Origin of the sequence: Corynebacterium sp. CCUG 71335 (assembly GCF_024454075.1) — a bacterium.
GTDB classification, from domain to species: Bacteria; Actinomycetota; Actinomycetes; order Mycobacteriales; family Mycobacteriaceae; genus Corynebacterium; species Corynebacterium genitalium.
Map to the genome: position 1 here is coordinate 1 of NZ_JAGPYY010000004.1, position 57,671 is coordinate 57,671.

Sequence of the window (57,671 nt, forward strand, 5' to 3'; positions counted from 1 at the left end):
TGGAGCGGATGACGAGACTCGAACTCGCGACCCTCACCTTGGCAAGGTGATGCGCTACCAACTGCGCTACATCCGCAAAAGGGTCAGAGACCCTTCGTGCGCGATACTGGGATTGAACCAGTGACCTCTTCCGTGTCAGGGAAGCGCTCTCCCGCTGAGCTAATCGCGCTAACGATAAGCCCCCGTGAGGGGACTTGGAGCGGATGACGAGACTCGAACTCGCGACCCTCACCTTGGCAAGGTGATGCGCTACCAACTGCGCTACATCCGCACTCACTGTGCCCATATGAACTGTGTTGAACTCTGTTCATCTGAACTAGTGCGACTCAAAACTTTAATGTGTCGTCGTGGCCTAAGCCAAATCGCCACCATGTTACTTACATTTGCGGTGGTCACTGTCGCGCGCATGCTTATCGACGGCTTCACCCCACCCTTGAAGGTCCCGCGATTATGGTCTTTTGGCAACCTGGTGTTAATGTATCTCTCGCGCTAAGCACAGCATCGCTTGATCGCTTGCGAGGTCCTATGGCTCAGTGGAAGAGCGTTCCGTTCACACCGGAAAGGTCGCTGGTTCGATCCCAGCTAGGACCACAGTATAGCCCCAGTTCTGGTCTGAAATGGGGTTTCTTTGTGCCGCGACTGCCGCTTTCGCGCGCCAGAGTGACGCAGAACGTTGAGGCCATAGATAAGGCCGAAGGGGGGCGCGGTGCGATTAGCTAGATCCAAACAGCTAGATCGTTCGGATTTGGGCCGAGAAAGCAACGATCTAGTCGTTGAGAACTAGTCAATCGGGAAGCGGCGGGCCGGTCGGTCTAGCGCGGCACTGCAGACTTCGGATTCCCGCGGAAGCACCATGCCGTAGCGACTCCGAAGAGGGCGGCGGCTGTGGCGACAAAGAGAATGACCACCTCGTGCGCGTGGGTGTACGCAGGAGAGGCGAGCGGGTTGGTGGTGGGGTTGAACATGGCGTCCATGCCGGCGCTAGCAAGCTCGGGCGGCAGGTTGGACGCGTAGACGGCAGGCAAAATGGAGCCAGTGATGGCGACGGTAATGAGTGTGCCGAACTCGTAAGAGACTTCCTCAACGCCGGCGGCCATGCCGGAGCGCTCCAGCGGGGCAGCACCGATGATGGCGATGGAGGACACCGACATGATGAAGCTCGAGCCCGCACCCAGGATAAGAAAGCCGGCGAGGAAGAGCGGGAAACTGTCCGATTGGGATCCCCACCAGGACATGACGGCACCGAGGGCGTTGGCGAGAAAGCCGGAGCCAATGATGCTGAGGAACCCGATCCGATCGAGCAACGCCCCGCCTGCAATGGAGAACGGGAATGCCACCAGTGCGACTGCGGCGATGGAGAGGCCGGCGTGGAAGGGGGAGAAGCCGTCGACAAGCTGAAGGCGTTGGGTGGAAGTCATCTCCATGCCGATGAGAACGAACATGCCGCCCGTCGCTGCGAGGACGCCGCCGGCGAAGATGCGGCTGCGGAAGATGTCGAAGGTGAGAAGGGGGTCGTCGAGACGCTTCTGCCGCTGATGGAAAGCGACAGCTCCAACGACTGTTGCGATCACAGCACCGATGAGAAGCGCGTTTCCGGACCCGGTGCGGGTGGCTTCCTTGATGGTCATGGTCAGGCCCGACAACGCCAACAGGGCGTAGGCCGAGCTGATGAGGTCCCAATGTTTGGCGGGGTTGGCCTTATTCGGCGGGCCGAGGAGGACTGTACCGGCGAGTGCAACGGTGACGATGGGGACATTGATGAGGAAGACGGAGCCCCACCAGAAGAACTCGAGCAGGAGACCGCCGACAAGCGGGCCGGCAGCAGCGCCGATGATTGCTGTCGACGCCCAGATGCCGATGGCGACGTTGCGCTCGTGCTCCTCGACGAAGATCTGGTTGATCAACGCCAGTGTTGCCGGCATCATCGCAGCAGCCCCGGTGCCGAGCACCGCGCGCGCCGCGACAAGCGCCCATGCGGAGGGGGCGAATGCGGCAGCGAGCGAGGCGAGACCGAAGATGACTAGGCCGATGAGGAACATCTTTTTGTGGCCGATCTTGTCGCCAAGCGTGCCCGTCCCCAGCAACAGTCCGGTGATGAGAAGGGGATAGGCGTTGATGATCCACAACGACTGCAAAGGGGTGGCACCGAGCTGCGCGTTCAGCGCTGGAAGCGCGGTGTACAGGATCGCGTTATCTAGCGCGACCATGACCAAGCCGAGGGAGATGACCGTGAAAAACGGCCAACTACTTGCGGTGGGGACACGATCGCGGGACACCCGGCTAACCTACCCCGCGAAACCGCGTCGGGTAAGTCGAGCCCCGAACCACCCGGGGCTTGTGGGCGCTTTGTCCAGTTCTACTGCAACAGCAGTTAGCCTGGATATGACCCTGACTGTTCGCAGTTTCGCAGATTCGCAGTTTCGCAGTTTCGCAGCAGAGACGTTAAGACGCTAAGGAGACTCCCATGGCTGGATTGCGCCACCGCAGTATGGCGCTCATCGTTGCCGCACCCGCACTCGCATTGGCGGCCACGCCGTTGGCGCACGCTCACGACTCAGTGGTCAGCGCGACACCGGGCATTGAGGAAACGGTGACGGAGTTCCCCGAGGAATTGACGCTCGAGTTTTCCGGGAATCCGAAGCCGGACTTCAACACTTTCGCGCTGTCGCGCATCTCCGACGACGAGGTACTGTTCAGCGGCGAGCCTGAGGTAGACGGCCGCAACGTGAGCATCGATGTGCCGGACGGTCTGAACCCAGAGCCGGGTGACTACCGGATCGGTTTCCAGATCACGTCCTCCGACGGGCACGCGACAAAGGGCATGACCCAGTTCACTTATGCCCCCGACGGAATGCAGGCTGCCCAGGAAACCGAAGACGCGACCGTGCACCAGGAGGACTCTTCTGAAGTGGGGTCTGACGAGACATCGCAGAACTCCGATGAGGTGACCGACGGAGGCTACACCTGGCTGTGGCTGCTCATGGGTGTCCTGCTGCTCGGCGGTGTCGGCATTGCTGCGATGGGCAAGCGCCAACAACATAAGAAAGCGGATAAGCGGATCCGCGACTTGGACTACAACGAGACCAAAGAGGGTAACCAGTACAACCGCTCCGGCCACACCGGAGCCGGCTACACGGCAGGGGAAGGCACCCAGGGAGCCGGCACCGCCGAGCGTGAAACCGACGGAGAAGACGGTGTAGATCCGCGCAACTAGCAGGTCTGTGACCGGCCCGGGGTAAGATCGCACACGCGAAGCACCAAGACCAGTGCCAGCGGCCAGGTATGCCGCCGGTGCGCGAGCGCAAAGGAGCGCTGAAAACAGATATGTCGAGCGGGATGTCCCCAGCCCCAGCTTTCGAGCCTTTCGAGGTTCCTGCCGGTACCCCGGTCGGGGCGGCAATGCGGGAGTTGAACCTACCGAATAAGGGCGAAGACGCCATTGTGGTCGTCCAGGATGAGGAAGGCACTCTCAAGGACCTTTCCCATGTGCCCGAGGAAACTGCAACCTTCATGCCGGTAGCGGCCAACACGGAACTGGGTCGCAGCGTCATCCGCCACTCCTGCGCGCACGTGCTGGCGCAGGCTGTCCAGGAGGAATTCCCCGACGCGAAGTTGGGTATCGGCCCCGCTATCAATGATGGCTTCTACTACGACTTCGACGTCAAGGAGCCGTTCACTCCTGAGGATCTGAAGACGCTGGAAAAGCGGATGAAGAAGATCATCAAACAGGGCCAGAAGTTCGTCCGTGGTGTCTACGCCTCGACCGAGGAAGCAGCGGAAGACCTGAAGAACGAGCCGTACAAGCTTGAACTGATCCAGGACAAGGGCTCGGTCGATCCGAATTCTGACGAGGCCACCGAAGTCGGGGCCGGTGACCTGACCCACTACGACAACGTCAACCCGCGTACGGACGAGGTCGTCTGGCACGACCTGTGCCGCGGCCCCCACGTGCCCACCACGAAGTACATTCCAGCCTTTGCGTTGACCCGTTCGTCGGCAGCCTATTGGCGCGGCGACCAGTCCAACGCCGGTCTGCAGCGCATCTACGGCACTGCCTGGGAAACCAAGGAGAAGCTCGAAGAGTACCAGCACATGCTGGAAGAGGCGGAGAAGCGCGACCACCGCCGCCTCGGCGCCGAGATGGATCTGTTCTCCTTCCCGGACGAGGTCGGCTCCGGTCTGCCCGTCTTCCACCCGGACGGCGGCATTGTGCGCATGGAGATGGAAAACCACTCCCGCAAGCGCCACCTGGAGGCGGGCTACTCGTTTGTCAACACCCCGCACGTGACCAAGGGTGACCTGTTCCAGCAGTCCGGTCACCTGGACTGGTACGCCGACGGCATGTTCCCGCCGATGCAGCTCGACGGCGAGTGGGATGAGAACGGCAACTGCGTCAAGCAGCCGGTGGACTACTACGCCAAGCCGATGAACTGCCCGTTCCACAACCTCATCTTCGACTCCCGCGGGCGGTCCTACCGCGAACTGCCGCTGCGCCTATTCGAGTTCGGCACCGTCTACCGCTATGAGAAGTCCGGCGTGGTGCACGGCCTGACCCGTGCCCGCGGTTTCACGCAGGACGACGCGCACATTTACTGCACTGAGGACCAGCTGGAGCAAGAGCTGACTGACGTCCTCGAGTTCATCATCTCCCTGCTGCAGGACTACGGCCTGGATGACTTCTACCTGGAGCTTTCGACGAAGGATCCGGAGAAGTACATCGGCGACGACGACATCTGGGAGCGTTCGACGAACATCCTGGAGTCCGTGGCTACCAAGTCGGGCCTAGAGCTGGTGCCGGACCCGGCGGGTGCTGCCTTCTATGGTCCGAAGATTTCGGTGCAGGCGCGCGATGCGATCGGCCGCACCTGGCAGATGTCCACCGTTCAGCTGGACTTCAACCTGCCGGACCGCTTCAACTTGGAGTACACGAGCTCCGATGGCACCAAGCAGCGCCCGGTGATGATTCACCGCGCCCTGTTCGGTTCTATCGAGCGCTTCTTCGGCGTGCTCCTAGAGCACTACGCCGGCGCGTTCCCCGCCTGGTTGGCACCGCGCCAGGTGGTGGGCATCCCGGTGGCAGACGAGTTCGCGCCGCACTTGGATGCCGTCACTGACAAGCTGCGTAAACGCGGCATTCGCGCGAGTGTGGACCACTCGGATGACCGCATGCAGAAGAAGATCCGCAACCACACCACCGGCAAGGTGCCGTTCATGCTGCTCGCCGGCGCGCGCGATGTGGAGGCGGACGCGGTGAGCTTCCGTTTCCTCGACGGCAGCCAGGTCAACGGTGTGCCCGTGGATGAGGCGATCGAGCTGATCAGCCAGTGGGTAGACAGCCACAACAATGAGCAGCCGAACGAGGTGTCCATTGAGGCACAGCGACAATAACGGCCAAGCGTACGTCGACCAGGGCGTGGGCGAGCCGGACCGGCTCACGCGCCTGTGGGCACCGTACCGCTCGAACTACATCTCGAAGATCCCCGGCCAGCAGAAGCGACACGAAGACCCCTTCCTAGCTGCGCCGAAGGAATCAGACGAGGATGGGTTGATCATCGCCCGCGGGGAGACGGTGTACGCGCTGCTCAACCTGTACCCGTACAACGCTGGGCACCTCATGGTCGTGCCGTACCGCAAGATTGCGGATCTTGAGGAGCTGTCGGAAGAGGAGACGGCGGAGATGGCTGTCTTCGCCAAGTTGGCGGTGCGCACCCTTAAGCGCGTGTCCCAGCCGGAGGCGATCAATGTCGGACTCAACCTAGGCAAGGCCTCCGGTGGTTCGGTCGGTGACCACCTGCATCTCCATGTTGTTCCGCGGTGGGCAGGGGACTCGAATTTCATGACCGTCATCGGTGGCACCAAAGTGTTGCCGCAGCTGCTCAAGGACACGCGTGCACTGCTTGCGGACGCGTGGGCCGAAATCTGCGATGAGGACGCCCGTGCTTAGTGTGCATGGGAGGAAGACGGCGGCGCCGGTGGCTGAGCCCGTCGCAAAGCTTCTTCTGCGCATGGGCCTGAGTCCCAACGCCGTGACGCTGCTGGGAACGCTTGCCGCGATCGCCGTCACCGTCGTGCTCATTCCTGCGGATCAGTTGGTGTGGGCGGCAGTGCTCATCGCGTTCTTCTCCGCCTTCGATATGGTCGACGGCACGATGGCGCGTCTGCGCGGAGGCGGTACCGCGTTCGGCGCGACGTTGGACGCGAGTTGCGACAGGCTTACCGACGGCGCACTGTTCGGCGCCATCTGCCTCTGGCTCATCTACGTCGACCAGGCGCACCCAGCGCATATCGTCGTTGCCCTTACTGTCCTCGTGCTCTCGCAAACCATTAGCTACATCAAGGCGCGCGCGGAAGCGGGCGGTTTGAAAGTCGACGGTGGCTTGGTGGAACGCCCCGAGCGGCTCATCGTGTCGCTGGTCGGGCTGTTCTTAGAAGGGCTTGGTGTACCGCACGCGATTGAAATCGCGCTATGGCTGCTCATGGTTGGCTCCGTGTTCACGGTGGTGCAGCGGCTGATCATAGCCTCCCGCGATCCCCGCGCGCAGCAGCGCATTGCTGCGCCCGCCGGCGCTCCGGAGGCAGCCAATGTCTAAGGAGAGCATTGGCGAAAAGCTGCGCGCCGCGGGTTACATCGCCGGGTGGAAACTCGTGCGCCGCATGCCGGATCCTCTGGCAGTCGCGGTGTTCAACGCGGGTGCGGATTACGCTTCCGGCAAGGGCACGGGACCGGAGATGCTGCGCCGCAATCTCACCAGGGTTGTGGGGGCGGAGAATGTGACGCGGGAGTTGGTGCGGGCGTCGATACGCTCCTACGCGCGCTATTGGCGCGAAGCCTTCCGCTTGCCGGCGATCGCGGGGAATGAGGCGCTCATGGCGCGGCTCGACGAAGACGTCACTGGCCGCGAGTACGTCGATGCCACCCTCGCGCGCGGCAAAGGCCTCATTCTCACGCTGCCGCATTCCGGGAACTGGGACATGGCAGGGATGTGGTTCGTGCAGCGCTACGGCGGCTTCACCACCGTCGCAGAAAGGCTCAAGCCCGAAGTGCTTTTCGACGCGTTCGTGGACTACCGGCAGCAACTCGGATTCAACGTTCTCGCCGCCACAGGGGAAAAGGTGCCGCCGTACCAGCAGATGAAAGAGGTGCTGGCTGCCGGCGGGGTGGTGTGCCTCATGGGGGAGCGCGACATGACGCCGCGGGGAGTGCCCGTGTCCTTCTTCGGTGAGCAGGCGACGTTCCCGGCAGGCCCGGCGAAGCTGGCGCTAGAGACCGGCGCCGGGTTGCATGTGGCGCACTCATGGTTCATGGGTACGGACCGTGATCCGCGCTGGGGGCTATCGGGCTCCCCGGAGGTGGAGGTGACCACCGTCGAGGAGACAACGCAGCGCGTGGCGGATCTTTTCGCCGCGAACATCGCCGCCCACCCCCAGGACTGGCATGCGCTGCAGCCGGTCTTCCTTGCTGACAAGAAAACCCGCAAGCCTCGCACGTACGGGGAGTGAGGCCGGAATGCGAATTGGCATGGTGTGCCCGTATTCCTTCGACCACCCCGGCGGGGTGCAGGCGCACATTCTCGACCTCGCAGAGGTGTTCATCAGCCAGGGGCACGAGGTCGCAGTGCTCGGGCCGGGGACGGACCCGTCAGAAGTGCCGGACTACGTGACGCTCGGTGGGGGCACTGTGCCGCTGAGCTACAACGGCTCGGTGGCGCGTATCGCGTTCGGGCCGAAGACCTTCCGGGTCGTCCGGAACTTCCTTCGCGCCGGGGACTTCGACGTCCTTCACCTGCATGAGCCGAACGCCCCCAGCTACTCCCTAGCCGCGCTCATCGTGGCACGCGGCCCGGTGGTGGCGACGTATCACGCGTCGGCGGTGTCATCGACCTTATTGAAACTCGCCAGGCCGTTCCTGCGGCCCGCACTGGAGAAAATTGACGCGGGGATTTCCGTCAGCGAGATGTCCCGCCGTTGGCAAGTGGAGCAGCTTGGTGGGGACCCGTTGCTCATCCCCAACGGGGTGGAGAGCGCACGGTTCCGTGACGCGCAGCGGCACAGTGACAGCGGCCCAGTGAACATTGTCTTTCTTGGGCGTCTCGATGAACCCCGCAAAGGGCTGGACGTTTTCCTCGATGCGGTTGCGAGGTTGCGGGCCATGGTGAACTGCGACTTCCGCGTCACCGTCGTCGGGGGAGGCACCCACCGCGAGGTTCCCGGTGTCGACTTCGCTGGACGGGTCACCGAGGAGGAGAAAGCGCAGATCCTCGGGGAGGCGGACATCTATGTCGCACCGAACACCGGTGGGGAGTCCTTCGGCATCGTCCTCGTGGAAGCAATGGCTGCAGGGTGTGCTGTTGTTGCCAGCGACATTGAAGCTTTCGCCGCCGTTTGCGACACAGAATCTGACACCCCAGCCGGCCTTCTCTTCCCGGTGGGGGACTCTGACGCTCTTGCCGCCACCCTTGCCGGACTCATCCAAGACCCATCGGCGCGCGCACAGCTGGCCCGCGCCGGGCAGGCCCGCGCTCTTCGCTACGACTGGGGTGTCGTCTCCCGCGAGGTGATGGAAGTGTATGAGACCGTGATGGGAGGGCAATCGTGGAACTAGTGATCGCGGTTGTGTGCGTGATTGTTGCTGTCGTAGCGATTGTGTCCCTGTGGGCAGTGCTCACGGCCCGCCGTCTCGACCGGCTCCACATCCGTCTCGACCGCGCGCATGACGGCTTAGGGGCAGCTCTGGACCGCCGCATGGCGGTTGTCGCCGCCCTGTGCCCGCCGCTTGCGCCTGCAGCCCGGGAGGCGGAGAGCATCGGGTTTGCCCCAGCACAGTTTCATGACCGGCTTCTGGCGGAAAGGCGCGTGCTCGACCAGCTACCCACCCTGTCGTCCCGGGTGCAGGCAGCGGAACTCGCGCGCGCCGACGAACGCGTGGGTTTAGCGCTGCGCTTGTACAACGATGCTGTGTCAGCGGCGCGCGCCGTGCGTCTCAAACCGGGGGTGAGAGCGCTGCGGTTGGCCGGTACAGCACCAATGCCGGAATTTTGCCCGCAGCCTCCGGGAGAGGTTCACTCGGGCTAAGGTGTTTGTTCATGGACTTCGTAGTACCCACCATTGATGAGATCCTGAATCTGGAGCAGCTGGACTCCGACATCTTCCGCGGCACGGGCGTGTTCACCGGTCTGCAGCGCACCTACGGTGGACAGGTCGCCGCGCAGTGCTTGTCCGCGGCCACGAAAACAGTGGAGGACGACAAGATCGTTCATTCCCTGCATGGGTACTTTGTCCGCCCCGGCCAGTCCGACAAGGACACCATCTTCGTTGTTGAGCGGGTGCGTGACGGCCGCAGCTTTGCCACCCGTGTTGTGCGCGCGATCCAGGACGGCAAGGCCATCTTCCATATGGAGGCCAGCTTCCACGTCACCGACAATGACGGCATTGAGCACTCCGACACGATGCGCACCGTCCCGGACCCGGAAAACGTGGTTCCGTTGGAGCAGGTGGACGGCCCGCTGAAATTCTTCAAGCTGTGGGCGAAGGACTGGGACGTGCGCATCGTGCCCGAGGACGAGTTCGACCACAACAAGTACACACCCAGCCAGCAAGTCGTGTGGTTCCGCTCCAAGAAGGAGCTTCCCGACGACCAAACATTCCACATCTGCACCCTGGCCTATATGTCGGACCTGACGTTGTTGCACTCCGCGCTGGTGCCGCACCGTGATGCGCATGTGCAGATGGCGTCGCTGGACCACGCGATGTGGTTCTTGCGTCCTTTCCGCGCCGACGAGTGGATGCTCTACGACCAAGTCTCACCGTCAGCGCACGCTGGCCGCGCGTTGACCCAGGGCCGCATCTTCGACCGGGAGGGCAACCTGGTGGCAATGGTTGTGCAGGAAGGGCTCACGCGCACACTGGAGGAAGGCAAACCGGCCTTCAAGTAAGTGGCTGTGGCACCCCTCCGTATACTGAACAGCCGACACTTCATCACCGCGTAGAGGGGAGAGGCACATGGCAGGCCACTCAAAGTGGGCAACCACGAAGCACAAGAAAGCGGCTAACGACGCGAAGCGCTCCAAGCTGTGGGCGAAGCTGATCAAGGACATTGAGGTCGCGGCACGCACTGGCGGTGGTGACCCGGCGGGCAACCCGACCTTGGACGACATGATCAAGAAGGCCAAGAAGGCCTCCGTTCCCGGCGACAACATTGAGCGTGCACGCAAGCGCGGTTCCGGCGAAGAAGCTGGCGGTTCCGACTGGGAAGACATCACGTACGAGGGCTACGGGCCCAACGGCGTGGCCATGTTGATTCAGTGCCTGACGGACAACCGCAACCGTGCAGCTACTGAGGTCCGCACCGCCATGACCAAGAACGGCGGCAACCTGGGAGAGTCCGGTTCTGTGGCCTACATGTTCGCCCGCAAAGGCGTGAACACCGTGGCCAAGGGCGAGCTGACTGAGGACGATGTCCTTCTGGCAGTGCTTGAGGCTGGTGCCGAGGAAGTCAACGACCTGGGTGAGTCTTTCGAGGTCGTCTCCGAGGCATCTGACCTGCACGCCGTGCGCGACGCACTGCAGGAAGCTGGAATTGAGGTCGAGGAGACCGAGCAGGACTTCCGCTCTTCAGTCGAGGTCGATCTGGATCTCGATGGCGCGAAGAAGCTGGAGAAGCTTATCGACGCGTTGGAGGACTCCGACGATGTCCAGAACGTCTACACCAACATGACGCTTTCCGACGAGGTGGCGCAAGCTCTGGCCGCAGAGTAAGCAGAGTACGTCGGTCCCCGGTTGTGTCCACACCGTGTGGTAGAACAAATGTGTGACTCCGAAGGTCGGGGTGGACAAGGGGAGCGATGAACCTCGAAGGCCTGCGTGTGATGGGCATTGACCCGGGCTTGACCCGGTGCGGCCTGTCTGTCATTCAGGCTGGGAAGGGACGCCAGGTCATTCCTGTGGCGGTGGGTGTTGTGCGCACCCCCTCCGATGCTGAACTGGCGCACCGTCTGCTGCGTCTGTCGCAGGCGGTGGAAGAGTGGATCGACGACTACCAGCCGGACGTGATCGCCATGGAGCGCATTTTCGAACGCGGCAACGTCTCCACAGTCATGCATACCGCCCATGCGGTGGGCGTGATGGTGCTGGCGGCGGCGAAGCGCGACATCCCCGTGCACATGTACACCCCGTCCGAGGTCAAGAAAGCGGTCTCGGGCAACGGGCGCGCGGACAAAAAGCAGATGACGTCCATGATCACCCGCATCCTCGGGCTGGGCGCGCCACCGAAACCAGCTGACGCCGCTGACGCGCTGGCAATCGCTGTATGCCATTGCTGGCGCGCCCCGTTGCTCGCGCGCGGCAACGCCGCAGCGTTGGCTTTGAACTCCACCACAGGAAAGGCGTAGTGAACCCATGATCGATTCGCTCAACGGCGAGGTCATCTCCATCGGCTTGGACCACGCGGTCATCGAATGCGCTGGGGTGGGGTACCGTTTCCTGGCCCCGCCGCCGACGCTGGCCCATCTGGTCCGCGGGGAGACAACCCGTGTGCTGACCACTTTGGTGGTCCGCGAAGACGACATGACGCTCTACGGGTTCACTGACGATGACGCGCGCAGCATGTTTCATCGACTCACCGCAGTCTCGGGGCTCGGACCCAAACTGGCCATCGCCGCTTTGTCTGTCTTCACCCCAGGTGAGTTGGCCGCCCACATCACTTCCGGGGACGCGAAGACGATCCAGTCGATTCCGGGTGTGGGCAAGAAGATGGCTGACCGCATGGTGCTCGAGCTCAAGGACAAGCTCCAGGGGCTCTACCCGGGGGCAGCCCAATCGGAGGCGCCGGAGGCCGCTGGGGAGGTGCCGCCGATAAGCGGAAGCTCGTTCGCGACGGAGCAGGTCGTGGAAGCTCTCGTCGGACTGGGCTTCCCGGAGAAGAGCGCGCGGGCTGCTGTCGATGCTGTCGCGGCAGAGAACGACGGTGCTGAATCTTCTGTCTTGCTGCGCGCTGCGCTGAACAGATTGGGGAAGAAGTAAATGTCGGATGTGGAAAAGACTGAGTTCGAACTTCCGCCGGAGCTCGCGCGCCAGGTCAATTCGCCTATCGACGCCACTGAGCACACCGAGGAACGCGACTTCGAGAAAGCACTGCGCCCGAAGTCGATTGATGAGTTCATCGGTCAGCCGAAAGTCCGCCAGCAGCTCGGTCTCGTGCTCGAAGGCGCGAAGAAGCGCAATGTCGTTCCCGACCACATTCTGCTGTCCGGCCCGCCCGGCCTGGGTAAAACGACGATGGCGATGATTGTTGCGCAGGAGCTGGGGACGTCGCTACGCATGACGTCCGGTCCCGCGCTGGAGCGTGCGGGCGATCTGGCGGCGATGTTGTCGAACCTCATGGAAGGCGACGTGCTCTTCATCGACGAGATTCACCGCATCGCCCGGCCCGCCGAAGAAATGCTCTACATGGCAATGGAGGATTTCCGCATTGACGTCATCGTCGGCAAAGGGCCGGGAGCAACATCGATCCCGCTGGATATTCCGCCGTTCACCCTCGTGGGCGCCACCACGCGAGCGGGCATGCTCACCGGGCCGCTGCGCGACCGCTTCGGGTTCACTGCGCAGATGGAGTTCTACGACGTAGACGACTTGACCCGGGTGATCACACGTGCGGCATCGATCCTCGGGGTGGACATCGACCGCGACGCCGCGGTGGAGATCGGCTCCCGCTCGCGCGGCACACCCCGTATTGCCAACCGTCTTCTGCGCCGCGTGCGCGACTGGGCTGAGGTCAACGGCGACGGCCGCGTCACGGTCGAGGCGGCCCAACAAGCTCTCGAGGTTTTCGACGTCGACGAGCTCGGACTCGATCGCCTTGACCGGGCCGTGCTGGAGACTTTGATCAAGTCTCATGGGGGTGGCCCGGTGGGCGTGTCCACGTTGGCGATTGCGGTCGGGGAGGAACCGTCGACAGTTGAAGAGGTCTGCGAACCGTACCTTGTTCGCGCTGGGTTAATGGCGCGCACAGGACGTGGGCGTGTGGCTACTGCCTCGGCCTGGCACCACCTTGGAATGACACCGCCGCCGGAAGCGCCGGGACAGCTCCATTTGTACTGACTGAGCTATGCCACAATGAGGAGCCATGGATTTAATTCTTCTGCTTCTTGTTTTCGCCCTGTTCGCGCTGCCCATGATTGTGATGTCGCGGGTGAACCGCAAACGCATCGCTGAGGCCAAACAACTGCAGGCGTCTGCGAAGCCGGGCGATCGCATCCTCACTGTCTCCGGTTTCTACGGAGAGATTGTCGGCGGCACCGAGCAAACTGTGGAAGTGGAACTCGCCCCGGGCGCTGTCGTGACCATGGACCGCGCCGGTGTGATGAAGATTATCGACGATGAAACAGTGCAGCCGGGCGCTGAGAATGCCGGTAGTGCTGACGGTTTTAGTGCTGACGATGGTGAGCACCCCGAGGGCTACGTGGACCCGGAGCAGGATCCGCGCCCGTAGCACCCGGCCGGAACCGGCTTATTCAAATCCGGGTCCATGCCGTACGATCACCTTTTGAAGATTTTTCCCCGCCATGCCCCGGGGCCGACCATGGCTTGCGGAGCACGGCGGGGTTGACGCAGCAGGTTATGAGGAGAGCACGTACGTGACTTCGAAGACTTCCAAGAAACGATCCTCCCGCGAGGGGGGATCGAAACGGGCGTGGCCGGCACGTGCGCTGGCGCTGTTCGCGCTCATTGTCGTGGCTACCTACGCCCTAGTGTTCTTCACTGGGGATAGGACGGCTTCTCCGAAGCTGGGTATCGACCTGCAGGGAGGTACCCGTGTCACACTGGTGCCTCAGGGCGAGCAACCCACGCAGGAGCAGCTCGATCAGGCCCGCACCATTTTGGAGAACCGCGTCAACGGTATGGGCGTGTCCGACGCATCTGTTGTCGTCGACGGCAACACCTTGGTGATCACGGTCGCTGGTGAGGACACCTCCGAAGTACGCAACATCGGCCAAACCTCCCAGCTGCTGTTCCGCCCGGTCGGCCAGCAAAGCCCGATGATCGATCAGGAAGCGTTCCCGGACGTTTTCGGTGAGATGGCCAACCGCTGGGTCGAATACCGCGTACTCACCCCGGAGGAGGCGGAGACTACCGTCAAGCAGTTCGCTGACGGCATGAATGAGCAGATCGAGGCCATGAAGAAGGCTCAAGAAGAGCAGGGCGAAGAGGTCCCGGAAGGGATGGAACTGCCAGAGCCGATCGAGGCCCCGGAGATCACCGCTCAGCCGAAGCCGGAACCGGACAACACCCTCGAGGCGTCTGACTTCCGCCAGGAGACTACGGAGATGCTCCGCGAGGACCGTCAGTCTGATGACCCGACGAAGCTGCAGGCCGCCACCATCCTCATGCAGGCTCTGTGCACGCCGAAGGGCGAAGATGGCACTGTCCCGGCCGATCCGCTGGCGGGTACCGACGATCCGACCAAGCCCCTGGTGGCCTGCGATTCCAGCGGCGGCCAACCGATGCTGCTCGAGGCCGTTCCACTGCTGCAGGGCGTGGAAGATCCCGAGGGACCGCGCCTGACCGGTAGCGAGATTGACACCAACCGTCCGATCACGGGCGGGTTCAACCCGCAGACAGGCCAGATGGAGATCAACTTCGCCTTCAAACAGGACGGTGAGTTCAACGGCTCGTCCACCTGGGCTGAACTGACTGGTGCCATGGTGGGCCAACAGGTCGCCATCACGCTCGACTCGCAGGTCATCTCGGCCCCGCAGATTCAGTCGCCGACGCCAGTCGGTTCCGCGACCTCCATCACCGGGCAGTTCACCGAGGAGGAAGCTGAAACTCTGGCGAACAACCTGCGCTACGGTGCATTGCCGCTGTCGTTTGCCGGTGAGAACGGCGAACCGGGTGGAACTGCAATGACGGTTCCGCCGTCACTGGGTGTCGCCTCCCTCAACGCAGGCATCATTGCAGGTCTCGTCGGCCTGTTGCTTGTGGCCGCCTACGTTTTCTACTACTACCGCCTGTTCGGTGTGATCTCACTGTTCACCCTGTTCGCCGCTGGCGCCTTGGTGTACGGCGCCCTCGTGCTGCTGGGGCGCTGGATCGGCTACACGCTCGACCTGTCGGGTGTGGCCGGTTTGGTCATCGGTATCGGTACCACCGCCGACTCCTTCGTGGTCCTCTACGAACGCATCAAGGATGAGGTCCGCCGCGGTAGAACTTTGCGTTCTGCAACCCTCAATGGCTGGGATCGTGCGAAGGACACTATTGTCACCGGTAACATCGTCACGCTCATTGGTGCCGTGGTGATTTACATCCTCGCTGTCGGTGAGGTCAAGGGATTCGCCTTCACCATGGGTCTGACCACGATCTTCGACCTGTTGGTGACCTTCCTGGTCACTGCACCGCTGATGATTCTCGCGTCCCGCAACCCGTTCTGGGCCAAGCCGTCCGTCAACGGTATGGGCAAAGCGTTCGAGGCAGCGAAATCCAAGAATGCCAACCCGAGGAAGTCCGTGCGCCGGGCAAAGCAGCCGGCACTCGTCGGCGCCGGTGCTCCGGTGACCGCAGGAGCCAACGAGGACCTGGAAGACAGCGATCTCAAGATCGTCGAAACATCCCAGGACACGACCGGAGTCCCGGTCAGCGACTCTGATCCCAGTACCGCACCGGCCTCCATCCGCACCGATGCTACGCGCGGCAGCACGCGCTTTACCGCCGGCAACGAAGAGGAGAAGTAACCATGACTACCTCCGTCAACGCTCACGACAACGGAGCTACTACCTCCGACTCTGCTGCCACGGCGGCAAAGACCACGCAGACGAAGCAGACCACGGCCACCAAGGGTATGGAGCGCCTGTATGAGGGATCCGGTGCGATCGACTTCGTCGGCCGTTCGAAGCTGTGGTACCTGATCACCGTCGCCCTGCTGGTCATCTCGATTGCGGCCATGCTCATTCGCGGTTTCAACCTGGGCATCGACTTCGAGGGCGGCACCAAGATGACGATGCCGGCCGGCGATCTTGTGGCTGAGGAAGTGGAGGAGACCTTCGTCGACGCCACGGGTGTCACCCCGGAGCTGACCCAGATCGTCGGTGCGGGTGACGCGCGCTCGCTGGAAATCAACTCCGAGCACCTTACTCAGGAGCAGATCGACGCCGCCCGCCTGGCCATCTACGAGCAGCACCAGCCGAAGGATGCTGCCGGCGAAGCGACCCCTGACGCCATTGGCGACTCGACTGTCTCCGAATCCTGGGGTTCCACGATCACTCAGCGCATGATCCTGTCGATGGTGATCTTCCTCATCGCAGCCGCCGCGTACGTGGCTATTCGTCTGCAGCGCAATATGGCGATCGCGGCCATGCTCGCCCTGCTTATCGACGGCATTATCATCATGGGCATCTACTCGCTCTTCGGCCTGGAAGTCACCCCGGCGATGATCATCGGTCTGCTGACCGTGCTGACCTTCTCGATCTACGACACTGTCATCGTCTTTGACAAGGTCAAGGAGAACACGGAAGGTGTCTTGGACTCGCGCAGGTCGACGTACGCCGAGGAAGCGAACCTGGCGGTCAATCAGACTGTCATGCGTTCTATCTCCACCTCTGTCATCTCGGCGCTGCCGATCATCGCCCTGATGGTTGTCGCCGTGTGGATGCTCGGCGTGGGCACCCTGCAAGACTTGGCGCTCATTCAGCTCATCGGCGTTGTGGAGGGCATTTTCTCCTCCCTGTTCCTGGCTACTCCGCTGCTGGTCAGCCTGACCAACATGAAGAGCAAGTACAAGCGGCACAACCAAGCGGTGGCTGACTACCGCGCCGGCAAGAACGGTGCGGAAGACGACGATGACGACAACGCTGATGTTGCTGGTGGAAAGCCCAAGCGCACGGTGACCTCTCCGGTGACGTCGGCTTCCTACAATGAGGTCGAGACCGATGCGGCACGCACAACCACCACGACGTGGAGGCCGAGCCAGCGCTAGTGTGCTGGTTTGTAGCCTAAGTTCAAACGCTATCGAGACAATGTCCGGAAGGAAGGGGAACTGCCCGTGAGGTGGAACCGTGGAAAGCAGGTCGCGGCTATACTTGCCGTGTCAGCGATGGTGTTGAGCGGGTGCAGTGAATCTGAAAAGGACTCCTCCGGCGCTGATGCTCTTGATTCCTTCGGCTACCAGCTGTCGGACCCGCTGGTGACCACGAACGCCGGGTCAAACGTCGGTGATTCCCTGAAGATGCAGCGCTTGTCTGGCCGCGTGTTTCCCGGAGTCTTCGTTCCCGGGCCGTCCGGTCAACGCATCCCGAACACCGACCTGATGGAGACGCAGGTTCTCCCTGGCCCGCAGCGCCAAGTCGTGTACACCCTGTCCGATCAGGCTGTGTTCTCAGACGGTGAGCCGGTGACGTGCGACGACTACACCCTTGCCTACACGGCTGGTGCCAACCCGCAGATTTTCTCCTCCCACATGCCGCAGATGCAGCAGGTGGAAAGTGTTGACTGCAAGCCGGGCGCGAAAGAATTCACGGTCGTGTTCCAGGAAGGCAAGGGTGGACGCTGGCGCGAACTCTTTGGCGCCGGAACGGTGCTGCCGGCGCACGCGATCGCGCGCAAGCTGGGGATGAGCAAAGCCGAACTGACTACCGCGCTGCAAGACATGAATGAAGACGTCCTCGCAAGGACGGCGGATGTGTGGCGCTACGGCTTCACCATGGCTGGGTTCGATCCAGAGCTGCAGGTGTCCTTCGGCCCGTACTCGATTGAGAGCGTGGGCGAGGGCGGTGAGGTCACCTTAGTCCCCAACGAGAACTACTACGGGGACGCACCGGAGATGGACCGCATCGTTGTCTGGCCGCCGTCGAAGGATTCGACAGAGTTGCAGAACGTCGGCGCTCTCATGGTCGCTGACCTCAATGACCACAACCCGGAGTGGTTCCACGCTGAGCCGCTGCCCGATGAGGGGGCGCACGCCGACGACGCGGTGGCCGGTGACAACCCCGACCACACTGAGCCGGCTAACGAGGATCAGTCCGTGGAGGACAGTGACGCTCCGGAAAGCCACCAGGAGCTGCAGACCGTGATCGGGGAGATGACGGACACGCTCGTGTTCGCCGACGCAGGCCCGTGGGCGACCAAGGAGAACCGTCAGGCGTTGTCGAAGTGCATTGATAATAAGGCGGTGGCGGAAGCGTCGTCACGCGTTGCCGGGATTGAAGTTCCCGTCTCGCCTGTGCACGTGCTCAACCACAACGATCCTTTGGCGCGCCGCCTGGGCGACATTGCGAACCGGCACATAGAGCAGAACATCGAGGAAGCGCAATCTGCATCGGGCCTCGAGCTGCGCGTGGGGTACGCGACGCCGAGCCCGCGCATGCAAGCCATGGTGGAAGAGATGCGGAAAGCGTGTGAACCCGCCGGCATCACTGTCACCGACGTGACGGGCCCCGGGAAAACCCGCGCCGACCTGATGAAGCTTGAGCCGGCCTGGAATGACCGCGCTGAATCTGAGCCGATTGACGCGTTCCTTGGTGCCGTGGACCCGATGAGCGAGTATGACACCTCCAACGCTCGCTCCGAAGAGCTGAGCGGCCTGCGCTCGGAAGAAGAGCGCCTCTGGGACGAGGTCCCATCGATTCCGCTGTCGGCGCAGCCGCGGACGTTCATTGTGAACAAGAACATCCAGAACGTCGTGGTCTACACTGGCCCTGTCGGGATTGGCTGGAACATGGACCGCTGGCTGGTCCCCGGTTCGGAATCCTGAACCCCCGCCTAGCCGTATTGAGCCCGCGCAATCCACGTAAGGACGCTGTCGCACCGTGAATACCCCTGCCAACAACCCTGAAGAAGCCCTCGCTAACGAGCACGGCAGTAAGCCGAAGTACCGCAGCGCGCGCGAGGCATTGGCTGACAAGATGCGCTACGTGCAGGACTTTCCCGAAGAGGGAGTGTTGTTCGAGGATTTGACGCCGGTGCTCGCAGACGGCGACGCGCTCCACATCGTCATCGAAGAGATGGCCCAGGCGTCCCAGAACCTCGGTGCCGACATGATTGGCGGTCTGGACGCCCGCGGTTTCCTGCTCGGCTCCGCGGTCGCCTATGAGATGGGGTTGGGTATCTTGGCCATCCGCAAGAAGGGCAAGCTGCCTCCGCCGGTGATCAGTGAGGAGTACTCGCTCGAGTACGGCGAAGCAGCGCTGGAGATTCCGGCGGAGGGCATGAATGTCGAGGGCAAGCGCATTGTGCTTGTCGACGATGTCTTGGCCACTGGTGGCACCCTCGTCGCCGCCCGCCACTTGATTGAGCGTGCTGGCGGCACTGTCGCCGGATGCGTGGTCGTGCTCGAGGTGTCCGGTTTGGGCGGACGTGAGCGCTTGGGCGATGTTCCGCTCGTGGTCATTAACAGCGGTGAGCCGGACGCAGCCTAGAATGTCCGTATGACGTCGACCGACAAGCCCCAACGCCGATCGGGCGCGTCCATGCGCAGCGTTTCCGCCCGCCTCGCGCGGTCGCTGACCGGTGGACGCCCGAAGACTAACCCGGTGCTGGAGCCTCTGTTCGCGATCCACAAGAAGTACCACCCTAAGGCCGACGCCGAGGTTCTCACCCGCGCCTACGACACAGCAGAACGCCTGCATGAGGGCGTGTCGCGCAAATCCGGTGACCCGTACATCACCCACCCGCTGGCAGTGGCCACCATCTGCGCGGAGATCGGTATGGACACCACCACCGTTGTCGCCGCACTGCTGCACGACACGGTGGAGGACACCGACTACTCGCTCGCGGATCTCACGGACGACTTCGGGCCTGAGGTCGCACGGCTTGTCGACGGTGTGACCAAGCTCGACAAAGTCGCCTTCGGCTCCGCCGCTGAGGCAGAGACAGTACGCAAGATGGTCGTGGCCATGGCCCATGACCCGCGCGTGCTGGTGATCAAGGTGGCCGACCGCCTGCACAACATGCGCACGATGCGTTTCCTTCCCCCGGAGAAGCAGCAGAAAAAGGCCCGCGAAACCTTGGAGGTCATCGCTCCGCTGGCGCATCGCCTGGGAATGGCAACGGTCAAGTGGGAGCTCGAAGACCTGGCTTTCGCCATCTTGTACCCGAAGAAGTACGAGGAGATCGTGCGCCTTGTCGCCGAGCGCGCCCCCTCGCGCGACCGGGCCCTGAAGGAGATCACCGCGGAGATTCAGACCGAGCTGAAATCCAACGGTGTCAGGGCCGACGTCATGGGCCGTCCGAAGCACTACTGGTCGATTTACCAGAAGATGGTGGTGCGCGGCCGCGACTTCAACGAGATCTTCGACCTGGTGGGCATCCGGATCTTGGTGGACAACGTCAGCGACTGCTATGCGGCGATCGGCGTGGTCCACTCCATGTACTCGGCGATGCCGGGACGGTTCAAGGACTACATCTCCAACCCGCGCTTTGGCGTGTACCAGTCGCTGCACACCACGGTGATGAACGATTCGGGCCGTCCCCTGGAGATCCAGGTGCGCACGCACGAGATGCACTATAACGCCGAGTTCGGCGTGGCCGCGCACTGGCGCTACAAGGAGACGAAGGGCTCGCACAAGGGCGACCAGGCCGAGCTGGACCAGATGACCTGGATGCGCCAGTTGCTCGACTGGCAGAAAGAAGCGGCCGACCCGAACGAGTTCCTCGACTCTCTACGCTACGACCTGACATCCGCCCAGATCTTCTGCTTCACCCCGAAAGGTGACGTGATCAACCTGCCATCGGGGTCCACTCCGGTAGACTTCGCCTACGCCGTCCATACGGAGGTCGGCCACCGCTGCATCGGCGCGAAGGTCAACGGCAAACTGGTCGCGCTCGAGTCGACACTGAAGTCAGGCGACCGCGTGGAGGTGTTCACCTCTAAGGACCCCAACGCCGGACCGTCGCGCGACTGGCAGGACTTCGTCGTCTCGCCGCGTGCGCGCAACAAGATCCGCCAGTGGTTTGCCAAGGAGCGCCGCGAGGTGCACCTGGAAGCCGGGCGTGACGCGCTCGCCGCTGAGGTGCAGCGCGGCGGTTTGCCGTTACACCGTCTGTTCACGACGGATTCCATGAACAAGGTTGCCGCTCAGCTGCACCACGACAGCATCGATTCGCTCTACGCAGCCATCGGTGCCGGCCAGGTCTCCGCCAAGCACGTTGTGAGCATGCTCGTCGAGATGTTCGGCGACGAGGATGACGCCGTCGATGCGCTCACCGCGCGCACCCCGATGTCAGAAATGACCAAGGCGCCCAGCAGCTCCGACGGGCCCGGCATTCTGGTGCAGGGATCCCCGGATGTCATGGCGAAACTTGCACGTTGCTGTCAGCCAGTGCCGGGGGACGAGATCTTCGGTTTTGTCACCCGCGGCGGGGGAGTCTCGGTGCACCGCTCCGATTGCACGAACGCCGACAAGCTTCGAGCGGAAGAAGCACGGCTTATCGACGTCGCCTGGGACCGCGGATCCCGCCACGGCGGCGTCTCCCTGGCCACGATGCAGTTGGAGGCGCTGGACAAGCAAGGCTTGCTCGCTGAGCTCACCCGTGTGCTCAACGACCAGAAGCTGCCTGTCGTCGCGTTCAACCATCGCTGCGACGACGACCACATCGCCACCGTGCGGTTCACATTCCAGGTCTCAGACACCAAACAGCTGGGCACCCTGATGAACCAGGTGCGCAATATCGAGGGCGTTTTCGACGTCTACCGCGTGACCGCCTAAAGCGCCCCCACCGCAATGAAAAAGACCGCCGGGAAATCCCGGCGGCCGGATGGCCTCATACTAGGCGCCGATCAAGGGTGATGCCCTAGAACTTGATGTCGAAGTTCTTGTCGAGGAACTTGATTAGAGCGCCGACGGCGGTAAGGAGTGCGGTGAACACACCGATCCAAGCCGAGATTTTCTTCGGGTCCCAGTTGCCGTCCTTATCGGAGGAACCCGCCTTCAGGTCCTCGCCGAACTTCTTGAACGAGGAGCCCTCTTCGTTACCTTCGGTGGTGGTGTCGTCGGTGGCCTCAACGGCGGTAGCGGGCTTGTCGCTGCTCGCGGCGAAAGCCGGAGCGGTCATGCCGGAGATGGAAACGGTTGCTGCGGTTGCAGCGGCGAGGAGGCCCTTGCGGATCTTCATGTGGATGCCTTTCAGAAGAAGCTCGTTATGACGGTTGTTACCTTACATATCGCGTATCAGGCGGGCAAGGTGGTTCACAGGGAATTCACCACATTTGGACGGATTCTGCTTTGGAACCGGGCAAATCTGTGTTTGAGCTCGAAAGTTACTGGTAGAGCGGTCCATTCCTTGTCCGGTCGGAGAAAAACCAACTGACATGGCGATTGTCTATGTGCTTGAAGGAATGGTGGATGTTTGCCGTGGGCGAGCTGGGAGCGTCGTAAAGCGAAAAGCAAAAGGAAATCCCCCGCCACTGTGATGATCATCACTGTGCGGGGGATCGCATATGTGGGGTGTTATCCGACCGTTGCGGAGGTGATCCGGACTTCCTCAGCCGGGGTGCCGTCGCCCGGGCTCATCATGCCCATCGCCTCTTCTTCATTCTCCGGCTCCTTCACGCCCTTCTCGGCGATCTTGTCCAGAGTCGCCAGGCCTTCGTCGCTGATGGTGCCGAAGTAGGTGTATGCCGGCGGCAGCGGAGAATCCTGGTAGTTGAGGAAGAACTGGGAACCATTCGAGCCCGGTCCGGAGTTGGCCATGGCGATGGTGCCGCGCTCGTAAAGGGAGGTCATGTTCTCGTTCTCGGCCGGGTCATCGACCGGGTACTCATCGGCGAACTTGAAGCCCGGGCCGCCGGAACCGGTGCCGGACGGGTCACCGCACTGCAGAACATGAATGCCCTCGGTGGTGATGCGGTGGCAGACGGTGTCGTTGTAGTAGCCCTCTTTCGCCAGGTACTCGATCGCGTTGACCGTGCACGGGGAGACGGAACGGTCCAGCGTCATGCCGATCGGACCGGCAGACGTGTCCAGGGTGATGTCGACCGTTCCCTGCGTAGAGACGTTGTCTTGTTCCGGCAGGCCCTTGGAGAACTCGTCCGTGCCGTCCTCTTCGTAGGTGCAAGAGACTGTCTCTTCCAACGGCTCGGAGCGTTGGCGGGACAGGGCCACCGGGTCCATCTCCTGCTGTTCCTCGGTCTGCTCCTGTTCCTGCTCCTCGGCCGAGATCTCTTTGTCATCACTGCCCCAGGTTGCGGCCAAGTAGATGCCGCCACCGACAAGTGCAATCACCAGCAGCGACAGGGCCGCAATAGTCCAGGGGCGCCGCTGCTCCTTGCGGTCGCGCGCCTTGATCTCGCGGTCGAGCTCTTTCAGAGCATCCTTACCGCGCTGTGCATTGTTGGTCACGTGAACTCCCTTTAAGTAATGGGCCTAGGTGGTCGAATGCATAGAAAGACTAGTCGGTGGGTGCTTCGCGGGGGTGCGATGGGTCGCGAGTCGAGTGTCCAGCGATCGTGGCGGGACTGCGCGCCCTTATTTACTGTGGGGCGCATGGCTAACGTGACATTCCGCAACGAACCGACCACGACCTCTGGTGAACCGCCTGCAGTGGGCTCCGCAATCCCGTCCTTCGAACTCGTCGGCGGCGACATGGGCACTGTCCGCGACTCCGACTTCGCTGGCAAGAAACTAGTGCTCAACATCTTCCCGTCCCTGGATACTGGCGTGTGCGCTCAGTCCGTGCGCACGTTCAACAAGCTCGCCGCTGATGTCGACGACACCGTGGTGCTGTGCATCTCCAAGGACCTGCCGTTTGCACAGCAGCGATTCTGCGCGGCTGAGGGGATCGACAACGTTGTTTCCGCCTCCGCATTCCGCTCCACCTTCGGCGAGGACTACGGCGTGGTCATGCAGGGTTCGCCCATCGAGGGGCTGCTCGCGCGCTCCGTCGTGGTAACCGATGCGGATCACAACGTCGTGCACACCGAGCTCGTTGGCGAGATCGCGAACGAGCCCGACTACGACGCAGCCAAGGAAGCGCTGGGCAAGTAATGCAGCTTTCTGGTTTCACTGCTGGGCCATTTCAGACCAATACCTACGTCGTCGTCAGCAAGGCGAATGGTTCGGGCCGACCGGCGGCGTTTGTTGTGGATCCCGGGCTCGGCACCGTCGATAAGGTGCGCGAACTCTTGGAGCAGTTCGGTGCGCAGCTCGAGTGCGTTGTGCTCACCCACGGTCACATTGATCACACCCGTGAGTGTGCTGAGTTCGACGTGCCCGTCTACATTCACCCCGACGATGAGGTCATGCTCGACCCGAAGTGGGGCGCACCCGGCCAGTTCGCGCAACTCTTCCACACGGATGACATGAAGATGCCAGCGGATCTGAGGCACCTGAAGGCTGGGGCCACGATGACGTTCGCCGGGATCGATTTTCGGATCGTTCACGCGCCCGGTCACTCACCGGGGTCAACGATCCTTGTCAACGACGAGGAGAACGTGGCATTGACTGGCGACGTTCTTTTTGCCGGAACGATCGGCCGCACAGATCTACCACTCGGCGACCCGGCTGCAATGAATGAGTCTTTGGCGGGGCCCGTGTGGGATCTCGACGACTCGCTCACCCTTCTGCCCGGCCACGGCGCAGCCACCACAATGGACAAGGAACGTCGGACGAACCCGTTTCTCATCGAGGCACGCTCCGCGCGCTAAGATCGACCGACGTGAGCAACACTGGCCAGCCCGAAAAGACCGAGAAGTTTCAGCCGCTGAGCGCCCCGAAGGGCGTGCCGGATTACGTCCCGCCGACGTCCGCCACGTTCCATGCGGTCCGCTCCGAGTTCGTCCGCCAGGCGCAGCTGGCTGGTTACCAGCACATCGAGTTGCCGATTTTTGAGGACACCACGCTCTTCGCGCGCGGCGTCGGCGAGTCCACCGATGTGGTTTCGAAGGAGATGTACACCTTCGCCGACCGCGGTGACCGCTCTGTCACACTGCGCCCGGAGGGCACAGCAGGTGTCATGCGTGCCGTCATCGAGCACAATCTCGACCGCGGCCAGCTGCCGGTCAAGCTCAACTACTATGGCCCGTTCTTCCGCTACGAGCGCCCGCAGGCCGGCCGCTACCGCCAGCTCCAGCAGGTCGGTGTGGAAGCGATCGGTGTTGACGATCCGCTTCTCGACGTCGAAGTGATCGCCCTGGCAGATCGCTGCTACCGCGCCGTGGGCCTGACCGGCTACCGCCTCGAGCTGACCAGCCTGGGGGATAGCACCTGCCGCCCGGCCTATCGCCAGAAACTGCAGGACTTCCTCCTGGACCTTCCGCTGGATGAGGAAACCCGTCACCGCGCCCAGATCAACCCCTTGCGTGTCCTGGACGACAAGCGCCCCGAGGTCCAGGAGATGACCGCTGACGCGCCGCTCATGCTCGACCACTTGAGTGATGAGTGCCGTGCGCATTTCGAGACGGTCACCGGCTCGCTCGATGACCTCGGTATCGCCTACACGATCAATCCGCGCATGGTCCGCGGCCTGGACTACTACACCAAGACGTGCTTCGAGTTCGTTCACGACGGCCTTGGCGCACAGTCCGGCATCGGTGGCGGTGGGCGCTATGACGGCCTCATGGCCCAGATCGGCGGCCAAGACCTCTCCGGCATTGGCTTCGGCCTGGGTGTGGACCGCACTGTGCTCGCCCTTGAAGCTGAAGGCGTGCAGATCGAGGGCGTTGACCAGCGTGTTATTGCATACGGCGTGGGCATTGGCGAACAGGCGCAGAAGCGCATGGCATTGCTTATCGACGAGCTCCGCGCCAACGGCATCTCCGCCGACATGTCCTACGGCGGGCGCGGCCTTAAGGGAGCGATGAAGGGAGCAGACCGCTCCGGCGCGGCTGCAGCCCTCGTGCTCGGCGAACGCGAGCTGGAAGCAGGAGAGATCACCGTCAAGAACCTCGAGGACCAAACTCAGAAGACCGTTGCCCTCGACGTTCACGAGATCATCGACGCGATCTTCGTCCCTAACGACACCGACGAGCAATAATTTGCCCCGGTTGACGCGGGGGTAGTGGGGGTGAGTAAGCCCATAGCTGCAGAATGCCTTGGAAGTGAATCGCCGATGTTAAGGTCAACCTAAGGTTTGATGAAAACTAAACCGATGGGTTCGCCGGCTAACAGAGGAGAAGCATATGGCAACGGTGATCTACGACAAGGCCACGAGGATTTATCCGAAGGCGGTCAAACCAAGCGTCGATAAGCTCGATCTTGAAATCGCGGACGGCGAGTTTCTTGTTCTCGTTGGGCCGTCTGGCTCCGGAAAATCCACCGCGCTGCGCATGCTCGCAGGCTTGGAGGAGACGAACGAGGGACGCATTCTGATCGGCGACCGCGATGTCACGAACGAGTCGCCGAAAGACCGCGACATCGCCATGGTCTTCCAGAACTACGCCCTGTACCCGCACATGACCGTGCGCGAGAACATGGGTTTTGCCCTGAAGATCGCGGGCATGGATAAAGGCGATATCGACCGCCGCGTCGAGGAAGCCGCGAAAACGCTCGACCTGACTGAGTACCTCGACCGCAAACCGAAGGCGCTGTCCGGTGGTCAGCGTCAGCGTGTGGCCATGGGGCGCGCCATCGTACGCGAGCCGCAGGTCTTCCTCATGGATGAGCCACTGTCCAACCTGGATGCGAAGCTGCGTGTGCAGACTCGTACCCAGATTGCCAGCCTCCAGCGCCGCATGGGTGTGACCACCATTTACGTCACTCACGACCAGACCGAGGCCTTGACCATGGGCGACCGGATCGCCGTGCTCAACTTCGGTGTGCTGCAGCAGGTGGGCACTCCGCGCGAGCTGTACGAGGAGCCCGTCAACGTCTTCGTCGCCGGCTTCATCGGTTCCCCGGCGATGAACCTGTCCACGTTCAATGTTGAAGGCAATGTGGCGCGACTCGGCGATGCATCCATCCCGCTCGCACCTGAGCACGTTCAGGCTCTCACGCCGGAGGACAACAACCAGATCATCATCGGGTTCCGCCCGGAGGCTCTGACCGTTGTTCCGGAGACCACCGAGCACACTGTGCCCGTTGAGGTCGATTTCATCGAGGAACTCGGCTCCGATTCCTTCATCTACGGTCACCTGGTCGGCGGCGAGTGGCGCGAAGAGGGCGTGGACGATTCCGCAGCCGGCCAGATTGTGGTGCGCGTGGCACCGATGTCCGGGATCAAAGACGGTGACATCATTCACGTCACCGTCAATGAGGGCGGTCTCCACGTGTTCTCTAAGGCCACCGGGAAAAGGATCTAGAACAAGCCGCGCTTTCCGCGCGGGGTGAAGTGACCATGTCAGAGAAAATGAGCATCCAGTCGCCGGCGTATGCCAAGGTGCTGCTTCGCCTGCCATGGTCCACCCCGCTGGAGAACTGGCCTTCTGAGCTGCTCGCTGCGCACCCGCGGGGCATCTCGCGGCATACGGTTCGACTGATTTCTGCCGGGGGAGCGGCTCTGGCCATCAAAGAGATCGGCGAGTCGGTGGCGTACCACGAGTACCGCACGCTGAAAAAGCTCCGTACTCTCGACATTCCGTGTGTGACTCCCGTCGCTGTCGTGGCTAACCGCACCAGCGCGTCGGGGGAAGAGCAACTCACACCGTGCCTGGTCACGGAGCACCTGGAATTCTCGTTGCCGTACCGCGACGTGTTCAGCCGGGCACTGGGTCCAGAGACGGTGAGCAAGCTGATTCGGGCACTTGCGGTGCTGCTCGTTCGCCTTCACCTGCTGAACTTCTATTGGGGCGACGTGTCGTTGTCGAACACCTTGTTCCGCCGCGACGCCGACGAGTTCTCCGCGTACCTCGTTGACGCTGAGACTGGCGAGTTTCACGAGCCGCTCTCGCGCGGACGCAGGCTTTACGACGTCGAGCTCGCCCGGGTCAACATCATCGGCGAACTCATGGACCTTCAAGCAGGTGGATACATCGACGCCGCTGTGGATGTCATCGCCCTCGGCAATGCCGTCGACGCGACCTACCACGAACTGTGGGGCCTCATGACGGAGGAGCTGGTTGTCGAAGGCGATGCCTTCGCCCAAATTGCCGAGCACGTGGAAAAGATTCACGCCCTCGGCTTCGACATCGGTGAGACCGAGATCAGCCATGAGAGTAGGACCGGGGCTGACAACGAGACCGTCGATGTCTACCGAGTGAGCATCGAACCGGCAGTGTTCTCCACCGGCTTCCACCGCCGCAAGCTCAAACAACTCACTGGGTTGGACGTCCAGGACAGGCAAGCGCAGCGATTGCTGGGTGAGATGGAGGTCTACCGGGCGCTCCACCACGACGGTGCTCTGTCCCAAGAGGAAGTCGCGCTCGACTGGTTGGTGAACCGGTACGACCCGATCGTCGCGCTCACGCCGCCCGCATTGCGCGCGAAGCTTGAGCCCGTCCAAGTATTTCACGAAATTCTGGACCACCGCTGGTTCGTCTCCGAAAATGAGTCGCGCTACGTTCCCCTCGACGAGGCAGCCCAATCCTACTTCCGCACCATCCTGCCCGCCCGGCCCGATGAGGCGCGCATTTACACTGCTGAAACCCAAGATCTTGAAACGACGATCGATAATGAATGAGGTGCATTCCATGCAATCGACCACCCGCGTACTGGCGGCTGTTGCCGCCGTCGGGTTGAGCGCGTCGCTGCTCACTGCCTGCGGGCAAAACAACGGCCCGAACGTGTATTACCTGAACTTCAAACCGGAGCAGGCCGAGGCATTCGAGGAGATCGCCGAGGAATACACCGCAGAGACCGGAGTGCCGGTCAAAGTAGTCACCGCCGCCTCCGGTTCCTACATGCAGACGCTCAAGGCCGAGATGGCCAAATCCAACGCGCCGACGCTGTTCCAGATCAACGGCCAAGAAGGATACGGCATCTGGAAGGACTACCTGGCCGACATGTCCGACTTCGAGATTGCCACATCGCTGCAGGATGACGCGCAGCCCATCACTGATCCGGACGGCAAGATCGTGGGCGTTCCCTTCGCGATGGAGGGCTTCGGCATTCTCTACAACGAAGAGATCATAGAAGCCTACTTCGCGCTTCCTGACGCGAAGGTCACCTCGATGGAGGAGCTCAATTCCTTCGACGACTTGAAGGCCGTGGCGGAAGACATGCAGGCGCGCAAAGACGAGCTGGGCATCGAGGGCGTGTTCGCAGCGACCTCGCTCGGAGCCGGTGAAGAGTGGCGGTGGACGAACCACCTTATGAACGGCCCGCTGCACTACGAGATCGAAGACCGCGGTGTCCAAGACTTCTCTGATCTGCGGGAGCTTGAGTTCACTTACGGCGAGAACTACCACAACCTGCTCGACTTGTACCTGGAAAACTCCACGGTCAACCCTAGCTTGGCGCCTGCCCGCGCAGTGTCCGACGCGATGGCGGAATTCGCCACCGGTAAGGCCGCGATGGTCCAAAACGGCAACTGGGCCTGGGGCCAGATTTCCGGGGAGGGCGGCAACACCGTCAAAGAGGACAAGATCAAGTTCATGCCCATGTACATGGGTCTGCCGAACGAGGAAAATGTCGGACTCAACGTGGGCACCGAGAACTTCCTGTCGGTCAACAACAAGGCCAGCGAAGAAGACCAGAAGGCCACGCAAGACTTCCTCGACTGGCTCTTCCTGTCCGAGCGCGGCAAGGAGCTCGTCGTCAACGAGCTGGGCTTCATCGCCCCGTTTGAGAACTACGGCATCGACGACGTTCCAGATGATCCGCTTGCACGCCAAGTGCAGGAAGCGCTTAACGACGACACCGTCGAGGCCCTCCCGTGGGACTTCCAGTATTCACCGAACCAGCAGTTCCGCGACCTGTACGGCCAGAACCTTGCGCAGTACGCCAACGGCAACATGTCGTGGGAGGACCTCGTGCGCAAACTCAAAGAGGACTGGACGTACGAGATGGACAACCAGATCGCCTTGATGGATTAGGCGGACCGGGAGCAACCAAGGGACCACACCATGCAAGAGACACTGAAGAAATATTTCCCCATCTTCGTGCTGCCGACACTGATCGCATTCGGCATCGCGTTCTTCGTGCCGTTCCTCGTCGGTACGGCGCTATCATTCACTGACTTCACCACTATTACCGATGCCACCTGGGTCGGCCTGGACAACTACGCGCGCGTTTTCTCCGAGCGTGAAGGGTTCGTTTCAGCTCTGCTCTTCACCATCCTGGTGGCGGTGGTGTCCATCATCACCGTCAACGTCATCGCATTCGCAATCGCGTGGACGCTGACGCGGAAACTGCGCGGCACCAACTTCTTCCGCACGGTGTTCTTCATGCCGAACCTGATCGGCGGCATCGTGCTCGGTTACACCTGGCAGTCGATGATCAATGCTGTGCTGGCGAATTACGAGACCACGATCGCCGCGGACTGGCGCTTCGGATACGCCGGCCTGATCATGCTGATGAACTGGCAGCTCATCGGGTACATGATGATCATCTACATCGCCGGGCTGCAGAACGTCCCGCCGGAACTCATCGAGGCCGCAGAGATCGACGGTGTGTCCAAATGGGAAGAACTGCGTCACGTGACCATTCCGCTGATGATGCCGTCAATCACCATCTGCTTGTTCCTGACGCTGTCGAACACGTTCAAGGTCTACGACCAGAACTTGGCGCTTACCGACGGCGCACCCGGAGGCGAGACCGAAATGGTCGCCCTCAACATTGTCAAGACCATGTTCAACCGCGTGGGCGCCGAAGGCGTGGGGCAGGCGAAGGCAGTCATCTTCGTCGTCGTAGTCGTCGCCATCGCAATGTTCCAGCTGCGCGCCACCCGCAGCCGGGAAGTGGAGGCTTAAATCATGACTACCAGCATCAACGCAACCGATAAAGCTGTCGAAGAAGAGACTGAAGCAGCCGGGATGAAGACGCCGTCGAAAAGCGACAAACGCGCCGCTGCCGACGAATCCACAGTGTCCGGCGGTGCGAAGGTCCTCATTTACGCAGTGCTGATCTTCCTGACCGTTGTGTTCCTCGGGCCGATCTTCTTCATCCTGTTGAACTCGTTCAAAGACCGTTTCGCCATTTCCACCAACCCGTTCGCGCTGCCGGTGGGTGAGCTGTGGGCTGGGCTGACCAACTACGTCACTGGTGTGCAGGGTGAAGGGTTTGGATGGGCGATCGTGTGGTCGTTCGTGATCACGATTAGCTCTGTCGTGGTGATCGTGTTCTTCTCCGCGATGACTGCCTACTACATCACCCGTGTGAAGACGTGGTGGACCAACGGCCTGTACTACGCCTTCGTGTTCTCCATGGTCATCCCGTTCCAGATGGTCATGTTCCCGACTGTCGTCATCGCCGACCGGCTCGGCTTGGCCAACCCGCTGGGCATGGTGGTGCTCTACCTCGGCTTCGGTGCCGGATTGTCTGTGTTCATGTTCTCCGGATTCGTGAAATCCATTCCGCTCGAGATTGAGGAGGCCGCCTACATCGATGGGTGCTCGCCGCTGGCGACGTTCTTCCGTGTTGTTCTTCCGATGCTCAAGCCCACGGCCATCACCGTGGCCATCCTCAACGCCATGTGGATCTGGAACGACTACCTCCTGCCGTACTTGGTCATCGGCCTGTCCACCCCGTACCGCACCATCCCGGTTGTCATCCAGCAGTTCATCGGATCCCAGGGCGACCGCGACCTCGGTGCGATGATGGCCATGCTGGTGCTGGCCATCACCCCGATCATCATCTTCTACGTCGCCGCACAGAAGCACATCATCGAAGGTGTCGCCGCAGGTGCTGTGAAGGGCTAGCCGCGAGGCCACATGCAGATCTTCCACCCCGACTCGAAGTTCATGGCGGCGTTCACGCTGCTCGCGGACATCGTGATCCTCAACATGCTGTTGGTGGTCACATCCTTACCGGTGGTGACCGGGGGTGCCGCGTGGCGCGCCGCGAACGTCGTGGTCGGGGACATGGTGCAGGGGCGGGGATCCCGTTATGGGCTCATGTTCATCCGGCACCTCACCGTGCGGTGGAAGAGCGTATCCCTCTATTGGATCCTGCTGCTGCTGGCGGGTGCACTGCTGGTCTACCAGCAATTCGTGGTGTTCCAAGCCGGGGTAGACGGTGCGGCGCTCACCGTCATTCAAGGGCTTGCTCTCTCCGGGGCGATCATCATCGCCGGCATCACAGTGTGGTTCTTCGCTCTCGCCTCATTGCCTGCGGAGGAGGACCGGGATGGTTTCGTGGAACTGGCTACAGCTGCGATTCAGAACACGTTCCGGTTCCTCGGCCGCACAGTCATCGCTGTCCTTGTCGTGGCTGGAGCAGCGCTTGTCGCGATCAAACTGCCGGTTGCCCTGTCAGTGCCGCTGGTGTTCTTCTTCATTCCCGCCGTTGCGCTGTACCTTGTGCGGCTCGTGTTGGCGCGCCCGCTCGGGCAGGAGCTCGCTGATTAAACCCGGGGGCCGGGGTGGCGAGCGCGAGCGCGTTCAGGGAGCCGCATTTTCGTGCCGTCCACGCGTCAAGTAACTCCTGTCCCATAAGTAACAACTGAACTGGGCGTTTGTGCAGCCAAATTCAACGGCACGAAAATCACAAAACCTTTGTATGTTCACGGCGGGGCGGGACGAACCGGGAGCGTTCGTTCCGGGGGCTGCGGTGAGGGGCCGGGGGCTAAGCGGCGTCGAAAAGCGCGGGCAAATTGGAGGCAGTAACCACGCACAGCGGCTGCTGGTTCGGGTTCCCGTGCTCGGTGATGATGACCAAGCGGGGGAGTGTGCGCTCGTTGCCGGGCGAGGTGAGCGCGTGAATGACCTCGACTGCAGTGGCAGTGCGCGGCATGAAGATCGCGTGGTCTTTGGGCTCATTGTGGGAGAGGATCTCTCCGACGGGCTTGGCGCTAATGGTGTCGTCTTCAGCCAGGTCCTCAGCGAGCCAGCGAGCGATGGTGTTCGTGGTGAGGACACCAATGCACTGGCGGTCGTCGTAAACGGGGAACTGGGAGATACCGGTGTCACGGATGACGCGCAGGGGCTCGTGAATGTCGTCATCGGGTGAGAACGTGATCACGTCCTGGTGGCCGAGGACGTCGATGGCCAGCGGGGGATCGAGAAGCTGGTCGCGGATCCGCTCGATCTCCGCGACCGTCTCCGCCAGCGGCTCGGCGATGGGGCGGAAGTCCTGCCACTCACCATGGCTAATGGCGTTGCGGAGGCTGGCGAACTCTTTCAGGTCGTTGGCCTGGGCGGGGGTGACAATGTTCTTCTTCTCCGCCTTGGAGACCATCCAGTTGAAGCTGTCCGACTTCTTCGCGTCCAAAGCGGTGCGGAGAAAGCTCTCAATGTCGTTGAAGGCGGCCATGAAGGGGACGGCACGGTTGGTGGGTTCGCTCATAACTACTCAGTGAAAGGGGTCTACTTGTAGGCGCCGCGGTTTAGGGTGTCGCACTGGGACATGGAGCCGGAGTTGTAGCCGGCGAGGAAGAGCTGCTGGCGCTGCTCGGATGAACCGTGGGTCCACGCGTCAGGGTTGACCTCGCGGCCCGACTGCTCCTGGATGTGGTCGTCGCCGATCGCGCGGGCGGTCTGGACTGCCTGTTTGACCTGCTCTTCAGTGATCGGTTCTAGCATGGTCTCCTCGCCCTTGTCGGCGCGGGATGCCCACACACCGGCGTAGCAGTCGGCCTGCAGCTCAATGGCGACCGCAGCAGAGTCTTCGCCCGGGTTGTTGTAGTCACTCAGGCCCAGGGTGCCTTCGAGGTTCTGAAGGTGGTGGCCCCACTCGTGGGCGACGACGTACATCTGTGACAGAGAGCCGTCGGAACCGCCCATGCGCTCGAGCTGGTTGTAAAAGCTCACGTCAATATAGATCGTCTTGTCCCGCGGGCAGTAGAACGGGCCGGTGTCAGCGCTGGCGAAACCGCAGCCGGTCTGTACGTCGCCTTCAAACATGCGCATGTTCGGCATGGAGTAGTCGATGCCCGCCTGCTCCGGCAGGACCCCGCCCCAAATGTTGTTCAAAGAATCTGCGGTGGCAGCAGCGCGGCACTCCGGAATCTCGTTGACAGCACCTTCGCGCTGGCACTGAGCCAGGTCGAAGCCGTCACCACCCTGCTCGCTGTGCTGGCCCTGGCCTTGCGGGGCGGGCGATGTACCGCCGCCACCGCCCCCGCCGCCCAGCAAGAGGAACAAAGCGACGAGGACCAGGGTGCCCAGTCCGCCGCCGCCAACCATGATGGGCATACCGCCACCGCCACGGCGGCCGCTGCCGCCGGAGGTGCTTACACCTTGACCCGTCGGGGTGACACCGCTCTTGAACGTCATACGTGAATTGTGCCACAGCATCGCGCCACTGCTGCCGTGAACTGCCACAGCACCGGGTCATAGTCGACGCGAACCGTGGAGAACAGCCGTTCGTGGGAGTGGTCGGGCCATTGGGTAGACTCGCGGGAGTTAAACGCAATCGTTCAAGCTTGAAACGTGGAAGGACGTGGAGTACACCGTGCTGCGCACTCACCTTGCGGGAGATCTCCGTAAAGATATGGACGGCCAGACCGTCACCCTCACCGGCTGGGTTGGTCGTCGCCGTGACCACGGCGGCGTGATCTTCATTGATTTGCGTGACCGTTCCGGTTACGCGCAGGTGGTCTTCCGTGAGTCTGATGTCGCTGAGGCCGCTCATGACCTGCGCAGCGAGTTCTGTGTCAAGGTCACCGGTGTGGTGGAGCCGCGTCCGGAGGGCTCTGCGAACCCGAACCTGGCCTCTGGTGAGATCGAGGTCAACGCCACCGAGCTTGAGGTGCTGTCCAAGTCTGCGGCGTTGCCGTTCCAGGTCGAGGACTTCTCCTCGGGCGAGGTCGGCGAGGAAACGCGCCTGCGTTACCGCTACCTGGATCTGCGTCGTGAGCGCCAGGCCGAAGCCCTGCGTTTGCGCTCGAAGGCTAACAAGGCTGCACGCGACGTGCTGAGCAAGCACGAGTTCGTGGAGATTGAAACCCCGACGCTGACGCGTTCCACCCCGGAAGGTGCCCGTGACTTCCTCGTCCCGGCCCGTCTGCGCCCGGGTTCCTGGTACGCGCTGCCGCAGTCGCCGCAGCTGTTCAAGCAGCTGCTCATGGTGGCCGGCATGGAGCGCTACTTCCAAATCGCGCGCTGCTACCGCGACGAGGACTTCCGCGCTGACCGCCAGCCGGAATTCACCCAGCTGGATATTGAGGCCAGCTTTGTCGACCAGGACGACATTATTGAGCTCGCCGAGGAAATCGTGGTGGAGCTGTGGAAGCTCATCGGCTACGAGATCCCCACACCGATTCCGCGCATGACCTACAAGGAAGCGATGGAGAAGTACGGCTCCGACAAGCCGGACCTGCGCTTCGACATCGAGCTGGTGGAGTGCACCGACTTCTTCAAGGACACCACCTTCCGCGTCTTCCAGAACGAGTACGTCGGCGCCGTCGTCATGGAGGGTGGTGCCTCCCAGCCGCGCCGCCAGCTCGACGCTTGGCAGGAATGGGCAAAGCAGCGCGGTGCCAAGGGCCTGGCGTACATCCTCATCGGGGAGGACGGCGAGCTGTCTGGTCCCGTGGCAAAGAACATCACCGACGCCGAGCGCGAAGGCATTGCCGCGCACGTGGGCGCGAAGCCGGGCGACTGCATCTTCTTCGCCGCCGGCGACACGAAGTCTTCGCGTGCGCTTCTCGGTGCCGCTCGCGGTGAGATCGCCAACAAGCTCGGGCTTATCGACGATGACGCGTGGGCCTTCACCTGGGTCGTCGATGCCCCGATGTTCGAGCCGGCAGCGGACGCCACGGCATCCGGCGACGTCGCATTGGGCAACTCCCAATGGACGGCCGTGCACCACGCCTTCACCTCGCCGAAGCCGGAGTACCTGGACAGCTTTGACAAGGAGCCGGGTGAGGCTCTGGCCTACGCCTACGACATTGTCTGCAACGGCAACGAGATCGGCGGCGGCTCGATCCGTATCCACAACCAGGATGTGCAAAAGCGCGTCTTCGACGTCATGGGCATTGGTGATGAGGAAGCACAGGAGAAGTTCGGCTTCCTGCTCGACGCTTTCTCCTTCGGCGCTCCGCCCCACGGCGGCATCGCTTTCGGCTGGGACCGCATTGTCTCTCTGCTGGGCGGCTTCGACTCCATCCGCGACGTCATCGCCTTCCCGAAGTCCGGCGGCGGCGTCGACCCGCTGACGGACGCTCCGGGACCGATTCCGGCTGCACAGCGCAAGGAGACCGGTGTCGACTTCAAGCCGGAAAAGAAGCCGACTGAGGCTGCTGCGGGCGCGGGCGACGAGGTGAAACTCGGCGACGAAGCGTCCCTCAATGAAGCAGGCACGCCCGGCCAGTAGCGAGGGCACACGCCATGTTGGACCAGCAGCAGATCATTGCCGTCGCCGAGGCGGTGCTCACGCAGCGCTACGGCGGGCAACAGCACCTGACTGAACCGGAGGAACTCTCTGGCGCCAGTGGCACGGTGGTGCTGCGACTGCGTGTGGCCAACAACCCCTTCCTGTCGTACCGCTCCGTCGTGGTCAAGTACTCGCCACAGACCGATGATCCGATCGATGACGCTGCTTTTCTGCGGGAAGTGGTGGCGTACCAGTTCACAACGTCGTTAAGCGAAGAAGCGCGTCCGGGGCCCGTGATGCTGGGCTACGACCTTGAGCAGCACGCGATCATTCTCACCGACTCTGGCGACGGCGACACGCTGGCGACCTTGCTGGAAAACTCGGACGAAGAGCAGCGCATTCGGCTGTTGCGCAACCTTGGCACGTCGCTGGGCAAGATGCACGCTGGCACGGCAGGCGCGGAGCTGAGCTTCAATACTCTGCTGGCCCGGATGGTGCGCGCGAGGGACGGTGCCCGCGAGATTCAGGCGATGCGTGAATCGATGCTGGAAAACCGCATTCTCGACGGCTTGGAGATCGTCCGCCGCGCTGGAATTGATGTTCCCTCGGACGTCGCCGACATCGCCGACACGGTGCAGGTGCACATGCTGCACGGCGATTCGCGCGCGTTCACGCCGTTCGATCTCTCGCCAGACAACATCATTTTCGCCGACCGCACTCAGTTCCTCGACTACGAGTGGGCCGGGTTCCGTGACGTCATCTTCGACGTAGCTGGTGTCATCGCTGGCTTCCCGCAGTACATTTCCGCCCGCCCGATCAGCGAGACGGAGACAAAGGTGTTCCTGGAGGCCTGGATTGCCGAGGTCGCCGGCGTGTGGCCGGCGTTGCAGAACACCGAAACACTGCACTCCCGCATTACAGCTGCGCTGGTTGGCTGGGCGTTCTTCAGTGTCTCGCTGCTGTACCTGGACGGCGAAGAGCCGCGCGGAACGACGCGTTACGGCGGCGGCTGGATCATGGCGGACAACGGCAACTACGAGCTCGTTCAGGATCCTGAGGCGCTGGAAGAAGACGTGGAGCGTGGCGCGAGTGTGTTGCGTTCCCCAGCCCACACCGACTTCACCGCGGTGGAGAAAGCGATCCGCCGCGACATCGGCGATGCTTTCTCTGCGCTGGCGTGGTACGCCGCAGCCGGTGACACACCGCGTAACGCCGTCATCTCAGATTTCGCCTCTCACGTCGCGGACCGGTTGAAGTGACACAGGGAGGGCTGTTCTCCGACCCCTCTGACGCCGCGGCGTCCGCAGGGGAGCGCGGCACTGCGTTCTTCGAGGCTGGGGCGTCTGCGCCGCTGGCAGCACGCATGCGCCCGCGCACGCTCGATGAGCTCGTTGGACAGGACCACTTGCTCGGTGAAGGCCGCCCGCTGCGCCGTCTCGTCGAGGGATCGGGTGAAGCGTCCGTGATTCTCTACGGACCGCCCGGCACGGGCAAGACTACGATCGCCTCCCTCATCGCGGCGGCGATGGGGCAGAACTTTGTCGGTTTGTCGGCGCTGTCGTCGGGTGTCAAGCAGGTGCGCGAGGTGCTGGACGGCGCTCGGCGCGATCTCGCCCGCGGCCAGCGCACAGTGCTGTTCATTGACGAGGTCCACCGTTTCTCCAAAACACAGCAGGACGCGCTGTTGGCCGCGGTGGAAAACCGCACGGTGCTGCTTGTCGCGGCGACCACGGAGAACCCTTCGTTCAGTGTGGTGGCGCCATTGCTATCGCGGTCGCTGTTGCTGCGGCTTGAGTCGCTTTCCGACGCTGATATTGCCTCCGTCCTCGACCGCGCCGTGTCCTCGGAACGAGGTCTGAATGGATCGGTGACCTTAGAGCCTGAGGCGCGGGAGCAGCTGGTGACGCTCGCCGGCGGCGACGCCCGCCGCGCGCTGACGTACCTTGAGGCCGCCGCAGAAGGGGCCGATGGAACGATCACCGCTGATGTGGTTTCCCGCAGCGTCGACCGCGCTGTGGTGCGCTACGACCGTGATGGCGATCAGCACTACGACGTCATCTCCGCCTTCATCAAGTCCATCCGCGGTTCCGATGTCGATGCTGCCTTGCACTACCTCGCCCGGATGATTGAGGCAGGGGAGGACCCGCGGTTCATTGCCCGCCGGCTGGTCATTCACGCCTCCGAGGACATTGGCATGGCCGACCCGTCCGCGCTGCAAGCAGCCACCGCGGCGGCTGAGGCCGTGCAGTTCATCGGCATGCCGGAGGGGCGATTGCCCTTGGCGCAGGCCACGATTCATCTCGCGACAGCGCCGAAGTCGCCGTCGGTCATCAAAGCGATTGACGCCGCGCTTGCTGATGTGCGCGCTGGCAAATCCGGGACCGTCCCACCCCACCTGCGCGACGGCCATTATGAGGGGGCTAAAAAGATCGGGAACGCGGTGGGGTACGTGTACCCGCACGACGATCCACGCGGTGTGGTCAAGCAGCGCTACATTCCAGAGGAGCTGGACGAAGCGCGATACTACGAGCCCACCGGGCACGGCGCCGAAAAGCGCATCCAGGACTACGCCGAGCGACTGCGAGGAATGGTCCGCGGGTAAAGTAGCTGGACGAGAAAAGTCCAACGACCCGCAAAGGACACGTCTGTGCAGACCCACGAAATCAGGGACCGCTTCACCCAGCACTTCGTCGACGCCGGCCATATCCCGGTGCCCAGTGCCTCGCTGATCCTCGACGACCCAACCCTGCTGTTCGTCAACGCAGGCATGGTGCCGTTTAAGCCGTACTTCCTCGGCCAGCAGACCCCGCCGTTCGAAACCGGCACGGCCACGTCCATCCAGAAATGCGTGCGCACTTTGGACATTGAGGAAGTGGGCATTACCACCCGCCACAACACGTTTTTCCAGATGGCGGGCAACTTCTCCTTCGGGCAGTACTTCAAAGAGGGAGCGATTGAGCTGGCGTGGTCGCTGCTGACCAATAGCCAGGCCGACGGTGGCTTCGGCCTGGACCCCGAGCGCCTGTGGGTGACGGTGTACACCGAGGACGATGAGGCTGCTGAGATCTGGGAGAACAAGATCGGCGTGCCGGCAGAGCGCATTCAGCGGATGGGCATGGAGGACAACTTCTGGTCCATGGGTGTGCCCGGCCCGTGCGGCCCGTGCTCCGAGATCTACTACGACCGCGGGCCCGAGCACGGCAAGGAAGGCGGTCCGATCGCTGACGACAACCGCTACATGGAGATCTGGAACCTGGTCTTCATGGAGTCCATCCGCGGCGAGGGCGACAAGAAGGGCGGCTTCGAGATTCTCGGTGAGCTGCCGAACAAGAACATCGATACCGGCCTGGGTATCGAGCGTCTCGCCTGCATCCTGCAGGGTGTGGACAACGTCTACGAGACTGACTTGCTGCACTCGGTCATTGAGGCGACGGAGAAGCTCACCGGCACCACGTACGGTGCGGGGGGTAAAGAAGGGGAGCTTTCTGACGTCCGCTTCCGCGTCATCGCCGATCACTCCCGCACCGCCATGATGATCATCCTGGACGGTGTCACGCCGTCGAACGAAGGCCGCGGTTACATTCTGCGCCGCTTGCTGCGCCGCATTGTCCGCTCGGCACGGCTGCTCGGCGCGCAGGGCAACACCATCGAGACGTTCATGAACACGATCATGGACACGATGGCCCCGTCTTTCCCGGAGATTGAGCAGAACCGCGAGCGCATCCTGCGCGTCGCCGTCAACGAGGAAAAGGCCTTTCTGAAGACGCTGGAGTCCGGCACCCACCGTTTCGACGAAGCCGCTGCGACCGTCAAGGGTTCCGGCCAGACCGTTCTGCCGGGCGCGCAGGCGTTTGAGCTGCACGACACCTACGGCTTCCCGATTGACCTCACCCTTGAGATGGCCGCCGAAGCTGGCCTCGAGGTGGACATGTCCGCGTTCGACGCTGCGATGAAGGAGCAGCGCGACCGTGCCAAGGCTGATAGCAAGGCTAAGAAGACGGGAAATATCGACGAGTCGCTGTACCGCGAATGGGTCGACGCGCACCCCACCGAGTTCGTTGGCTTTGACACTCTTGACCATGACTCGAAGGTCATCGGGCTGGTCCGCGGCGGTGAGAAGGTCGGTGAGGTCGGCCAGGGTGATGAGGTCGAGGTCATCCTGGACATCACCCCGATGTATGCCGAGGGCGGCGGCCAGCTAGCTGACCGCGGCCGCATTGTCGTGGGCGACACCGTCCTGTCCGTGCACGACGTGCAGAAGGTGGGCAACAAGAAGCTCTGGGTCCACAAGGCGACCGTGGAAAACGGCGGCCTCGACCTGGGACAAACAGTGCGCACGGAGGTGAACCCGACGTGGCGTCACGGCGCCCGTCAGGCGCACACCGCCACCCACCTCATCCACGCCGCGCTGCGCCAGGTGCTCGGCCCGACCGCTGTCCAGGCTGGGTCGATGAATAAGCCGGGCTACCTGCGCTTCGACTTCAACTACACCGATCAGCTCACCCCGGCGCAGCTCGACGAGATCGCAGTCATTGCCAACCAGGCGGTGGACGCTGATTTCGCTGTCAACACGTTTGAGACATCTCTTGAGCGCGCGAAAGAGATGGGAGCGATGGCGCTGTTCGGTGAGAACTACGGTGATGAGGTCCGCGTCGTGGAGATCGGCGGCCCGTTCTCCATCGAGCTGTGTGGCGGCACCCACGTGGAGCACTCGTCCCAAATCGGCCCGGTGGCTGTGCTGGGTGAATCTTCCGTCGGTTCCGGTGCGCGCCGTATTGAGGCCTACTCGGGCATGGATTCCTTCGCGTACTTCTCCAAGGAAGCAGCACTCGCTAGCGGCCTGGCAGAGGAGCTGAAGACCCCGACCGAGCAGCTTCCAGAGCGCATCGCCCAACTCACTGAGCGCCTGCGCGCGGCGGAGAAGGTGATCGAGAACCTGCGCAAGAAGGAGCTGGCGAACCAGACCGGCGAGCTGGTCAAGCAAGCGGAGACGATCGGGGATATCAAGTTTCTCGCCGTGAAGCTTCCGGACGGTCTCGGTGGCGGCGACATGCGCACCATGGCCACCGACCTGCGCGGCCGCTTGGGCAGCGATCCGGCTGTCATCGTGCTGGCATCTAGCACCGACGGCAAGGTGCCGTTCGCGGTGGCGGCAACACCGGGTGCCGTCGATAAGGGCATCAAGGCTGGTCAGTATGTTGGCATGTTCGGTGGCTATGTCGGCGGCAAGGGCGGAGGAAAGCCGGACCTGGCGCAGGGATCCGGTTCCGACGCCTCCGGAATCGAGGCTGGATTCACGGCCCTGCGTGAAGAAATCGGAAAAGTATAAGCTAGGGTGCTGTTAGGTCACAGATCGATCACGACACTGACAACATAGGAAAGACACTGCGCTCTCCGTAGTTTCCATAGCAATATTGAGGTCCACGACATGAAGATCCAGCCGGATACCCCCGGGGCCGACGATCCCGGTCCGGGGCGCCGCATCGGCATCGATGTGGGCACTGTTCGGATCGGTGTGGCTTCTTCTGACCGGGATGGTCTGTTGGCCACCCCGGTGGAGACTGTGGAGCGCGTGACCGGTTTCAAAGACCGCGATGGCGCGGACATTGACCGCTTGCTCGACATCATTAGCGAATATGACGCTGTAGAGGTCGTCGTTGGATTGCCGCGCGATCTGAAGGGAAACGGTTCCGCAAGCGTCAAGCACGCCAAGGAGATCGCTTTCCGGATTGGTCGCCGCAACCCGGACGTTCCTGTCCGCTTCGCAGATGAGCGGCTCACCACCGTCGAGGCGACCAACGCGTTGCGCTCGTCTGGGGTGAACGCCCGCGACGGCCGTGCTGTGATTGATCAAGCAGCCGCTGTGGCTATTCTCCAATCGTGGCTCGACGGCCGCGCTAATCAGCTCAACCTCAAGGAGACGACAACGTGAGCTCGGCTAGGACTTCCCAAGGGCGCACCCGCGGCATCGCGGTGCTGGTGGCATCGATTCTGCTCATCATCGGAGCGATCGTCTACATCGCCGTTGCACGCTCGATGTCTAACGGCGGCGACTTCCAAGGTGCCGGCAACGGTGTGGAGAAGGTCGTCGAGATCCCCGAGGGCACGACGCTGAGCCAAATGGGCCCAGCGCTGCAAGAGGAGGGCGTGGTCCGCTCTGACCAGTCTTTCCAAGCTGCGGCAATGTCGACCCCGGACGCCGACAGCATCCAGCCCGGTTTCTACCGTCTGCAGGAGAAGATGAGTGCTGAGGCTGCTGTCGCAGCACTGCTCGACCCCGCCAACAAGATCGACTTGCTGAAGATCCCGGGTGGTTCGACGTTGATGGATGTCCGCGTTGTCGGTGGAGACACGCGATTCGGAATCTACTCCAACATCTCCACAGTCACCTGCGGCCCAGACGGCGATGCCGAGGGCTGCGTGAGCGCTGAGCAGCTTCATGACGTCGCTGCCAACGCCGACCCTGCCTCCCTCGGCGTGCCTGAGTGGGCGATCCAGCCAGTCGAGGCGCGCAAGGGCGACCCGAAGCGTCTCGAGGGCCTTATCGCTCCGGGCGAGTACATCGTCGACCCGAGCGCTGACGCCCAAACGATTCTCACTGATCTGGTCACCCGCTCGGCCGACAAGTACAACAGCACCGACATTGTCAGCCGTGCCCAGGCGATCGGCCTGAGCCCGTACGACCTGCTCGTCGCTGCCTCCCTCGTGGAGCGCGAGGCGCCGGCAGGGGAGTTCGACAAGGTTGCCCGTGTCATCCTCAACCGCCTCGACGAGCCGATGCGCCTCGAGTTCGACTCCACCGTCAACTACGACCTGGAATCCGTGGAGCTGGCCACCGGCGACTCTGACCGTCAGAGGCAAACGCCGTGGAACACCTACGCTAAGGACGGTCTGCCGGAGACACCGATTGCCTCTCCGTCGGATGAAGCAATTCACGCGATGGAGCACCCGGCTGACGGCGAGTGGCTGTTCTTCGTCACGATCGACCACGACGGCACCACGATCTTCACCAACACGTTCGAGGAGCACCAAGCTGAAGTCCAGAAAGCCTACGACTCCGGCATTCTCGACTCCCAGCGCTAGACCATGAGCACTGCGATCACTGGCGGTAGCGAGGCCACGAGCAAGGCCGCTGTTCTGGGCAGCCCGATTGAGCATTCGCTCTCGCCGGTGCTTCACAGCGCAGGATACGACGCCGCGGAACTCACGGGCTGGTCTTACGAACGCATCGAGTGCACCGCTGAGCAACTGCCGGGCATCGTCGGGGGAGCAGACAGTTCCTACCGCGGATTCTCCGTGACCATGCCGGGCAAGTTCGCCGCACTCGAGTTCGCCGACGAGGCGACGGAGCGCGCGCGGGCGATCGGTTCCGCGAACACGCTCGTCCGCCTGGACGACGGTCGCTGGCGCGCCGACAACACTGACTGTGAGGGCATCGACGGAGCGCTCGACCAGCTCGTCGGGCAGGCGCGCATCGGACACGCCATTGTCATCGGGGGTGGCGGGACCGCGCGGCCGGCGTTGTGGGCGTTGGCGCACCGCGGCGTCGATAAGCTCACCGTGCTCAACCGCACAAACCGCAGCGAAGAATTGCTGCCGCTGCTGCGGGAGACCGGTGCCAGCGCGGAGGCGGAGTTCCTGGACTTTGAGCGCGACCTCGAGCCGATTTCGCTCAGCGCAGACCTGATTGTGTCTACGGTTCCGGCTCACGTGATCGAACCGCGGGTCAAAGAGCTCGGCCACGCACCGGTACTCGATGTCATCTACGACCCGTGGCCCACACCGTTGGCCACGGAGGCGGCGTCGAACGGCCACCTCACCGTCGGTGGACTGACGATGCTCGCCTGCCAGTCGTATTCGCAGTTCGAGCAGTTCACCGGCATCCCCGCCCCGCGCGCGGACATGCACGAAGCGCTCATGCGCCACGTCGGGTGGATCTCACCAACCGGGGTCAAACGTCTCGGCGGTTAGTTTCATGGTGGCGGGGGGAATTGTTGCGGGGGTCTGGTCAATTGCGCTCGCGCTTTACGACGTCTCACAGCGCCGCCTCCCAGACTTTCTCACCCTTCCAGCAGCCGCGCTGGCCTTGATCTTCTGCGTGTTCTACCCGCAAGGGTTGTGGGGGCTTGCGTGGCCGGCGCTGTACCTTCTCCTTGCTGTACGCGGCAGCTCCGACCGAAGCACTGACGCTGGCATCGGCGGCGGAGACATCAAGCTCGCGGTGCCCCTGGGGGTCGCCCTCGCCGGGGTGGGAGGTGCGCTCGCGGTGCTCGCCGCTATGCTGCTGGCAAGTGCGCTGACCATCGTTTTCTTGCTGATCAAGCGCCTGCCCGACACTGCGCACGGGCCGTCCATGCTGGCGGCCGCGTGGATAGCGGGGCTTGCATGCACGGGCAGTTGGTCTTTATGAGACAATGCCTCCATGCTTCGTTGGACTACTGCAGGTGAATCCCACGGTCAGGCTCTGATCGCGATGATCGAGAATATGCCGGCCGGGGTGCCCGTCTCAAAAGAAGAGATCGGTTACCAGCTGGCCCGCCGCAGGCTCGGATACGGCCGCGGCGCACGCATGAAATTCGAGCAGGATGAACTGACCCTTCTCACCGGCATCATTCACGGCAAGACGATTGGCAGCCCGATCGCCGTCATGATCGGTAACACCGAGTGGCCAAAGTGGACGACGATCATGTCGGCCGAAGCACTCGACATGCAAGATCCGGAGGTGCAGAAAGCCATGAACTCCGGCCGGGGCGCGGCGCTGACCCGCCCACGCCCGGGCCACGCGGACTTCTCCGGTATGGTCAAATACGGCTTTGATGCGGTTCGGCCGGTGTTGGAGCGCTCGTCGGCACGCGAAACGGCCTCGCGCGTGGCAGCCGCCGCGATCGCGCGCTCGTTCTTGCGGGAGGTGCTTGGCGTCGAGGTTTTCTCGCACGTCATCTCCATTGGCCAGTCGCAGCCGTACGACGGCCCGCTGCCCAACTTCGACGACCTGGAGCGGATCGACGCTTCTCCCGTCCGCGCCGCGGGTGAGGCCGCCGAGCAGTCCATGATTGCGCAGATTGAAGCCGCGAAGAAGGACGGCGACACTCTTGGCGGCATCGTCGAGGTCATCGTCGACGGCCTCCCGATCGGCCTGGGCTCGCACGTCTCAGGCGATACTCGCCTAGACGCGCAGCTCGCAGCAGCGCTGATGAGCATTCAGGCGATCAAGGGCGTCGAAGTCGGTGATGGTTTCGAGGAAGCCCGCCGCCGCGGCTCGGAAGCGCACGACGAGATGGTGCGCGACGTGCAGGGCGTGCACCGCACGACGAACCGTGCCGGCGGCCTGGAAGGCGGCATGACCAATGGTGAGGCGCTGCGCGTGCGCGCCGCGATGAAGCCGATCTCCACGGTGCCGCGCGCGCTGAAGACGCTCGACATGGTCTCCGGCGATGAAGCCACTGCGATCCACCAGCGTTCTGATGTGTGCGCGGTGCCCGCTGCGGGCGTCGTCGCAGAAGCCATGGTCGCGCTCGTGCTCGCCCGCGCCACGCTGGAGAAGTTCGGCGGTGACAGTGTCGAAGAAACCAAGCGCAATGTCGAGGCCTACAAGCAGTACGTCTTGGAGCGCCTCGCGTTCGGGGACGGTGAGAACAACAATGACTGATCCGACCGCTGATTCCCAGCGCCCGGCAAAGTTCCCCGCCACAGCTGGCACCCCCACGCCCGGAAACATGCCGATGAGCAACGCCTCATCCGACCCGGCGGACATGAGCACGATGGATGAGCCCGTGGTGCATGCCTCTCCGCGCGTCGTCCTAGTTGGCCCGCCCGGAGCAGGCAAGTCGACGATCGGCCGCCGGTTAGCGCGCGCCATGAATCTGCCGCTTGTGGACTCCGACGAGCTCATTGCCAAAGGCGAAGGAAAGCCCACCGGCGAGGTGTTCTCAGACCTGGGGGAGGAGCGCTTCCGTGCAGTGGAAGCAGAGTACGTGGCTCGCTCCCTGGCCTCCGGTGGTGTGGTCAGCTTGGGCGGCGGTGCCGTGCTCACAGAGTCCACCCGCAGGCTGCTCGCAGCCCACAACGTGGTGTGGATCGATGTCTCCGTGGAGGAGGGCGTGCGCCGCACGGCGGGCAACGATTCCCGCCCGGTCCTCAAAGCAGACGACCCCGAGGCGCACTACCGCGCTCTATTAGAAGCCCGCGAACCGTACTACCGCGAGGTAGCTATGCACCGCGTGCGCACCGACTCGCGTCCGCCGCAGCGTCTCGTGGCCGAAATCCTCGCGCTCATCGAATCGCGCTAACAACCCCCCGCTAGGAGCACCCCCATGGCTGTCATCGACGTCACCGGCCCCAACCCGTACCAGGTCCACATTGGCCGTGGGTTGAACGAGCAGATCGCCCAGCGTGCGCAGGAGACTGGCGCACGCCAGGTGATGATCGTGCATCAAACGCCGCTGGCGGATACAGCGGAACAGCTGCGCACCCTGATCGAGGCCGCAGGCCTGAACGTCACACTCGCACCGATCCCGGATGCGGAAGACGGCAAGACCCTGCGCGTCGCAGGGGAGCTGTGGGACACGCTCGGCGCGCAGAACTTCTCACGCCAGGACATTGTCATCGGCCTTGGTGGCGGGGCGACAACAGACCTCGCTGGCTTTGTCGCTGCGGCGTGGATGCGTGGCATCAAGGTCATTCAGGTGCCTACGACGCTGCTGGCCATGGTCGACGCTGCCGTGGGCGGCAAGACCGGTATTAACACCGACGCCGGTAAGAACTTAGTCGGCGCGTTCCACGAGCCGGACTCCGTGTACATCGACCTAGACCGCCTGGACACCCTCGTGCATGAGGAGTTCGTCGCCGGCTCCGCAGAGATCATCAAGACCGGTTTCATCGCCGACCCGGTCATCCTGGACATCTATGAAGAAGCGGCGCAGAGCCCGGAGGGCGACGTTCCGAAGGACCGCATCGCCGAGCTGATCGAGCGTTCCGTCGCCGTCAAGGCCCGCGTTGTCGGCGAAGACCTCAAGGAATCCCACCTGCGAGAGATCCTCAATTACGGCCACACGCTGGGCCACGCCGTCGAAAAGCGCGAAGATTACCGCTGGCGCCACGGCAACGCTGTCGCTGTCGGCATGATCTTCGTTGCAGTGCTGGCGCGCAACCGTGGGCTCATCGATCAAGGGGTCGTTGACCGCCACCGCAGGATCTGCGCATCGGTCGGTTTGCCCACCACGTACGATCAGGATGCCTTCGAGGAACTATATGAAGGCATGACGCACGACAAGAAGAATCGCGACGGCCGCATCCGCTTCGTCGTGCTCGAAGGTATTGGTGCCACGACGCGCCTAGAAGATGCGACCATGGAGGAGCTGCGCGCAGCCTATAGTGAGTTGGCATGAAGGTACTCGTGCTCAACGGCCCCAATCTCAACCGTCTTGGCAAGCGGCAGCCCGAGATTTACGGCTCCGTGACGCTCGCCGATATCGAGGAGCGACTGAAAACGCGCGCGGGCGATCGTGCCGAGATTTACTTCCGGCAGTCGAATCATGAGGGCGTGCTTATCGACGCGATTCATAACGCCGCCGACAACGACTGGCCCGTCATCATCAACCCGGGCGGGTACACCCACACCTCCGTGGCTCTGCGCGACGCGCTCGTGGAACTGCAGAACGGACCCGGCTTCGTCGAGGTGCACATCTCGAATGTGCACGCGCGCGAGCCGTTTAGGCAGCATTCCTTCCTCTCGCCAATCGCGACCGGAGTCATCGCTGGCCTGGGGGCTGACGGTTACGAGCTGGCGTTGGAATACTTCCTGAGGAGGGCATGATGGGTTTCGCCGATTCCCGTTTCCTGACCCGCCGCCGCAAACTCTCGGCGGAACTGGCTGGTCAGCGTATTGACTCGTTTTTGTTGACCCACCCGGTCAACGTGCGGTATTTCTCCGGTTTCTCCGGCTCCAACGGTGCGCTGCTGGTGAACAAGGACCTCTCCGCCAAGATCGCCACCGACGGCCGTTACACCATGCAGATCGCGGCCGAAGTTCCGGACATTGAGGCAGAGATCGTCTCCACGCCGGCGGAAACTCTGATCGCCGGTGTGGCTGACGGCTGGCGCGTGGGCTTCGATGCCGCGCACATGACCGTCGACGGGTTGAACCGCCTGCAGAAGGTCTGCCCGGAGGGCGTGACACTCGTCCCGGTCACTGGAGTCGTCGAGGACATTCGCCTGATCAAAGACGGCTTTGAGATTCGACGTTTGACGGAGGCCGCCGACATTGCGGTGGGCGCGCTGACCGCGCTTATCGACGCTGGCGAGCTCCGCGCCGGCCGCACCGAACGCGAGATTGCTGCCGACCTCGAATACCGGATGCGCCTCGGTGGGGCAGAACGACCTAGCTTCGACACCATCGTCGCCTCCGGCCCGAACTCTGCCCTGCCGCACTACAGCGCCGGCGACCGGGTGCTTGAGGACGGTGATCTGGTCACCATCGACTTTGGTGCGCACTACCGCGGCTTCAATTCCGACATGACGCGCACGTTCTGCATCGGCCACGCCACAGATTTCTCCCGCGAGATCTATGGGGTGGTGCTCGACGCGCAGATGGCCGGGGTGAAGGCAGCGACGCCGGGGAGGGGACTGGCTGACGTCGATAAGCACTGCCGCGACATCATCGCTGATGCCGGATACGGCGAGCACTTCGTGCATTCCACCGGCCACGGCATTGGCCTGGACGTCCACGAGGCACCGTACGCGCGTGTCAAGGGTGTGGGCACGCTTGAGGAGAACATGACGCTCACCGTCGAACCGGGCATTTACGTGCCGGATAGGGGCGGCGTGCGCATCGAAGACACCGTGGTGATCACCTCTGGCGCGCCGCGGATCATTACCGAGTTCCCCAAGGAACTCACAGTCATTTAGTATCTAGCCTTGTTCGTGTAGCATGGGCATGTTTTGACGGCCCCCACAAGGAGGATTTCACGTGGCAACTACCGCCGACTTCAAGAACGGCCTTGTCCTCAACGTTGATGGCAAGCTCCAGCAGATCATCGAGTTCCAGCACGTCAAGCCGGGCAAGGGCCCCGCATTCGTGCGCACGAAGCTCAAGGATGTGGTCACGGGCAAGACCGTGGACAAGACCTGGAACGCCGGCGTCAAGGTGGAGACCGCGACTGTCGACCGCCGCGACATGACCTACCTGTACAACGACGGCCAGAACTACGTGGTCATGGACGACAAGACCTACGAGCAGTACGAGCTGCCCGAGGACAAGTTCGGCGACGCCGCCCGCTTCCTGCTGGAAAACATGCGTGTGCAGGTCTCCTTCCACGAGGGTGAGGCGCTGTTCGCCGAACTGCCGATCTCTGTCGACCTGGGCATTCAGCACACCGACCCGGGCCTGCAGGGCGACCGCTCCACCGGCGGCACCAAGCCGGCCACCTTGGAAACCGGCGCTGAGATCCAGGTTCCGCTGTTCCTCGAGACCGGCAACGTGGTCAAGGTGGACACCCGCACCGGCGAGTACCTCTCCCGCGTGAACAACTAAGATGCCCGACTACAAACGTCACGGCGCCCGTTACCGTGCGCGCCGCCGCGCTGTGGACATCCTCTTCGAGGCAGAGACCCGCGACGTCGACCCAGTGGCGATCGTGGAGGACCGCGCCGCTCTGGCCGGCGATCCCACGAACGCCGTCGCGCCTGTGGCTGACTACACCCGCGAGATCATCGCGGGTGCGGCCGCCGCCTTGGACGAGATCGACAACGCGATCGAGCGCTTCCTGTCCGACAACTGGGAGCTCAACCGGATCCCCGCCGTCGACCGCGCCATCCTGCGCGTGGCCACCTGGGAGATTCTCTACAACGACGAGGTTGAGCCGCCCATTTCCATCGCTAACGCTATGGAAATGTCCACCGAGTACGCCGGCGACAATGCGTCACCGTACATCCACGCCGTGCTCGACGACATCATCCAGGCACACGCGTCCAATGCGCCCGAGATCGCCCAGGAAACAGACGAGTTCGGGCAGTTCACCGACACCGCTGAAGCCGCGGTAGTCACAGAGAACACGGGCTTGGCTGCGACGTCGCTTATCGACGCTAATGCTGCGGAGCCAGCTGTGCCTTCCGAGGCGGAAGAGCCTTCCACCTCCGCCGAGACATCGAAGGAGCAGCAGCCCACCGATGGCCAAAGTAACGATTGAGGAGGCAGAGTCCCTCCGCGTTGGGCCTGACTTCGAGATTGCCTCCGTCGATCCGGCATCCACGCCGGGGCTTTCCGACGGCAACGTCGACAGCGCCTACTCCGACTTCGACGAAGAAATCGCCGAACTGCAGGAGTGCCTCTACGCTAACGGCCGCGCCGGTAATGAGAATGCTGGCTCGGTCTTGCTCGTCCTCCAGGGCATGGACACATCCGGTAAGGGCGGCATTGTCCGCAACGTCGTCGGCGACGTGATGGACCCGCAGGGTGTGCACATCAAGGCCTTCGGTAAGCCGACGGAAGAAGAGCGCAAACACGATTTCTTGTGGCGCATCCGCCCACACCTGCCGGAGCCGGGCGTGGTGTCTGTCTTCGATCGTTCCCACTACGAAGACGTCTTGGTCCAGCGCGTGAAGAACATGGCCCCGCCTGAAGAGATCGAACGGCGATACGAGGCAATCGTCGACTTTGAGAACGAAGCCGCTGCGAACGGCACCAAGATCATCAAGGTCATGCCGCACATCTCCAAGGACTTCCAGAAGGAGAACCTGCGTAAGCGTCTCGAGCGCGAGGACAAGCACTGGAAGTACAACCCTGGCGACATCGACGACCGTCAGCTGTGGGACGAGTACCAGAAGGCCTACGAGATCGCGATGACGCGTACCTCCACCGACGTCGCACCGTGGTACTGCATCCCGTCCGACGACAAGGATTACTGCCGCACCGTAGTCAAAACTCTGCTGGCACGCGCATTGCGCGAGCTCGACTTGTCCTGGCCGGAACCGGACTTCGATATCGAGACCGAACTCACGCGCCTCGAGGAGTCTTAGAGCCCGCGTCACCGGGGCGTGATTTGCCGGGCGATGTCAGGAACGCGCTCGGAATCCGGGTGGTCATCGAGCAGCCGGAGGTAGTCGCGTAGTTCACGCTCATTGTCAGCGGTCCGGCACTCCAGGTGCGCGTTCCAGAACCGGACGAGCGTCTCCGCGGCGATGTCCACGGCGTCGGGCAAGTGCACGATCGGGTGCAGATATTCTTCGACGAGAGAAAACACCCAGCCCATCGGCGCGTGCGAGGGGAGTACGTCGACGACGTACTGAATGAACTGATGATACTCGGAGGCGTTGTCGCTCTTCCACTCGTAAGCGAGCCCCGTCCAGCAACTGGGTGGATACGCGGACAGCTCGTCCATCGCGCTGTCGGCGTCAAGCGCATAGAAAGCCCCCATGACCTCGAAGAAGTCAACATCGTGCAGCGCCATGTGTCTTCAGGGGGCTACAGCGCTAAAAACTGCGCGTGGTGGTCACGGACGTGGAGGTGGAGGTCGGTGTCGACTCATCAACGGTCGCGAAGAGCACACCGAAGCCAATCACGAACGCTAATCCGCCATTACGGCCGTCGTGGGGTGGCTGGTTCCACTGATTCGACATGCTGCACTCCTCCCGCGATCAGGTTCAGCGTACATGACCGCCGCTCAGTGCTACTGCTCGAGTTCAGAATCTCCGCTGCTGCGCTCGGTTTCGGCTTGTTCCACTTCGGCCTGCGCCGCTTCGATCTGCTCGGAGAGGACAACCATCGCGTTGTGCGCGCTGACCACCTTGTCTACCGCGTCTGTGACAGTTGCGCGCAGTTGCGGATCGTTCATGCCCGCTGCGCAATGCACTTCGGACTCGGTGCGCACGATAAGATTCTCGGACCGGTTGCCGACAATCGCACGCGCGCCCACCAACGTCGAATTGACCTCGTTGGCAGCCAGGTACAGCGTCGCTTCCGGCGTGTCGGCGGGGGTATCGGTGGCGGAGTCAGCCCGGGCGATGAAGACGGAGTCCAGCAGCACGATCATGATTTGCAGGTCCTCGTGCAGCCCCTGGGCAACGCGGCCGGTGGAGTCTGCCTCTACACCGATGCCCGCTTGAGCAGCGGCGTCCACAATACGGTCAATAGTGACAGTCGAAACGTTGTTGTCGCTCACGGTTACTCCTCCCATGTCACAGCGGTCGGGAATGATTCAGCCAAGAAGTCGAAGGCCTGCAATGTCGCGTCGATCGAGGTGACCACGAAGGACCCGAGCTGATCGTCGGAAAGCCCCTGGGAAACGTCCAGCGAACGGATGCCGGTAATGACCAGGGTGTTCTCTTCGCTCTGGAAGAAACGCAGCGTCGGCGCGAAACGCGTCTGGTTGTACTCGTTCACAGCGAAGAGCAGCGACGAGGCGTCCATCGGGGTGAACTCGCCGCGCCACACGGACTCGAACACCAGCCGGCCGTCGTCGAAGGCGAACACCATCGCCGCGTTGACGAAGCCGGTGCGCAGCACCGTACGGGTTGGTTCGCCGGGGCCAGCGTCAGCTTCTTCGATGCGGTACTCGAGGTTTTCAGCGTCGAGCACAGCCGCAATGTCATTCACCGTGATATCGCGGGGCGTATCGACGTCCCCGTCTTCACCATTAGTTGGTCGTGTCACAGTAGTTCCTCCTTGCCGAGTTCGTGGTCGAGTGCTTCCTGCAGGGTGGGGTAGCGGAAGTGGTGGCCGAGCTCATTCAATTTTGCCGGCTCAACGCGCTGGTCGGCCAGCGCGAGCTCGCGGGCGCCTTCTTCACCCAGGAGCACCTTTGGGCCGAGCGAGGGGATGCCCATCAGCTCGGGGCGGTTGAGTGTCAAGGTCAGCGCCTTCGACATCTCGGCGTTCGTCACCGGGTTCGGGGCGGTGGCGTTGACGGGGCCGGAGAGCTGATCGTCGAAAAGCGCGCGGATGTAGATGTCCGTCAGGTCGTCGATGGCAACCCACGACATCCAGAAGTCGCCGTCGCCGAAGCGCGCCGACAGGGCAGTCGACGCGGAGAAGCGCAGCACCGGCAGCAGTCCGCCTTCACCGGACAGGACGAGCCCGGTGCGAATGTTCACGGTGCGCACACCGGTGTCGTGGGCGTAGTCGGTGGCGGCTTCCCACTCAGCAACGACCTCGGCGAGGAACCCATCGCCCTGGCCGTCAGCTTCGGTGTGGACGCGGTCGCCGGCGTTGGTGCCGTAGAAGCCGACGGCTGAGGCGGATACAAACGTCTCCACACCGGCGTCCGCTGCGGCTTGGGCCAGCTTGCGCGTCGGGCCGATGCGCGAGGAATAGATCTTCGATTTATGGGTGTCGGTGAACCGGCCCATGATGGACTCGCCGGCAAGGTGGATGACGGCATCGATGCCGCTGAAAAGCGATGCGTCCGGGTTCTCCATGTCCCAGTGGCGCTGGCCCTCCTCTGCGTCGCCGCGCACAAGCTGAACGACGGTGTGGCCGGCGGTCGTCAGCTGCGCACTCAAGGCGGAACCGACGAGCCCGCGCGAGCCGGTCATCGCGATCGTCTTCGGAGCGACGTCGGCAATCTGCTCGAGCCGGTCTTGGAACGCGAGGTCTTCGACGAGCTGGCGTTGGCGGTAGGCGAAGGCCGCCTTGAGCATGGCCTCCGGCACGCGCGTGTCCACGGTGTCGGTGATGCGGGTGCCGCTGTCTGCCTGCTCGAAGAGGTGGGTGTGCTTCCATTGGGTCGCCTGTTTGACGGGAGTGTTCTCTGCCACGTCGGCGAACTGGGAGCCCTCAACGTACTCCTCGGCGACGTGTTGCGCGATCCATTTCTGGCCGGCGGGCAGCTTGAGCACAGTGGTTCCGTCGCGTAGCGATTCAGCGCCGGCGACAACGCTCATCGGCAGAAAAGGCGGGGTCAGGCGCTGCACGGCGCCCGGGCGGGTGTGCCACTCCCAGACGCGCTCAAGCGGCGCGGGCACGAGGTGGGTGGTGGTGATCGACATTGGGAACCTGCTTTACGCGTTTGAGTGATAATCTTGCGGGTGTCGTTCAAAAGCTGGTCTCCAGCTTAGACACGCACACAGAAACGCATCCTTTAAATTCCGCACAGAGAGGCGGGGAAGGAGGTTCGATGAGTGCCACACAGTTGCTTGACGCCAACGACGTGTCGCGCACGATTGCACGCATCGCGCATCAAATCATCGAGAAAACAGCGCTTGATGCACCCGACGCACCGTCGGTCATTTTGCTGGGGATTCCGTCGGGGGGAGTGCCGCTGGCAAAGCGCATCTCCGCGGCGATCGCAGAGTTCGCCGGGGTCACCGTCCCGGTTGGCAGTTTAGATGTCACGCTGTACCGCGACGATCTGCGGGCACGTCCGCACCGCGCCCTGTTGCCCACCGACATTCCGGTCGACATCAACGACGCGATCGTGGTGCTTATCGACGATGTCTTGTACTCCGGCCGCACCATCCGCGCCGCCCTCGATGCCATTGCGGACATCGGGCGACCGCAGGTCATTCAGCTGGCGGTGCTTGTTGACCGCGGACACCGCGAGCTGCCGATCCGCGCGGATTACGTGGGCAAGAACATTCCCACCTCGCGCAGTGAGGATGTCGAAGTCACCCTCACGCCGATCGACGACTCCGACGGCGTCACCTTGATCAAGGACGGTGAATGATGAAGCACCTGATCAGCATCGCGGACTTGTCCCGCGAAGAAATCATCGGCCTGATGGATGAGGCGGACCGGTTCCGCGAAGCCCTCGACGGCCGCGAGATGAAAAAGCTGCCGACGCTGCGCGGGCGGACGGTGTTCACGCTGTTCTACGAGAACTCCACGCGCACACGCTCGTCTTTTGAGACAGCGGGCAAATGGATGAGCGCCGATGTCATCAACGTCTCTGCCTCTAGCTCGTCGGTGAAAAAGGGCGAGTCACTCAAGGACACCGCCCTGACCATCGAGGCGGTCGGCGCGGATGCGATCATCATGCGGCACCCGGCCTCCGGCGCGCCTAATCTGCTGCGCCAGTGGGTGCCGGATGCGAGCATCATCAACGCCGGCGACGGCCAACACCAGCACCCCACCCAGGCGCTTCTCGACGCTGTGACGATGCGCCAACACATCGGCGACCTAGAGGGCAAGAAAGTGCTCATCGTCGGCGACTGCTTGCACTCGCGCGTGGTGCGGTCGAACGTGGACTTGCTCTCGGCGCTTGGCGCGACGGTTGTGCTGGTCGCCCCGCCGACGCTCTTGCCGGCCGGTGTGGAGACCTGGCCGTGCAAGGTGTGCTACGACTTCGATGCCGAGTTGGAGGGCGGTGCTGACGGGGTCGCGCCCGATGTAGTGATGATGCTGCGCGTTCAGGCGGAGCGCATGCTCGGCGGGTTCTTCCCGTCCCACCGCGAATACGCCACCTTGTACGGGTTGTCGGAAGCTCGCGCTGACAAACTGGGTAGTGATGCCCTGATCATGCACCCCGGCCCGATGCTGCGCGGCATGGAGATCAACTTCGCCGTCGCCGACCGCCCCAACGCGGTGGTTCTGAACCAGGTGACCAACGGCGTGTACACCCGCATGGCGGTCCTATTCACCTTGCTGGCGAGCGGAGAGGAGATCTAGATGACCACGCTTGCGATCAACAACGTCCGCCCTTACGGCGAGGACACGACCAACATCCTCATCCGCGACGGTGTCATCGCGGAGATGGGGGATTCCCGCTTTGACGCCGCCGACACGATCGACGCTGATGGCCACGTGCTGCTGCCGGGGCTCGTCGATATGCACGTGCACCTGCGTGAGCCCGGCCGCGAGGACACCGAGACCATCGCTACCGGCTCCGATGCCGCCGCCAAGGGCGGTTTCACCGCCGTGTTCACCATGGCGAACACTCAGCCGGTCATTGACCAGCCTTTCCTCGCCGAAGCGGTATGGGAAAAGGGCCAGGCCTACGGTAAGTGCGACGTCTACCCGGTCGGCTCCATCACGCAGGGCCTGGAGGGCAAGCAGCTCACCGAGATCGGGCTGCTCGCCCGCAACCACGTCCGCATGTTTTCTGACGACGGCCGCTGCGTCAACGACCCGCAGCTGATGCGCCGCGCGATCGAGTACGCCAAGGCTCACGACGTCGTGCTGGCACAGCACGCTGAAGACCACCGAATGACCGAGGGCGCCAGTGCACACGAAGGCGCCAACGCCGCCCGCCTCGGCCTGCGCGGTTGGCCGCGTGTGGCCGAAGAGTCCATTGTCGCACGCGATCTCATCATGACCCGCGACTACGGCGGCCGCTACCACATCTGCCACGCCTCCACCGAGGGCACCGTGGCGCTGCTGCGCTGGGCTAAGGAACAGGGGATCGAGGCCACCGCCGAGGTCACACCGCACCACCTGCTGCTCACCGACGCCAAGCTGGAAACCTACGACGGCCTCTTCCGCGTCAATCCGCCGCTGCGCGAACACCGCGACACCATCGCGCTGCGCGACGCGCTTCTCGACGGCACCATCGACGTCATCGCTACCGACCACGCCCCCCACGGCTCCGAAGACAAGTGCGTGGAATTCGAGCACGCGAAGCCGGGGATGCTCGGGCTGGAGACGTCGTTAAGCATTGTGGCGCATGTATTTGTCGAGTCGGGCCTGGCTGACTGGCGCTTTGTCGCGCGCGTCATGAGCGAGCGGCCCGCCGAAATTCTCGGCCTATCCGACCAGGGCCGCCCCATTGCGGTTGGGGAGCCGGCGAACCTGACGCTCGTCGACCCGGACGCCGGATGGACCGCGCACGGCGCGGACATGGCCTCGAAGGCGAACAACACCCCCTACGAGAACATGAACTTCAACGCCTGCGTGAGCGCCACCATCCTCCGCGGCACCCCGACATTCCTGCGCTAACCAGCACTCAAGAGACAAAAGGAGCACTACAATGAGCACCACCCGCATCCCGGCCGTGCTGGTCCTTGCCGACGGAAAGACCTTCCCCGGTTTCGCCTTCGGTGCCAGCGACGCCGCAAACCCGGTCTTCGGCGAAGCCGTGTTCACCACGGCCATGACCGGCTACCAAGAGACCATGACCGACCCGTCGTACCACCGCCAGATTGTCGTAGCAGCCGCCCCGCAGATCGGCAACACCGGCTGGAACGACGAGGACAACGAATCCCACGACAACCGGATCTGGGTCGCCGGCTTGGTCATCCGTGACCTGTCGCGCACCGTGAGCAACTGGCGCGCGCAACGCAGCCTCGACGACGAGATGAAGTCCCAGAACATCCCCGGCATCTACGGTGTGGATACCCGCACTCTGGTGCGCCACCTGCGCAACTACGGCTCGATTGCTGCTGGGATCTTCCTTGGTGAGGAGGCAGGTGAGTCCGTCGATAAGCTTGTCGCGCGCGTGAACGAGCAACCATCGATGGAAGGCGCCGACCTCG

Annotated in this window: 57 protein-coding genes and 4 tRNA genes (1 of these 61 running past the window's edge); 48 read left to right on the forward strand and 13 right to left on the reverse strand. The window is 62.8% G+C overall.

Annotated features, from left to right (window positions below; genetic code table 11):
- From KBX19_RS03910 to KBX19_RS03920, 3 genes are all read right to left on the reverse strand, one after another.
- A tRNA-Gly gene (locus tag KBX19_RS03910) sits at positions 1–76 on the reverse strand.
- 21 nt (positions 77–97) lie between these two features.
- Positions 98–169 (reverse strand) — tRNA-Val (locus KBX19_RS03915).
- 26 nt (positions 170–195) lie between these two features.
- Positions 196–271: transfer RNA gene (locus tag KBX19_RS03920), tRNA-Gly, on the reverse strand.
- Between the two features lie 248 nt (positions 272–519).
- On the opposite strand from KBX19_RS03920, the gene KBX19_RS03925 reads away from it, so the two are divergent.
- Positions 520–591: transfer RNA gene (locus tag KBX19_RS03925), tRNA-Val, on the forward strand.
- Between the two features lie 221 nt (positions 592–812).
- On the opposite strand, the gene KBX19_RS03930 is transcribed toward KBX19_RS03925, so the two are convergent.
- Positions 813–2,276 (reverse strand): MFS transporter, encoded by a 1,464-nt coding sequence (locus tag KBX19_RS03930; RefSeq protein ID WP_255997537.1) that lies wholly within the window; start codon positions 2,274–2,276, stop codon positions 813–815.
- A gap of 188 nt (positions 2,277–2,464) precedes the next feature.
- Between KBX19_RS03930 and KBX19_RS03935 the strand changes: the two genes are divergently transcribed.
- The 18 genes from KBX19_RS03935 (at position 2,465) to KBX19_RS04020 (ending at position 21,692) form a co-directional block, all read left to right on the forward strand.
- Entirely contained in the window at positions 2,465–3,214 is a 750-nt protein-coding gene (locus KBX19_RS03935; protein ID WP_255997539.1) for a copper resistance CopC family protein, read from the forward strand.
- A 122-nt stretch (positions 3,215–3,336) separates the two neighbouring features.
- On the forward strand, positions 3,337–5,388 hold the full coding sequence (gene thrS / locus KBX19_RS03940; protein ID WP_370686994.1) for a threonine--tRNA ligase: 2,052 nt from the start codon (positions 3,337–3,339) through the stop codon (positions 5,386–5,388).
- Entirely contained in the window at positions 5,345–5,944 is a 600-nt protein-coding gene (locus KBX19_RS03945; protein ID WP_255997541.1) for an HIT domain-containing protein, read from the forward strand. The genes thrS and KBX19_RS03945 overlap by 44 nt, the downstream gene beginning before the upstream one ends.
- Positions 5,937–6,590 (forward strand): phosphatidylinositol phosphate synthase, encoded by a 654-nt coding sequence (pgsA, locus tag KBX19_RS03950; RefSeq protein ID WP_255997543.1) that lies wholly within the window; start codon positions 5,937–5,939, stop codon positions 6,588–6,590. The genes KBX19_RS03945 and pgsA overlap by 8 nt, the downstream gene beginning before the upstream one ends.
- The gene (locus KBX19_RS03955) at positions 6,583–7,500 is read left to right on the forward strand and encodes a phosphatidylinositol mannoside acyltransferase (RefSeq protein WP_255995302.1); all 918 of its coding nucleotides are present in this window, start codon (positions 6,583–6,585) and stop codon (positions 7,498–7,500) included. The genes pgsA and KBX19_RS03955 overlap by 8 nt, the downstream gene beginning before the upstream one ends.
- A 7-nt stretch (positions 7,501–7,507) precedes the next feature.
- Positions 7,508–8,602: a glycosyltransferase family 4 protein gene (locus tag KBX19_RS03960; protein ID WP_255995303.1), complete on the forward strand. Its 1,095-nt coding sequence runs from the start codon at positions 7,508–7,510 to the stop codon at positions 8,600–8,602.
- Positions 8,593–9,072, forward strand: a complete 480-nt coding sequence (locus KBX19_RS03965; RefSeq protein ID WP_255995305.1) for a hypothetical protein — start codon at positions 8,593–8,595, stop codon at positions 9,070–9,072. The genes KBX19_RS03960 and KBX19_RS03965 overlap by 10 nt, the downstream gene beginning before the upstream one ends.
- 11 nt (positions 9,073–9,083) lie before the next feature.
- A complete protein-coding gene (gene tesB, locus KBX19_RS03970) occupies positions 9,084–9,932 on the forward strand; it encodes an acyl-CoA thioesterase II (RefSeq protein WP_005289909.1) in 849 nt (282 codons plus the stop codon).
- Between the two features lie 67 nt (positions 9,933–9,999).
- Positions 10,000–10,755, forward strand: a complete 756-nt coding sequence (locus tag KBX19_RS03975) for a YebC/PmpR family DNA-binding transcriptional regulator (protein WP_255997546.1) — start codon at positions 10,000–10,002, stop codon at positions 10,753–10,755.
- Between the two features lie 86 nt (positions 10,756–10,841).
- On the forward strand, positions 10,842–11,387 hold the full coding sequence (gene ruvC / locus KBX19_RS03980) for a crossover junction endodeoxyribonuclease RuvC (protein WP_005289914.1): 546 nt from the start codon (positions 10,842–10,844) through the stop codon (positions 11,385–11,387).
- 7 nt (positions 11,388–11,394) lie between these two features.
- Positions 11,395–12,018 (forward strand): Holliday junction branch migration protein RuvA, encoded by a 624-nt coding sequence (gene ruvA, locus KBX19_RS03985; protein WP_255997547.1) that lies wholly within the window; start codon positions 11,395–11,397, stop codon positions 12,016–12,018.
- On the forward strand, positions 12,019–13,095 hold the full coding sequence (gene ruvB / locus KBX19_RS03990; protein ID WP_005289918.1) for a Holliday junction branch migration DNA helicase RuvB: 1,077 nt from the start codon (positions 12,019–12,021) through the stop codon (positions 13,093–13,095).
- A gap of 25 nt (positions 13,096–13,120) precedes the next feature.
- Positions 13,121–13,486, forward strand: coding sequence for a preprotein translocase subunit YajC (yajC, locus tag KBX19_RS03995; protein ID WP_005289919.1), 366 nt, complete (start codon positions 13,121–13,123; stop codon positions 13,484–13,486).
- Between the two features lie 73 nt (positions 13,487–13,559).
- On the forward strand, positions 13,560–15,725 hold the full coding sequence (gene secD, locus KBX19_RS04000) for a protein translocase subunit SecD (protein WP_255997548.1): 2,166 nt from the start codon (positions 13,560–13,562) through the stop codon (positions 15,723–15,725).
- Between the two features lie 2 nt (positions 15,726–15,727).
- Positions 15,728–16,966, forward strand: a complete 1,239-nt coding sequence (gene secF, locus KBX19_RS04005; protein ID WP_370686995.1) for a protein translocase subunit SecF — start codon at positions 15,728–15,730, stop codon at positions 16,964–16,966.
- Between the two features lie 66 nt (positions 16,967–17,032).
- Positions 17,033–18,739 (forward strand): ABC transporter substrate-binding protein, encoded by a 1,707-nt coding sequence (locus KBX19_RS04010; RefSeq protein ID WP_255997549.1) that lies wholly within the window; start codon positions 17,033–17,035, stop codon positions 18,737–18,739.
- A 55-nt stretch (positions 18,740–18,794) separates the two neighbouring features.
- Entirely contained in the window at positions 18,795–19,403 is a 609-nt protein-coding gene (locus tag KBX19_RS04015; protein WP_005289928.1) for an adenine phosphoribosyltransferase, read from the forward strand.
- Between the two features lie 9 nt (positions 19,404–19,412).
- Entirely contained in the window at positions 19,413–21,692 is a 2,280-nt protein-coding gene (locus KBX19_RS04020; RefSeq protein ID WP_255997550.1) for a bifunctional (p)ppGpp synthetase/guanosine-3',5'-bis(diphosphate) 3'-pyrophosphohydrolase, read from the forward strand.
- Positions 21,693–21,777: 85 nt separating this feature from the next.
- On the opposite strand, the gene KBX19_RS04025 is transcribed toward KBX19_RS04020, so the two are convergent.
- Both KBX19_RS04025 and KBX19_RS04030 read right to left on the reverse strand, forming a co-directional pair.
- The gene (locus KBX19_RS04025) at positions 21,778–22,098 is read right to left on the reverse strand and encodes a hypothetical protein (RefSeq protein ID WP_255997551.1); all 321 of its coding nucleotides are present in this window, start codon (positions 22,096–22,098) and stop codon (positions 21,778–21,780) included.
- 335 nt (positions 22,099–22,433) lie between these two features.
- Positions 22,434–23,324, reverse strand: a complete 891-nt coding sequence (locus KBX19_RS04030; protein WP_255997552.1) for a peptidylprolyl isomerase — start codon at positions 23,322–23,324, stop codon at positions 22,434–22,436.
- A gap of 144 nt (positions 23,325–23,468) precedes the next feature.
- On the opposite strand from KBX19_RS04030, the gene tpx reads away from it, so the two are divergent.
- The 9 genes from tpx (at position 23,469) to KBX19_RS04075 (ending at position 32,362) form a co-directional block, all read left to right on the forward strand.
- A complete protein-coding gene (tpx, locus tag KBX19_RS04035) occupies positions 23,469–23,969 on the forward strand; it encodes a thiol peroxidase (protein WP_255997553.1) in 501 nt (166 codons plus the stop codon).
- Positions 23,969–24,628 carry an MBL fold metallo-hydrolase gene (locus tag KBX19_RS04040; RefSeq protein WP_255997555.1) on the forward strand — a complete coding sequence of 220 codons (660 nt, stop codon included), beginning with the start codon at positions 23,969–23,971 and terminating at the stop codon, positions 24,626–24,628. Before tpx ends, KBX19_RS04040 begins: the two co-directional genes overlap by 1 nt.
- Before the next feature lie 11 nt (positions 24,629–24,639).
- Positions 24,640–25,956, forward strand: coding sequence for a histidine--tRNA ligase (gene hisS / locus KBX19_RS04045; protein WP_255997556.1), 1,317 nt, complete (start codon positions 24,640–24,642; stop codon positions 25,954–25,956).
- A 145-nt stretch (positions 25,957–26,101) separates the two neighbouring features.
- Positions 26,102–27,220, forward strand: coding sequence for an ABC transporter ATP-binding protein (locus KBX19_RS04050; protein WP_255997558.1), 1,119 nt, complete (start codon positions 26,102–26,104; stop codon positions 27,218–27,220).
- A 35-nt stretch (positions 27,221–27,255) separates the two neighbouring features.
- Entirely contained in the window at positions 27,256–28,536 is a 1,281-nt protein-coding gene (locus KBX19_RS04055; RefSeq protein ID WP_255997560.1) for a DUF4032 domain-containing protein, read from the forward strand.
- Between the two features lie 10 nt (positions 28,537–28,546).
- Positions 28,547–29,890, forward strand: a complete 1,344-nt coding sequence (locus KBX19_RS04060; protein WP_255997562.1) for an ABC transporter substrate-binding protein — start codon at positions 28,547–28,549, stop codon at positions 29,888–29,890.
- Between the two features lie 30 nt (positions 29,891–29,920).
- Entirely contained in the window at positions 29,921–30,766 is an 846-nt protein-coding gene (locus KBX19_RS04065) for a carbohydrate ABC transporter permease (protein ID WP_005289948.1), read from the forward strand.
- A gap of 63 nt (positions 30,767–30,829) precedes the next feature.
- A complete protein-coding gene (locus KBX19_RS04070; protein ID WP_255997701.1) occupies positions 30,830–31,714 on the forward strand; it encodes a carbohydrate ABC transporter permease in 885 nt (294 codons plus the stop codon).
- A 12-nt stretch (positions 31,715–31,726) separates the two neighbouring features.
- Positions 31,727–32,362, forward strand: a complete 636-nt coding sequence (locus KBX19_RS04075) for a hypothetical protein (protein ID WP_255997564.1) — start codon at positions 31,727–31,729, stop codon at positions 32,360–32,362.
- Positions 32,363–32,579: 217 nt separating this feature from the next.
- On the opposite strand, the gene KBX19_RS04080 is transcribed toward KBX19_RS04075, so the two are convergent.
- Positions 32,580–33,299: a CBS domain-containing protein gene (locus KBX19_RS04080; RefSeq protein ID WP_255995319.1), complete on the reverse strand. Its 720-nt coding sequence runs from the start codon at positions 33,297–33,299 to the stop codon at positions 32,580–32,582.
- 20 nt (positions 33,300–33,319) lie between these two features.
- Positions 33,320–34,228 (reverse strand): neutral zinc metallopeptidase, encoded by a 909-nt coding sequence (locus KBX19_RS04085; protein ID WP_255997565.1) that lies wholly within the window; start codon positions 34,226–34,228, stop codon positions 33,320–33,322.
- A gap of 178 nt (positions 34,229–34,406) precedes the next feature.
- On the opposite strand from KBX19_RS04085, the gene aspS reads away from it, so the two are divergent.
- The 16 genes from aspS to KBX19_RS04165 all read left to right on the forward strand — a co-directional run bounded on the left by aspS (position 34,407) and on the right by KBX19_RS04165 (position 51,284).
- A complete protein-coding gene (gene aspS / locus KBX19_RS04090) occupies positions 34,407–36,269 on the forward strand; it encodes an aspartate--tRNA ligase (protein ID WP_255997702.1) in 1,863 nt (620 codons plus the stop codon).
- Between the two features lie 14 nt (positions 36,270–36,283).
- The gene (locus tag KBX19_RS04095) at positions 36,284–37,528 is read left to right on the forward strand and encodes a phosphotransferase (RefSeq protein ID WP_255997567.1); all 1,245 of its coding nucleotides are present in this window, start codon (positions 36,284–36,286) and stop codon (positions 37,526–37,528) included.
- A complete protein-coding gene (locus KBX19_RS04100; RefSeq protein WP_255997569.1) occupies positions 37,525–38,871 on the forward strand; it encodes a replication-associated recombination protein A in 1,347 nt (448 codons plus the stop codon). The genes KBX19_RS04095 and KBX19_RS04100 overlap by 4 nt, the downstream gene beginning before the upstream one ends.
- A gap of 45 nt (positions 38,872–38,916) precedes the next feature.
- Complete coding sequence (alaS, locus tag KBX19_RS04105) at positions 38,917–41,598, forward strand: alanine--tRNA ligase (RefSeq protein ID WP_255997571.1); 2,682 nt, start codon at positions 38,917–38,919, stop codon at positions 41,596–41,598.
- A 99-nt stretch (positions 41,599–41,697) separates the two neighbouring features.
- Positions 41,698–42,201 (forward strand): Holliday junction resolvase RuvX, encoded by a 504-nt coding sequence (gene ruvX, locus KBX19_RS04110; protein ID WP_255997573.1) that lies wholly within the window; start codon positions 41,698–41,700, stop codon positions 42,199–42,201.
- Positions 42,198–43,352, forward strand: a complete 1,155-nt coding sequence (gene mltG, locus KBX19_RS04115) for an endolytic transglycosylase MltG (RefSeq protein WP_255997574.1) — start codon at positions 42,198–42,200, stop codon at positions 43,350–43,352. Before ruvX ends, mltG begins: the two co-directional genes overlap by 4 nt.
- Before the next feature lie 3 nt (positions 43,353–43,355).
- Positions 43,356–44,240, forward strand: a complete 885-nt coding sequence (locus tag KBX19_RS04120; protein WP_255997576.1) for a shikimate dehydrogenase — start codon at positions 43,356–43,358, stop codon at positions 44,238–44,240.
- A 4-nt stretch (positions 44,241–44,244) separates the two neighbouring features.
- Entirely contained in the window at positions 44,245–44,679 is a 435-nt protein-coding gene (locus KBX19_RS04125) for a prepilin peptidase (protein WP_255997577.1), read from the forward strand.
- A 12-nt stretch (positions 44,680–44,691) separates the two neighbouring features.
- Positions 44,692–45,918, forward strand: a complete 1,227-nt coding sequence (aroC, locus tag KBX19_RS04130) for a chorismate synthase (protein WP_255997579.1) — start codon at positions 44,692–44,694, stop codon at positions 45,916–45,918.
- 103 nt (positions 45,919–46,021) lie between these two features.
- Positions 46,022–46,558 carry a shikimate kinase gene (locus KBX19_RS04135; protein WP_255997703.1) on the forward strand — a complete coding sequence of 179 codons (537 nt, stop codon included), beginning with the start codon at positions 46,022–46,024 and terminating at the stop codon, positions 46,556–46,558.
- A 24-nt stretch (positions 46,559–46,582) separates the two neighbouring features.
- Entirely contained in the window at positions 46,583–47,656 is a 1,074-nt protein-coding gene (gene aroB, locus KBX19_RS04140) for a 3-dehydroquinate synthase (RefSeq protein ID WP_255997581.1), read from the forward strand.
- Positions 47,653–48,084 (forward strand): type II 3-dehydroquinate dehydratase, encoded by a 432-nt coding sequence (aroQ, locus tag KBX19_RS04145; RefSeq protein ID WP_255997582.1) that lies wholly within the window; start codon positions 47,653–47,655, stop codon positions 48,082–48,084. Before aroB ends, aroQ begins: the two co-directional genes overlap by 4 nt.
- Positions 48,084–49,175 (forward strand): Xaa-Pro peptidase family protein, encoded by a 1,092-nt coding sequence (locus tag KBX19_RS04150; protein WP_255997584.1) that lies wholly within the window; start codon positions 48,084–48,086, stop codon positions 49,173–49,175. Before aroQ ends, KBX19_RS04150 begins: the two co-directional genes overlap by 1 nt.
- Positions 49,176–49,236: 61 nt before the next feature.
- On the forward strand, positions 49,237–49,800 hold the full coding sequence (gene efp / locus KBX19_RS04155; protein WP_005289983.1) for an elongation factor P: 564 nt from the start codon (positions 49,237–49,239) through the stop codon (positions 49,798–49,800).
- A 1-nt stretch (position 49,801) separates the two neighbouring features.
- A complete protein-coding gene (nusB, locus tag KBX19_RS04160) occupies positions 49,802–50,455 on the forward strand; it encodes a transcription antitermination factor NusB (protein WP_370686996.1) in 654 nt (217 codons plus the stop codon).
- Positions 50,436–51,284 carry a PPK2 family polyphosphate kinase gene (locus KBX19_RS04165; protein WP_255997587.1) on the forward strand — a complete coding sequence of 283 codons (849 nt, stop codon included), beginning with the start codon at positions 50,436–50,438 and terminating at the stop codon, positions 51,282–51,284. Before nusB ends, KBX19_RS04165 begins: the two co-directional genes overlap by 20 nt.
- An 8-nt stretch (positions 51,285–51,292) precedes the next feature.
- Here the strand turns inward: KBX19_RS04165 and KBX19_RS04170 are convergent, their stop codons facing one another.
- The 5 genes from KBX19_RS04170 to KBX19_RS04190 are packed head-to-tail and all read right to left on the reverse strand — an operon-like array spanning position 51,293 to position 54,251.
- Positions 51,293–51,715, reverse strand: a complete 423-nt coding sequence (locus tag KBX19_RS04170; protein ID WP_255997588.1) for a hypothetical protein — start codon at positions 51,713–51,715, stop codon at positions 51,293–51,295.
- A gap of 22 nt (positions 51,716–51,737) precedes the next feature.
- A complete protein-coding gene (locus KBX19_RS04175; protein WP_005289991.1) occupies positions 51,738–51,884 on the reverse strand; it encodes a hypothetical protein in 147 nt (48 codons plus the stop codon).
- 50 nt (positions 51,885–51,934) lie between these two features.
- Positions 51,935–52,426, reverse strand: a complete 492-nt coding sequence (locus KBX19_RS04180; RefSeq protein ID WP_050748810.1) for a hypothetical protein — start codon at positions 52,424–52,426, stop codon at positions 51,935–51,937.
- A 2-nt stretch (positions 52,427–52,428) separates the two neighbouring features.
- A complete protein-coding gene (locus KBX19_RS04185; RefSeq protein ID WP_255995333.1) occupies positions 52,429–52,917 on the reverse strand; it encodes a YbjN domain-containing protein in 489 nt (162 codons plus the stop codon).
- Complete coding sequence (locus tag KBX19_RS04190) at positions 52,914–54,251, reverse strand: TIGR01777 family oxidoreductase (protein WP_255997589.1); 1,338 nt, start codon at positions 54,249–54,251, stop codon at positions 52,914–52,916. The genes KBX19_RS04185 and KBX19_RS04190 overlap by 4 nt, the downstream gene beginning before the upstream one ends.
- 128 nt (positions 54,252–54,379) lie before the next feature.
- Here KBX19_RS04190 and pyrR point away from each other — a divergent pair, with 128 nt between their 5' ends.
- The 4 genes in view from pyrR to carA are tightly spaced (at most 31 nt apart) and all read left to right on the forward strand, a layout consistent with a single transcriptional unit that may run on beyond the window.
- The gene (pyrR, locus tag KBX19_RS04195) at positions 54,380–54,928 is read left to right on the forward strand and encodes a bifunctional pyr operon transcriptional regulator/uracil phosphoribosyltransferase PyrR (RefSeq protein ID WP_255997590.1); all 549 of its coding nucleotides are present in this window, start codon (positions 54,380–54,382) and stop codon (positions 54,926–54,928) included.
- Entirely contained in the window at positions 54,928–55,869 is a 942-nt protein-coding gene (locus tag KBX19_RS04200) for an aspartate carbamoyltransferase catalytic subunit (protein ID WP_255995367.1), read from the forward strand. The genes pyrR and KBX19_RS04200 overlap by 1 nt, the downstream gene beginning before the upstream one ends.
- Positions 55,870–57,135: a dihydroorotase gene (locus KBX19_RS04205; protein WP_255997592.1), complete on the forward strand. Its 1,266-nt coding sequence runs from the start codon at positions 55,870–55,872 to the stop codon at positions 57,133–57,135.
- A gap of 31 nt (positions 57,136–57,166) precedes the next feature.
- Positions 57,167–57,671 carry the start of a glutamine-hydrolyzing carbamoyl-phosphate synthase small subunit gene (gene carA / locus KBX19_RS04210; RefSeq protein ID WP_255997594.1) on the forward strand. 683 nt of this gene lie beyond the right edge of the window, so only the first 505 of its 1,188 coding nucleotides appear in the window; the start codon lies at positions 57,167–57,169; the stop codon falls past the right edge of the window.

Coding starts and splice junctions, on each gene's coding strand:
- KBX19_RS03935 (WP_255997539.1), top strand. CDS start 2,465: ATGGCTGGATTGCGCCACCGCAGTATGGCGCTCATCGTTGCCGCACCC.
- thrS (WP_370686994.1), top strand. CDS start 3,337: ATGTCCCCAGCCCCAGCTTTCGAGCCTTTCGAGGTTCCTGCCGGTACC.
- KBX19_RS03945 (WP_255997541.1), top strand. CDS start 5,345: ATGAGCAGCCGAACGAGGTGTCCATTGAGGCACAGCGACAATAACGGC.
- KBX19_RS03955 (WP_255995302.1), top strand. CDS start 6,583: ATGTCTAAGGAGAGCATTGGCGAAAAGCTGCGCGCCGCGGGTTACATC.
- KBX19_RS03960 (WP_255995303.1), top strand. CDS start 7,508: ATGCGAATTGGCATGGTGTGCCCGTATTCCTTCGACCACCCCGGCGGG.
- tesB (WP_005289909.1), top strand. CDS start 9,084: ATGGACTTCGTAGTACCCACCATTGATGAGATCCTGAATCTGGAGCAG.
- KBX19_RS03975 (WP_255997546.1), top strand. CDS start 10,000: ATGGCAGGCCACTCAAAGTGGGCAACCACGAAGCACAAGAAAGCGGCT.
- ruvC (WP_005289914.1), top strand. CDS start 10,842: ATGAACCTCGAAGGCCTGCGTGTGATGGGCATTGACCCGGGCTTGACC.
- ruvA (WP_255997547.1), top strand. CDS start 11,395: ATGATCGATTCGCTCAACGGCGAGGTCATCTCCATCGGCTTGGACCAC.
- ruvB (WP_005289918.1), top strand. CDS start 12,019: ATGTCGGATGTGGAAAAGACTGAGTTCGAACTTCCGCCGGAGCTCGCG.
- yajC (WP_005289919.1), top strand. CDS start 13,121: ATGGATTTAATTCTTCTGCTTCTTGTTTTCGCCCTGTTCGCGCTGCCC.
- secD (WP_255997548.1), top strand. CDS start 13,560: ATGCCCCGGGGCCGACCATGGCTTGCGGAGCACGGCGGGGTTGACGCA.
- secF (WP_370686995.1), top strand. CDS start 15,728: ATGACTACCTCCGTCAACGCTCACGACAACGGAGCTACTACCTCCGAC.
- KBX19_RS04020 (WP_255997550.1), top strand. CDS start 19,413: ATGACGTCGACCGACAAGCCCCAACGCCGATCGGGCGCGTCCATGCGC.
- KBX19_RS04025 (WP_255997551.1), bottom strand. CDS start 22,098: ATGAAGATCCGCAAGGGCCTCCTCGCCGCTGCAACCGCAGCAACCGTT.
- tpx (WP_255997553.1), top strand. CDS start 23,469: ATGGCTAACGTGACATTCCGCAACGAACCGACCACGACCTCTGGTGAA.
- KBX19_RS04040 (WP_255997555.1), top strand. CDS start 23,969: ATGCAGCTTTCTGGTTTCACTGCTGGGCCATTTCAGACCAATACCTAC.
- KBX19_RS04050 (WP_255997558.1), top strand. CDS start 26,102: ATGGCAACGGTGATCTACGACAAGGCCACGAGGATTTATCCGAAGGCG.
- KBX19_RS04055 (WP_255997560.1), top strand. CDS start 27,256: ATGTCAGAGAAAATGAGCATCCAGTCGCCGGCGTATGCCAAGGTGCTG.
- KBX19_RS04060 (WP_255997562.1), top strand. CDS start 28,547: ATGCAATCGACCACCCGCGTACTGGCGGCTGTTGCCGCCGTCGGGTTG.
- KBX19_RS04065 (WP_005289948.1), top strand. CDS start 29,921: ATGCAAGAGACACTGAAGAAATATTTCCCCATCTTCGTGCTGCCGACA.
- KBX19_RS04070 (WP_255997701.1), top strand. CDS start 30,830: ATGAAGACGCCGTCGAAAAGCGACAAACGCGCCGCTGCCGACGAATCC.
- KBX19_RS04075 (WP_255997564.1), top strand. CDS start 31,727: ATGCAGATCTTCCACCCCGACTCGAAGTTCATGGCGGCGTTCACGCTG.
- KBX19_RS04080 (WP_255995319.1), bottom strand. CDS start 33,299: ATGAGCGAACCCACCAACCGTGCCGTCCCCTTCATGGCCGCCTTCAAC.
- KBX19_RS04085 (WP_255997565.1), bottom strand. CDS start 34,228: ATGACGTTCAAGAGCGGTGTCACCCCGACGGGTCAAGGTGTAAGCACC.
- KBX19_RS04095 (WP_255997567.1), top strand. CDS start 36,284: ATGTTGGACCAGCAGCAGATCATTGCCGTCGCCGAGGCGGTGCTCACG.
- ruvX (WP_255997573.1), top strand. CDS start 41,698: ATGAAGATCCAGCCGGATACCCCCGGGGCCGACGATCCCGGTCCGGGG.
- KBX19_RS04120 (WP_255997576.1), top strand. CDS start 43,356: ATGAGCACTGCGATCACTGGCGGTAGCGAGGCCACGAGCAAGGCCGCT.
- KBX19_RS04125 (WP_255997577.1), top strand. CDS start 44,245: ATGGTGGCGGGGGGAATTGTTGCGGGGGTCTGGTCAATTGCGCTCGCG.
- aroC (WP_255997579.1), top strand. CDS start 44,692: ATGCTTCGTTGGACTACTGCAGGTGAATCCCACGGTCAGGCTCTGATC.
- KBX19_RS04135 (WP_255997703.1), top strand. CDS start 46,022: ATGAGCACGATGGATGAGCCCGTGGTGCATGCCTCTCCGCGCGTCGTC.
- aroB (WP_255997581.1), top strand. CDS start 46,583: ATGGCTGTCATCGACGTCACCGGCCCCAACCCGTACCAGGTCCACATT.
- aroQ (WP_255997582.1), top strand. CDS start 47,653: ATGAAGGTACTCGTGCTCAACGGCCCCAATCTCAACCGTCTTGGCAAG.
- KBX19_RS04150 (WP_255997584.1), top strand. CDS start 48,084: ATGGGTTTCGCCGATTCCCGTTTCCTGACCCGCCGCCGCAAACTCTCG.
- nusB (WP_370686996.1), top strand. CDS start 49,802: ATGCCCGACTACAAACGTCACGGCGCCCGTTACCGTGCGCGCCGCCGC.
- KBX19_RS04165 (WP_255997587.1), top strand. CDS start 50,436: ATGGCCAAAGTAACGATTGAGGAGGCAGAGTCCCTCCGCGTTGGGCCT.
- KBX19_RS04170 (WP_255997588.1), bottom strand. CDS start 51,715: ATGGCGCTGCACGATGTTGACTTCTTCGAGGTCATGGGGGCTTTCTAT.
- KBX19_RS04175 (WP_005289991.1), bottom strand. CDS start 51,884: ATGTCGAATCAGTGGAACCAGCCACCCCACGACGGCCGTAATGGCGGA.
- KBX19_RS04190 (WP_255997589.1), bottom strand. CDS start 54,251: ATGTCGATCACCACCACCCACCTCGTGCCCGCGCCGCTTGAGCGCGTC.
- pyrR (WP_255997590.1), top strand. CDS start 54,380: ATGAGTGCCACACAGTTGCTTGACGCCAACGACGTGTCGCGCACGATT.
- KBX19_RS04200 (WP_255995367.1), top strand. CDS start 54,928: ATGAAGCACCTGATCAGCATCGCGGACTTGTCCCGCGAAGAAATCATC.
- KBX19_RS04205 (WP_255997592.1), top strand. CDS start 55,870: ATGACCACGCTTGCGATCAACAACGTCCGCCCTTACGGCGAGGACACG.